Annotated in this window: 51 protein-coding genes and 1 pseudogene (1 of these 52 cut by a window edge); 26 read left to right on the top strand and 26 right to left on the bottom strand. The window is 63.7% G+C overall.

The window, feature by feature from the left end:
- Positions 1 to 205: 205 nt before the first annotated feature.
- From KHY18_RS13040 to KHY18_RS13060, 5 genes are all read right to left on the bottom strand, one after another.
- On the bottom strand, positions 206 to 1,759 hold the full coding sequence (locus tag KHY18_RS13040) for an acetolactate synthase large subunit (protein WP_213300368.1): 1,554 nt from the start codon (positions 1,757 to 1,759) through the stop codon (positions 206 to 208).
- A gap of 71 nt (positions 1,760 to 1,830) precedes the next feature.
- Positions 1,831 to 2,946 (bottom strand): porin, encoded by a 1,116-nt coding sequence (locus tag KHY18_RS13045; protein ID WP_249729105.1) that lies wholly within the window; start codon positions 2,944 to 2,946, stop codon positions 1,831 to 1,833.
- Between the two features lie 87 nt (positions 2,947 to 3,033).
- On the bottom strand, positions 3,034 to 4,020 hold the full coding sequence (locus tag KHY18_RS13050; RefSeq protein ID WP_213300371.1) for a Bug family tripartite tricarboxylate transporter substrate binding protein: 987 nt from the start codon (positions 4,018 to 4,020) through the stop codon (positions 3,034 to 3,036).
- Between the two features lie 19 nt (positions 4,021 to 4,039).
- On the bottom strand, positions 4,040 to 4,882 hold the full coding sequence (locus KHY18_RS13055) for a TauD/TfdA dioxygenase family protein (RefSeq protein WP_213300374.1): 843 nt from the start codon (positions 4,880 to 4,882) through the stop codon (positions 4,040 to 4,042).
- Positions 4,883 to 4,895: 13 nt separating this feature from the next.
- Positions 4,896 to 5,876: a quinone oxidoreductase family protein gene (locus KHY18_RS13060; protein ID WP_213300378.1), complete on the bottom strand. Its 981-nt coding sequence runs from the start codon at positions 5,874 to 5,876 to the stop codon at positions 4,896 to 4,898.
- 322 nt (positions 5,877 to 6,198) lie between these two features.
- Here KHY18_RS13060 and KHY18_RS13065 point away from each other — a divergent pair, with 322 nt between their 5' ends.
- Positions 6,199 to 7,227, top strand: coding sequence for an AraC family transcriptional regulator (locus tag KHY18_RS13065; RefSeq protein ID WP_249729106.1), 1,029 nt, complete (start codon positions 6,199 to 6,201; stop codon positions 7,225 to 7,227).
- Positions 7,228 to 7,269: 42 nt separating this feature from the next.
- Here KHY18_RS13065 and KHY18_RS13070 read toward each other — a convergent pair whose 3' ends face one another.
- A complete protein-coding gene (locus tag KHY18_RS13070) occupies positions 7,270 to 8,301 on the bottom strand; it encodes an AraC family transcriptional regulator (protein WP_213300381.1) in 1,032 nt (343 codons plus the stop codon).
- 146 nt (positions 8,302 to 8,447) lie between these two features.
- On the opposite strand from KHY18_RS13070, the gene KHY18_RS13075 reads away from it, so the two are divergent.
- From KHY18_RS13075 to KHY18_RS13090, 4 genes are all read left to right on the top strand, one after another.
- Positions 8,448 to 9,506, top strand: a complete 1,059-nt coding sequence (locus tag KHY18_RS13075) for a beta-keto acid cleavage family enzyme (RefSeq protein ID WP_213300384.1) — start codon at positions 8,448 to 8,450, stop codon at positions 9,504 to 9,506.
- 87 nt (positions 9,507 to 9,593) lie between these two features.
- Positions 9,594 to 10,583 (top strand): Bug family tripartite tricarboxylate transporter substrate binding protein, encoded by a 990-nt coding sequence (locus KHY18_RS13080; protein WP_213300386.1) that lies wholly within the window; start codon positions 9,594 to 9,596, stop codon positions 10,581 to 10,583.
- Positions 10,584 to 10,592: 9 nt separating this feature from the next.
- On the top strand, positions 10,593 to 11,051 hold the full coding sequence (locus tag KHY18_RS13085; protein WP_213300388.1) for a hypothetical protein: 459 nt from the start codon (positions 10,593 to 10,595) through the stop codon (positions 11,049 to 11,051).
- On the top strand, positions 11,048 to 11,413 hold the full coding sequence (locus KHY18_RS13090; RefSeq protein WP_213300391.1) for a hypothetical protein: 366 nt from the start codon (positions 11,048 to 11,050) through the stop codon (positions 11,411 to 11,413). Before KHY18_RS13085 ends, KHY18_RS13090 begins: the two co-directional genes overlap by 4 nt.
- A gap of 5 nt (positions 11,414 to 11,418) precedes the next feature.
- On the opposite strand, the gene KHY18_RS13095 is transcribed toward KHY18_RS13090, so the two are convergent.
- Positions 11,419 to 12,144 (bottom strand): GntR family transcriptional regulator, encoded by a 726-nt coding sequence (locus KHY18_RS13095; protein ID WP_213300392.1) that lies wholly within the window; start codon positions 12,142 to 12,144, stop codon positions 11,419 to 11,421.
- A 111-nt stretch (positions 12,145 to 12,255) separates the two neighbouring features.
- On the opposite strand from KHY18_RS13095, the gene KHY18_RS13100 reads away from it, so the two are divergent.
- A complete protein-coding gene (locus tag KHY18_RS13100) occupies positions 12,256 to 13,245 on the top strand; it encodes a Bug family tripartite tricarboxylate transporter substrate binding protein (protein WP_213300394.1) in 990 nt (329 codons plus the stop codon).
- A 16-nt stretch (positions 13,246 to 13,261) separates the two neighbouring features.
- A complete protein-coding gene (locus KHY18_RS13105; RefSeq protein ID WP_213300397.1) occupies positions 13,262 to 14,428 on the top strand; it encodes an enolase C-terminal domain-like protein in 1,167 nt (388 codons plus the stop codon).
- Positions 14,429 to 14,452: 24 nt separating this feature from the next.
- On the opposite strand, the gene KHY18_RS13110 is transcribed toward KHY18_RS13105, so the two are convergent.
- Positions 14,453 to 15,379, bottom strand: coding sequence for a LysR substrate-binding domain-containing protein (locus KHY18_RS13110; protein ID WP_213300400.1), 927 nt, complete (start codon positions 15,377 to 15,379; stop codon positions 14,453 to 14,455).
- A 93-nt stretch (positions 15,380 to 15,472) separates the two neighbouring features.
- Between KHY18_RS13110 and KHY18_RS13115 the strand changes: the two genes are divergently transcribed.
- Both KHY18_RS13115 and KHY18_RS13120 read left to right on the top strand, forming a co-directional pair.
- A complete protein-coding gene (locus KHY18_RS13115) occupies positions 15,473 to 16,549 on the top strand; it encodes a tartrate dehydrogenase (protein ID WP_213300404.1) in 1,077 nt (358 codons plus the stop codon).
- A 108-nt stretch (positions 16,550 to 16,657) separates the two neighbouring features.
- On the top strand, positions 16,658 to 17,431 hold the full coding sequence (locus KHY18_RS13120) for an enoyl-CoA hydratase/isomerase family protein (protein ID WP_213300408.1): 774 nt from the start codon (positions 16,658 to 16,660) through the stop codon (positions 17,429 to 17,431).
- Positions 17,432 to 17,447: 16 nt separating this feature from the next.
- Here the strand turns inward: KHY18_RS13120 and KHY18_RS13125 are convergent, their stop codons facing one another.
- Entirely contained in the window at positions 17,448 to 18,170 is a 723-nt protein-coding gene (locus tag KHY18_RS13125) for a Crp/Fnr family transcriptional regulator (protein ID WP_213300411.1), read from the bottom strand.
- Between the two features lie 21 nt (positions 18,171 to 18,191).
- Positions 18,192 to 19,124 carry a LysR family transcriptional regulator gene (locus tag KHY18_RS13130; RefSeq protein ID WP_213300414.1) on the bottom strand — a complete coding sequence of 311 codons (933 nt, stop codon included), beginning with the start codon at positions 19,122 to 19,124 and terminating at the stop codon, positions 18,192 to 18,194.
- A gap of 97 nt (positions 19,125 to 19,221) precedes the next feature.
- On the opposite strand from KHY18_RS13130, the gene KHY18_RS13135 reads away from it, so the two are divergent.
- From KHY18_RS13135 to KHY18_RS13155, 5 genes are all read left to right on the top strand, one after another.
- On the top strand, positions 19,222 to 19,902 hold the full coding sequence (locus tag KHY18_RS13135) for an RraA family protein (protein ID WP_213300416.1): 681 nt from the start codon (positions 19,222 to 19,224) through the stop codon (positions 19,900 to 19,902).
- A 64-nt stretch (positions 19,903 to 19,966) separates the two neighbouring features.
- Complete coding sequence (locus tag KHY18_RS13140) at positions 19,967 to 20,971, top strand: Bug family tripartite tricarboxylate transporter substrate binding protein (protein WP_213300418.1); 1,005 nt, start codon at positions 19,967 to 19,969, stop codon at positions 20,969 to 20,971.
- 35 nt (positions 20,972 to 21,006) lie between these two features.
- Positions 21,007 to 22,023 (top strand): aldo/keto reductase, encoded by a 1,017-nt coding sequence (locus tag KHY18_RS13145; RefSeq protein WP_213300420.1) that lies wholly within the window; start codon positions 21,007 to 21,009, stop codon positions 22,021 to 22,023.
- Positions 22,024 to 22,062: 39 nt separating this feature from the next.
- Positions 22,063 to 22,986 (top strand): dihydrodipicolinate synthase family protein, encoded by a 924-nt coding sequence (locus tag KHY18_RS13150; RefSeq protein ID WP_213300422.1) that lies wholly within the window; start codon positions 22,063 to 22,065, stop codon positions 22,984 to 22,986.
- Entirely contained in the window at positions 22,983 to 24,383 is a 1,401-nt protein-coding gene (locus tag KHY18_RS13155) for an amidase (protein ID WP_213300424.1), read from the top strand. The genes KHY18_RS13150 and KHY18_RS13155 overlap by 4 nt, the downstream gene beginning before the upstream one ends.
- Positions 24,384 to 24,408: 25 nt before the next feature.
- Here the strand turns inward: KHY18_RS13155 and ppk2 are convergent, their stop codons facing one another.
- Together ppk2 and KHY18_RS13165 are read right to left on the bottom strand one after the other, a co-directional pair.
- A complete protein-coding gene (gene ppk2 / locus KHY18_RS13160; protein WP_213300426.1) occupies positions 24,409 to 25,251 on the bottom strand; it encodes a polyphosphate kinase 2 in 843 nt (280 codons plus the stop codon).
- Between the two features lie 69 nt (positions 25,252 to 25,320).
- Positions 25,321 to 26,004, bottom strand: a complete 684-nt coding sequence (locus KHY18_RS13165; protein ID WP_213300428.1) for a GntR family transcriptional regulator — start codon at positions 26,002 to 26,004, stop codon at positions 25,321 to 25,323.
- 444 nt (positions 26,005 to 26,448) lie between these two features.
- Between KHY18_RS13165 and KHY18_RS13170 the strand changes: the two genes are divergently transcribed.
- The 3 genes from KHY18_RS13170 to KHY18_RS13180 all read left to right on the top strand — a co-directional run bounded on the left by KHY18_RS13170 (position 26,449) and on the right by KHY18_RS13180 (position 29,340).
- A complete protein-coding gene (locus tag KHY18_RS13170) occupies positions 26,449 to 27,414 on the top strand; it encodes a TRAP transporter substrate-binding protein (RefSeq protein ID WP_213300431.1) in 966 nt (321 codons plus the stop codon).
- Positions 27,415 to 27,416: 2 nt separating this feature from the next.
- Positions 27,417 to 27,950: a TRAP transporter small permease gene (locus KHY18_RS13175; RefSeq protein WP_213300434.1), complete on the top strand. Its 534-nt coding sequence runs from the start codon at positions 27,417 to 27,419 to the stop codon at positions 27,948 to 27,950.
- A 79-nt stretch (positions 27,951 to 28,029) separates the two neighbouring features.
- Positions 28,030 to 29,340, top strand: a complete 1,311-nt coding sequence (locus KHY18_RS13180) for a TRAP transporter large permease (protein WP_213300437.1) — start codon at positions 28,030 to 28,032, stop codon at positions 29,338 to 29,340.
- A gap of 39 nt (positions 29,341 to 29,379) precedes the next feature.
- Here KHY18_RS13180 and KHY18_RS13185 read toward each other — a convergent pair whose 3' ends face one another.
- From KHY18_RS13185 to KHY18_RS13225, 9 genes and pseudogenes are all read right to left on the bottom strand, one after another.
- A complete protein-coding gene (locus KHY18_RS13185; protein ID WP_213300440.1) occupies positions 29,380 to 29,739 on the bottom strand; it encodes a DOPA 4,5-dioxygenase family protein in 360 nt (119 codons plus the stop codon).
- A 130-nt stretch (positions 29,740 to 29,869) separates the two neighbouring features.
- Entirely contained in the window at positions 29,870 to 30,223 is a 354-nt protein-coding gene (locus tag KHY18_RS13190) for an H-NS histone family protein (RefSeq protein ID WP_213300443.1), read from the bottom strand.
- A gap of 290 nt (positions 30,224 to 30,513) precedes the next feature.
- Positions 30,514 to 31,374, bottom strand: coding sequence for a Rossmann-like and DUF2520 domain-containing protein (locus KHY18_RS13195; RefSeq protein WP_213300446.1), 861 nt, complete (start codon positions 31,372 to 31,374; stop codon positions 30,514 to 30,516).
- 10 nt (positions 31,375 to 31,384) lie between these two features.
- A complete protein-coding gene (locus tag KHY18_RS13200; RefSeq protein WP_213300449.1) occupies positions 31,385 to 31,684 on the bottom strand; it encodes an H-NS histone family protein in 300 nt (99 codons plus the stop codon).
- 91 nt (positions 31,685 to 31,775) lie between these two features.
- Complete coding sequence (locus KHY18_RS13205; RefSeq protein ID WP_213300452.1) at positions 31,776 to 32,186, bottom strand: hypothetical protein; 411 nt, start codon at positions 32,184 to 32,186, stop codon at positions 31,776 to 31,778.
- 103 nt (positions 32,187 to 32,289) lie between these two features.
- The gene (locus KHY18_RS13210) at positions 32,290 to 34,233 is read right to left on the bottom strand and encodes a S9 family peptidase (protein WP_213300455.1); all 1,944 of its coding nucleotides are present in this window, start codon (positions 34,231 to 34,233) and stop codon (positions 32,290 to 32,292) included.
- Positions 34,234 to 34,415: 182 nt separating this feature from the next.
- Positions 34,416 to 35,636 carry an extracellular catalytic domain type 1 short-chain-length polyhydroxyalkanoate depolymerase gene (locus tag KHY18_RS13215; protein WP_213300458.1) on the bottom strand — a complete coding sequence of 407 codons (1,221 nt, stop codon included), beginning with the start codon at positions 35,634 to 35,636 and terminating at the stop codon, positions 34,416 to 34,418.
- 210 nt (positions 35,637 to 35,846) lie between these two features.
- Positions 35,847 to 36,272, bottom strand: coding sequence for a ribbon-helix-helix domain-containing protein (locus tag KHY18_RS13220; protein ID WP_213300461.1), 426 nt, complete (start codon positions 36,270 to 36,272; stop codon positions 35,847 to 35,849).
- A 677-nt stretch (positions 36,273 to 36,949) separates the two neighbouring features.
- Positions 36,950 to 38,184: pseudogene (locus KHY18_RS13225) on the bottom strand (IS3 family transposase).
- A gap of 305 nt (positions 38,185 to 38,489) precedes the next feature.
- Here KHY18_RS13225 and KHY18_RS13230 point away from each other — a divergent pair.
- The 3 genes from KHY18_RS13230 to hyoA all read left to right on the top strand — a co-directional run bounded on the left by KHY18_RS13230 (position 38,490) and on the right by hyoA (position 45,028).
- Positions 38,490 to 39,167, top strand: a complete 678-nt coding sequence (locus tag KHY18_RS13230) for a Cap15 family cyclic dinucleotide receptor domain-containing protein (protein WP_213300464.1) — start codon at positions 38,490 to 38,492, stop codon at positions 39,165 to 39,167.
- On the top strand, positions 39,157 to 40,263 hold the full coding sequence (locus KHY18_RS13235) for a nucleotidyltransferase-like protein (protein WP_213300467.1): 1,107 nt from the start codon (positions 39,157 to 39,159) through the stop codon (positions 40,261 to 40,263). The genes KHY18_RS13230 and KHY18_RS13235 overlap by 11 nt, the downstream gene beginning before the upstream one ends.
- Before the next feature lie 373 nt (positions 40,264 to 40,636).
- Entirely contained in the window at positions 40,637 to 45,028 is a 4,392-nt protein-coding gene (gene hyoA, locus KHY18_RS13240) for an NACHT domain-containing antiphage protein HyoA (protein ID WP_213300470.1), read from the top strand.
- A 358-nt stretch (positions 45,029 to 45,386) separates the two neighbouring features.
- Here the strand turns inward: hyoA and KHY18_RS13245 are convergent, their stop codons facing one another.
- A complete protein-coding gene (locus KHY18_RS13245; protein WP_213300472.1) occupies positions 45,387 to 45,740 on the bottom strand; it encodes a transposase in 354 nt (117 codons plus the stop codon).
- 179 nt (positions 45,741 to 45,919) lie between these two features.
- Here KHY18_RS13245 and KHY18_RS13250 point away from each other — a divergent pair, with 179 nt between their 5' ends.
- Complete coding sequence (locus tag KHY18_RS13250; protein ID WP_213300474.1) at positions 45,920 to 48,319, top strand: ATP-dependent nuclease; 2,400 nt, start codon at positions 45,920 to 45,922, stop codon at positions 48,317 to 48,319.
- Positions 48,316 to 50,217, top strand: a complete 1,902-nt coding sequence (locus tag KHY18_RS13255) for a UvrD-helicase domain-containing protein (RefSeq protein WP_213300476.1) — start codon at positions 48,316 to 48,318, stop codon at positions 50,215 to 50,217. Before KHY18_RS13250 ends, KHY18_RS13255 begins: the two co-directional genes overlap by 4 nt.
- 179 nt (positions 50,218 to 50,396) lie before the next feature.
- Here KHY18_RS13255 and KHY18_RS13260 read toward each other — a convergent pair whose 3' ends face one another.
- Positions 50,397 to 51,641 (bottom strand): MFS transporter, encoded by a 1,245-nt coding sequence (locus KHY18_RS13260; RefSeq protein ID WP_213300478.1) that lies wholly within the window; start codon positions 51,639 to 51,641, stop codon positions 50,397 to 50,399.
- Positions 51,642 to 51,742: 101 nt separating this feature from the next.
- Here KHY18_RS13260 and KHY18_RS13265 point away from each other — a divergent pair, with 101 nt between their 5' ends.
- Entirely contained in the window at positions 51,743 to 52,723 is a 981-nt protein-coding gene (locus KHY18_RS13265; RefSeq protein WP_213300480.1) for an AraC family transcriptional regulator, read from the top strand.
- A 45-nt stretch (positions 52,724 to 52,768) separates the two neighbouring features.
- On the opposite strand, the gene bdcA is transcribed toward KHY18_RS13265, so the two are convergent.
- Positions 52,769 to 53,482, bottom strand: a complete 714-nt coding sequence (gene bdcA / locus KHY18_RS13270; RefSeq protein ID WP_249729107.1) for an SDR family oxidoreductase — start codon at positions 53,480 to 53,482, stop codon at positions 52,769 to 52,771.
- A gap of 71 nt (positions 53,483 to 53,553) precedes the next feature.
- Between bdcA and KHY18_RS13275 the strand changes: the two genes are divergently transcribed.
- Entirely contained in the window at positions 53,554 to 54,141 is a 588-nt protein-coding gene (locus KHY18_RS13275; RefSeq protein WP_249729108.1) for a TetR/AcrR family transcriptional regulator, read from the top strand.
- A gap of 102 nt (positions 54,142 to 54,243) precedes the next feature.
- Here the strand turns inward: KHY18_RS13275 and KHY18_RS13280 are convergent, their stop codons facing one another.
- Together KHY18_RS13280 and KHY18_RS13285 are read right to left on the bottom strand one after the other, a co-directional pair.
- Positions 54,244 to 54,720 carry a hypothetical protein gene (locus tag KHY18_RS13280; RefSeq protein ID WP_213300486.1) on the bottom strand — a complete coding sequence of 159 codons (477 nt, stop codon included), beginning with the start codon at positions 54,718 to 54,720 and terminating at the stop codon, positions 54,244 to 54,246.
- Between the two features lie 118 nt (positions 54,721 to 54,838).
- Entirely contained in the window at positions 54,839 to 55,465 is a 627-nt protein-coding gene (locus KHY18_RS13285) for a class I SAM-dependent methyltransferase (protein ID WP_213300489.1), read from the bottom strand.
- 290 nt (positions 55,466 to 55,755) lie between these two features.
- On the opposite strand from KHY18_RS13285, the gene KHY18_RS13290 reads away from it, so the two are divergent.
- On the top strand, positions 55,756 to 56,088 hold the full coding sequence (locus KHY18_RS13290; protein ID WP_213300492.1) for a hypothetical protein: 333 nt from the start codon (positions 55,756 to 55,758) through the stop codon (positions 56,086 to 56,088).
- Between the two features lie 58 nt (positions 56,089 to 56,146).
- On the top strand, positions 56,147 to 56,212 hold the start of the coding sequence (locus KHY18_RS13295; RefSeq protein ID WP_213300495.1) for a hypothetical protein. It continues 504 nt past the right edge of the window; 66 of the gene's 570 nt are visible here — the first part of the coding sequence; its start codon is at positions 56,147 to 56,149; the stop codon falls past the right edge of the window.

The raw sequence follows: 56,212 nt of genomic DNA on the forward strand, positions 1-56,212 counted from the left end.
AGACAGCAGGGGCGCGTTTCTTTGCCTCCTTTCTTGTCGCGCGACAAGAAAGGAGGTCGGCTGCCGGGCCGAGACCCGGCTTCGAAAAGCCAAGTCACAGCAGCCGCTGGCACAGCCCCCAGCGAACAACGGCACAACCAAAGCGCCGTTTCCTGAACGCCGTTGAGCCCGCTCTTTCTGACCTGAGCGCCATGCAGCGCGGGCGCTACAGAATCGCTTCAATCAGCGTCGGCCCGGGCGTCGCATACGAGCGCAGCAGCGCCAGGCCCAGCGCCTGCAGATCGTCCACGCGCACGGCCGGCACGCCCATGCCCTTGGCCAGGCTGGACCAGTCGAGGTCGGGGCGCTGCAGCGACAACATGTCCTGGGCGCGCCTGCCCGGCGTGCCCGCGCCCACGGCGGCCAGCTCGCCGCGCAGAATGCCGTAGGCGCGGTTGACGAAGATCACCACCGTGACGTCGAGGTTCTCGCGCGCCATGGTCCACAGCGACTGCAGCGTATACATGCCGCTGCCGTCGCCTTCGAGCGCGAGCACGCGCCGCCCCGGCGCGGCCAGCGCCGCGCCCACGGCCGCGGGCAGCGCAAAGCCGATGGCACCGCCGCAGCTCGTGAGCCAGTCGTGCGGCGCGGCCTGGGCCGTGAGCGCGTCGAAGCCCCGGCCCGTGGTCATGGCCTCTTCGACGACGATGGCCTGGGCCGGCAAGGTGGCGGCGAGCGTGCGGCCTATGCCTTCGGGCGTGAGCGCGCCGCTGAGCAAGGGCTGCTCGCCTTGAACGGCCAGGGCCGGCAGCACCTTCTGCGCGCCCAGTGCTGCGCTGAGCGCCTGCAGCGCTTGCTGTGGCGCGTCTTCGGGCGTGGCCAGCGTGAGGAATTCACAGCCCGGCGCCGACAGCCGGCCCGGCTGGTCCGGGTAGGCAAAGAACGCCACGGGCGGCTTGGCGCCGACCAGAATGATGCGCTGGAAGCCGGCCAGCGCCGCCAGACCGGGCGCCACCGCGTACGGCAGGCGCGGCACGGCCACGCGCCCCGCGCCCCGCTCCAGGCGCGCGGTATAGAACTCGGCGCGCAGCGCGCAGCCCGTGGCCGCGGCGATGCGGCCCGCGATCTCGGTACAGGACGCGCGCAGCGCGCGGTCGCCCAGCAGCAGCAAGGTCGACCGGGGCTGGTCGCGCAATGCCTGGACTATGCGATCGAAATCGGGCACTTCCGTGTCGGCCGAGGGCGTCGCCACGGCCGCGGCCGGCGCAGGCGCGTCGGGCACTTCGGACCAGGCCACATTGGCCGGCAGTACCAGCGTCGCGATGCGCCCCGGGCGCGCATTCGCCTGGCGCACGGCCTCGGCGCCGTCGGCCGCGATGTCGGCCACGCCGGCGCTGGTGCGCACCCACTGCGACATGGGCGCCGCGACGCCATGGATGTCGGACGTCAGCGGCGCGTCGAGCTGCAGATGCGCCACCGCATGGTCGCCCACGATGTTGACGATGCCCGAGCGCGCCTTCTTCGCGTTGTGCAGATTGGCCAGGCCGTTGGCCAGGCCAGGGCCCAGATGCAGCAAGGTGGCGGCCGGCCGGTCGGCCATGCGGTAGTAGCCATCGGCCGCACCCGTGACCACGGTCTCGTGCAGACCCAGCACGCAGCGCATGCCGTCAGTCCTGTCGAGCGCGGCGACAAAGTGCATCTCCGAAGTGCCGGGGTTGGTGAAACACATATCGACCTGGTGGTCGAGCAGCGTGTGGACTAGCTTTTCTGCGCCGTTCATGGGAAATCCCGCTATGGAAAGTAAAACGCGGCCGCATGCGGCCGCGGGAAGATCGAGACGCCGAGCCAGGCTCAGAACACGTGGCGAATGCCCAGATCGAAGCCCGAGGCATTGCCGCCCAGCACCGGCACCGGCCCCTGCTCGGCGCCCGAGCTGACGGGCAGGCGCAGCGCGCCCTTGTTGGTCACATGCGCATAGGTGCCGTACAACGTGGTGCGCTTGGACAGCGGGTGCACATAGCCCAAGGCCAGCTTGCGCGCCGCGCTGTCGGCCGCGTCGTTGCGCTGCAGCTCCATGTAGCTCACGGGGATGTAGCCCGTGCCGACCGAGATCCACGCGCCCAGCTGCCAGAAGCGCCCACGGCTGGTGCCCGACAGCGCGGCGACGGGAAGGTCGGTGCGGTTCTGGCCGACCAGGGCCATCAGCCTGTGGCCCTGCCACTGGTAGGCGCCGCCGATATTGGTCTGCACGAAGTCGCCCACAGCCGCGTTCCTGGTCGTGGCCGATGCCACGGCGATGTCGAAGTTCGCGCCGCCATAGCCCAGGCGCCAGGCGTAGAGATTGCCGTCGCGCTTTGTCGCATCGCTGCCGGCGTTCTCGCCCGCGGCCAGCATGCCCTGGAAGAACAGGCCCTTGCACTGGAAGGTCGTGCAGCCCGGCGAGAAGTAGCCCAAGGAGTTCGACGCGCGAAAGCCCGTGGCCGTCGTGCCGTTGAGCACATGGCCGCTCATGCCCACGCCCACGCGAAACGGGTCGAAGGCGAACAGGTTCCAGAACGCGGGCGTGTAGTCGCGCCCCAGGCGCAGTTGGCCCCAGTCCCGGCCTTCGAGATAGACATAGGACTTGCGGTTGAACGTGATGCCGCCATTGGGATTCACCGCGCCCGAGGCCTGGTTGTTGGTGTTGCTCGCCTGGCCCGTGCCGGTGTCGGTATTGAGCCCCGACTCCAGTTCGAAGCCGGCCCACAGGCCACCGGCCAGCGCCTCGCGCCCCTTGAAGCCCAGGCGGCTGGCCTGGTTGCCGCTCGATGTGACCATCTGGCGCGAACCCGCGCCCTCGCCCCTGTACGACGACAGCGCCATGTCGACCACACCATAGACGCTGACGCCGGTTTGCCCCGCGCCGGTTTGCGCGAGCGCCAGCTGCGGCGCCAGGGCCAGCACGCTCCAGAGTATTTTCTTGTTCATCACCGTGGTCTCCGTTGGAATAATGATTGGCACGCGAACGCTGCGCCTGGGTTCACCCGAGGCGCGAAAAACAAAGGAAGGCCGGCTTTATTGCGGCTGGTAGTTGATCGACTTGAGCAGCGCGGCCTGCTGCTGGTGGGCCTGCTTGAGGTCAGCCATCAATTCATCCGACGTGGCGCTGCCCGGAGCGTCCATGCCCATCTCCCGCACACGCGCCTGCACGGCGGCTTGCTGGAAATGCTTGAGCGTCAGCTCGCGGATCTTCTGCTGCACTTCGGGCGGCGCATCGGGCCGCGACCAGACCGCGAACCAGCCGGCCTGCGCCAACTGCGGGTAGCCCAGCTCCTTGAACGTCGGCACCTGCGGCAACTCGGCGATGCGCGTCGGGTAGTTCACGGCAATCGCCTTGATCTTGCCGGCCTTGATCAGCGGCAGCGAGCTGGGCAGGCCGTCGAACATCAGCGGCACATGGCCGCCCATCAAGTCGGTGAGCCCCGGCGGCGAGCCTTTGTAGCCCACATGCTTCATCTCCACCTGGGCCAGCTGTCCCAGCAGCATGCCCGAGGTATGGCCCTTCATGCCGGTGGCGTAGGACGCGAAGTTGAGCCCCTCCTTTTGCGCCTTGGCGTAGGCCAGCAATTCCTGCAGGTTGGCCGCGGGCACCTCCTTGTTGGCGACCAGCACCAGTCCCGTGCGGCTGATCTGGGCCAGGGGTTTCAAGTCCTTGAACGGCTGGTAGTTGACCTTGTAGGCCAGCGGCGTCTCGCTCACGATGCCGCCCTGTATCACCAGAAAGGTATGGCCGTCCTTGCCGTTGGCCAGCAGATCATTGACCGCCAGCACGCCCGCGGCGCCCGGCTTCGATTCCACGATCACCGGCTTGCCCAGCTCGTGCTGCAGGCCCTCGGCCAGCAGCCGGGCCAGGGAGTCGGCGCTGCCGCCGGGCGGCGCACCGACCAGGAGGCGAATCGGCTTGGCCGGCCAGGCCGGCTGCGCCTGGGCCGTCAGCGCCGCGCCGAACAGGCCGACCGCCAACATCCCACCCCACCACCCTGCACTGCGTTGTTGTTTCATGCTTGTCTCCCCTGCGGTGTCAGTACGGCTTGTCGCCGATGATGGCCGCGCGCTCCATTTTGCGCGGCGCGGGCCAGTAATCCTGCACCGCGTAATGCTGGGTGCAGCGGTTGTCCCACATCGCCACGCTGTTGGGCTTCCAGCGAAAACGCACCTGGTACTCGGGGATGGCCGCCTGGCTGGTCAGGTAGTTGAGCAGCAGGCTCGCGCCCGGCGTCTTGTCCTGGCCGTAGCGCACGTTGTCGGGCGTGTGGAAGTTCGCGAAATGGGTGGTGAAGCTGCTCACGAACAGCACCTTCTCGCCGGTTTCGGGGTGGGTGCGCACCACGGGGTGCTCCACGGGCGGATGCTGGCGCCCCAGCGCCAGGCGCTGCTCCTCGGGCATCACGGCGCCGAAGCCATGCTCTATGCTGTTCTTGGCCTTGAGCCCGGCGATCTTCTTCTGGATGTCGCCCGGCAGGTTGCGGTAGGCCTCGGCCATGTTGACCCAGATGGTGTCGCCGCCCACGGGCGGGCATTCGATGCAGCGCAGCACGCAGCCCATGGTCGGCGTCTCGCGCCACTGCCCGTCGGTGTGGTAGCTGTTCTCGTAGTTCTCGCGCTTGTCGCTGCGGTAGATCTGCACCAGGCCGGGGTGGTCGGGATCGCTGCCCGCCACGGGATGGTCTTCGAGCTCGCCGAAATGGCGCGCGAACGCCACATGCTCGGCGCGCGTGATCTCCTGGTCGCGAAAGAACAGCACCTTGTGGCGCAGCAGCAAGGCCTTGATTTCATCGGCCAGGCCGGTATCGCGCGACGCATCGCCCAGGCCCACGCCCGATACTTCGGCACCGATGGTGCAGGTCAGTTGTTCGACTTTCATGGTCTGCTCCTTCTCAGATGGTGAAGACCGAAGCGCCCACGGTCTTGCGGGATTCGAGATCGCGGTGCGCCTGCGCGGCGTCGGCCAGCGCATAGCGCTTGTGGATGTCGATGCGTATGCGCCCGGCCGCCACATGGGCGAACAGCTCGGTCAGCAGGGCCTGCTTTTCCGCGGGGTCGGCGATGTAGTCGGCCAGCGCCGGGCGCGTGACGAACAGCGAGCCCTTGCGCCCCAGGATGGCCGGATCGAACGGTTCTATCTTTCCCGACGCCGTGCCCACGCAGACCAGCAGGCCGCGGCGCTGCAGGCAGTCGAGCGAGGCCATGAAGGTGTCCTTGCCCACGCTGTCGAACACCACGGCCACGCCCGCGCCGCCAGTGATTTCGCGCACCCGCGCCACCACGTCCTCGTGGCTGTAATTGATCACATGGTCGCAGCCGTGGGCGCGCGCCACCTCGGCCTTGGCTTCGGTCGACACCGTGCCAATCACCGTCAGTCCCAGCAGCTTGGCCCATTGCGTGAGGATCAGCCCGACGCCGCCGGCCGCGGCGTGCAGCATGATGGTCTCGTGGCCCTGGAACGGATAGATGCGGCGCATCAGGTAGGCCGAGGTCAGGCCGCGCATGGTGATGCAGGCCGCGGTCTCGAAATCGATTCCGTCGGGCAGCCGGATCAAGGGCGCGGCGGGAATCAGCCGCTCGCTGCTGTACGCGCCCAGCGTGTTGGTGAAGCCGGTATAGGTCACGCGGTCGCCCACGGCCACGTTGTCCACGCCCGCGCCCACCGCGGTCACCACGCCGGCCGCCTCCACCCCCATGCCGCTGGGCAGGGGCACGGGATAGATGCCGGTGCGGAAATAGGTGTCCGCGTAGTTCAGGCCCACGGCCTTTTGCTGCAGCCGCACCTGGCCCGGGCCGGGCTCGCCGACGCTCACCGTGTGCAACTCCAGGACCTCGGGGCCGCCGGTGCGGGCGAAAGTGATGATTTGTGCCATTTCTGTCTCCTTGAAGTTCGCCGCGGCAGGCATTCCAGGCCTTCACCCATTGCCCGCCGTCTGGAGAAAATTCTCGGATCTGAGCCCGGTCCGCGACTTGACCGATTGCGACAGGCAGTTGTCCTCTCGTGCGACCACGGGAAACTCCCCCCGGGGTCTTCCCGTAGCCCCGACAGCAGGGCCTCAAGGCCGGCGTTTCCACCATTGACCGGCCCCATCGATATTGATATACCTCAGCAAAACTCAAAGCAATGGCCTGGCAACCGCGTTGCCGGGTCAGTCCGTGCTTCCCAATGGCCTCAGTCCCCCACGCCCAAAGCACATGTCCGCCCTGTCCATGACGCCGCGCATCCGCAGCATCAGCCTGAACAAATATGCGCAAGTCGCGCAGGAATTCGGGCTGGACCCGCTGCGCATGCTCAGGCAGGCCGGGCTGGACCACAGCTGCCTGAACTCCCCCGACCTGCAGGTGCCCGAGACCGCGTTCGCCCAGATGCTGGAGACCTCTTCCGCGCATGCGGGCAATGCCGCGCTGGGCCTGCTCATGGGCGCGTACTGGAAGCTGTCCGACTTCGGCCCCATCAGCCTGCTGCTGCAGCACCAGGCCAGCCTGGCCGCGCTGCTGCAGACGCTCAAGGACTACCCGCACCTGATCAGCAGCACGATCACCACCGAGATCGTGACCCAGCAGCGGCTGTCCATCATCCAGCTGCACCTGCGCACCGAGCGCGACACGCCGGGCCGCCATCCCATGGAGCTGGGCATAGCGGCCCTGCTGAGCCTGTGCCGCCACCAGCTGGGCCGCGACTGGAACCCGGTCAGCGTGCACTTCACGCACAGCGCACCCGCGAGTTCGGCCCAGCACCGGCGCGTGCTGGGCTGCGAAACGGTGTTTGCCTCGCACTTCGACGGCATCGTGCTGAGCAACCAGGACCTGCAGCGGATCGACCCCGAATACGACCACCACATGGAAGGCCACGCGCGCCAGCTGATCGACGCGCATGCGCCGCGCCCCTCGTCACGCGAAGTCGAGCAGCGGGTGCAGAACACGCTGCAGTCGCTGCTGCCGCACGGGCGCCACGGCATCGCCCAGGTCGCAAGCGCGCTGGGCTGCACTTCGCGCTCGCTGCAACGCCAGCTCGAAGGCCGCAACACCAGCTTCCAGGAAACGCTGGACGCGGTGCGCAGCCAGGCCGCGGTGCGGGCGCTGAAGAACCCGCATCTGTCGGTCAGCGAAGCTGCGGCGCTGTCGGGCTTCGCCGAAAACAGCTCGTTCACGCGCTGGTTCAGCAAGCACTTCCAGCAAAGCCCCAGTCAGTGGCGCCTGCAGCATCTGTCCGGGCCGGGCTGAAACCCGGCCCCATCGCCGCCACCGCGTTTTAGCGGCTAAAAATCAGGCCAGCCCTTCAGGCGCCTGCTGCGCCGCCTGCTTTTTCCACTGCGAAGCGCTGCAGCCGAACAGGCTCTGGAACCAATGGCTGAAGCTGCTGGGGCGCGCGAAGCCCAGCAGCTCGGCGACTTCCGCCAGCGGCCGGTCGCTCTCGCGCAAATGGCGCCGGGCAAGATCGGCGCGCACCTGGTCGAGCAGGCCGCTGAATGTAAGCCCCTCGGCAAGCAGCCGGCGGTGCAGCGTGCGTCTGTCGATGTGCAGGAAGCGCGCCAGCTCGACCGCCGTGCAGCTGCCGCCAGGCAGCAGCGCGAGCATGATCTGACGACAGGTTTCCTGCGCGCTGTCGCCGCGCTCCACCAGCGCGGCTTCGAGGTGTTTGCGCGCAAAGCCCGCAGCCACCGGGTCGCCGGGCGCGCGCGGCTGCGCCAGGTCGCTGGCGCGGCAGACCAGGCCGTTGAACTCCTGATTGAACTTCACGCTGCGCCGAAAAAAGGCACGGTGCGCGGCTGCGTTGGCGGGCGGGCGGTGGGTGAAGAACACGTCGAGCGGCTGCCAGTGCGGCCCGGTCAATTCGCTGAGCATGCGGAACATGCCGCCGACCGCGAGTTCCACCGATTGGCGCATCTGCAGCCCGGGCGTGGGCAGCAGCTCTTCGCGTATGACCACCACGTTGTGCGCATCTTCGACATGAAGAATGAGCGACGCGTTCACCAGCTTCAGATAGCGGCACAGCGTGGCTAGCGCTTCCCTGGGCGTGGCCGCCTCGCGCAGCACCAGGCTGATCGGGCCCAGCGCCGAGAGCCGGCGCCGGGCCGCCAGGCGCAGCGCCAGGTCTTCGGTGTGCGTGGCGCGCGCCGTGATCTCCAGCAACTCGCGCGCCGCATCGCGCGGAATCAGCAGTTCGGGGTCGTCGAGAAACCGCGCCTGCAGGCCCACGCTGCGCAGGAACACATGCGGGTCGCGGCCCAGCGACTGCACCAGCTCGACATAGCCGTTGAGGCTGGCGCTGCGCACGAAATGCGAAATCTGTTTCATGTTCCTCGATGTGCGTGCGCCGCGGCGCTCGCGGCCTTTGTCCCGGATAAGCAATTCTACGTCCCATAAAAGCAAGTCCAAACGCAGGGCGCGCCAGACACTGGGTCACCGATTCACCAGGTTCCATTTCACTTCGGAGACCCCGCATGAACTTCCTCGACGGCCACCTCTACCCCGAAAACCAGCAGCCGCTGATCATCACCGCCGCGCCCTACGCGCCGGGCTGGATTCCCTCGGACTTCCCCGAAGACATTCCGGTCACCATGGAAGAGCAGATCCAGAAGGCCGTCGACTGCTACGAAGCCGGTGCCACCGTGCTGCACCTGCATGTGCGCGAAGCCGACGGCAAGGGCAGCAAGCGGCTGTCGATGTTCAACGAACTGATCGCCGGCGTGCGCGCGCGCGTGCCCGAAATGGTGATACAGGTCGGAGGCTCGATCAGCTTCGCGCCCGAAGACGACGGCTCGGCCGCCAAATGGCTGTCGGACGACACGCGCCACATGCTGGCCGAACTGAGCCCCAAGCCCGACCAGGTGACGGTGACCGTCAACACCACGCAGATGAACGTCACCGAGCACGCGGGCGAAGACGATTTCCGCGGCGTGTCGCGCGGCTTCCCGCATCTGTACAACACCTACAAGGACATGATCGTGCCCTCGAACCCGAGCTGGGCCGAGGAGCATGTGCGCCGCCTGTCTGCCGCGGGCATACAGAGCGCGTTCCAGTGCTACAACATCAACAGCTTCGAGACCATAGAGCGCATGATCCGCCGCGGCGTCTACAAGGGCCCGCTGGTGATGAACTGGGTGGCGATCAGCGGCGGCATGGACCAGGCCAACATCTACAACCTGGCCAACTTCCTGCGCGCCGCGCCCGACAACGCGGTGATCACCGTCGAAAGCTCGGTGCTCAACGTGCTGCCCATCAACATGATAGGCATGGCCCTGGGCCTGCATGTGCGCTGCGGCATCGAGGACGTGCTGTGGAACCAGCAGCGCACGGGCAAGATGAGTTCGGTCGAACAGATCAAGCAGCTGGTGCGCATCGCCGGCGAGTTCGGCCGCCCCATCGCCACCGCCCAGCAGGCACGCGACATCCTGCAGCTCGACGTGTTCTACGAGACCGCCGACGAGACCCTGGCCAGGAACGGCTTCGCGCCCAACCGCAAGGGCGGCAACCAGGGCTTTTTGCGCAAGCCGGATTGACGGTCTGCGGGCCTGCGGCGGCAGGAAATGGATGGGGAGACAAGCGTGCGCCAAGGTGCACGCCCACCTGGATCAAGGAATGCAAAAATGACGACTTTGAACCGCAGAGAAATCGTGCTGGGCGCCGCCGCAGCGCTGGCGGGCGGCCTGGCAGCCGCGGCCGAAAGCAGCAAAGACTGGCCGTCGCGTCCCGTGAAAGTGATCGTTCCCGGCGGCGCCGGCGGCATTCTCGACACCATGGCGCGCCAGCTCTATGCGCGCCTGCAGGAGACGTTGGGCCAGCCTTTCGTCATCGACAACCGCCCCGGCGCGAATGGCGTGATCGGCTCGTCGGTGGTGAAGAACGCCGCGCCCGACGGCTACACCATCTTGCACAGCACGGCCTCGTCCATGGTGATGGCCGAGGCGCTCAATCCCGCGCTGTCGATCAAGACCTTGCGTGATCTGGAGCCCGTGGCGCTGTCGTCCGTGGGCGGCGTGCTGCTGACCGTGCACTCTTCCGTGCCCGCGAAGACACTGCCTGAACTGGTGGCCCTGCTGCGCAAGGAGCCGCAGAAATACCAGTCGTATGGCTCCTGGGGCGTGGGCTCGAACGGCCACCTGACCATGGAGTGGATCAAGCAGCGCGAAGGCTTGTCGATAGAACATGTGCCCTACAAATCAACGCCCGCGCTGCTCACCGACATCGTTGCCGGCGTGATTCCCATAGGCTGGGTCGACGTGGTGTCGCCGCTGGGCTTCATCGCCCAGGGCAAGCTGCGCGGCATCGCCCTGACCGGCACCGTGCGCAGCCCCAAGCTGCCCGATGTGCAGGTGCTGTCGGAGCAAGGCTACCCGTTCACCGCCGCGGGCTGGCAAGGCGTTTTCGCGCCCAGGAACACGCCCCGCCCCATTCTCGAGCGCCTGCATGCCGCGATCAACGCGGAGGTGATCAAGCCCGCGTTCAAGGAAGCGCTGCGCCAGGCCAACATTCCGCCCGCGCCCGCGGTCAGTCGCGAAGTGTTTGTGCAGACGCTGACCGATGATCTCGCCGTCTGGCGCAAGGTGGTGGCCGACGGCAATATCCGCCCGGAGTGAAGCCGCCCCATGAAGATTGCTTCCCACGCCGACAAGATCCGCCGCCTGCTGCAGCTGCGCGAGCGCCTGGACCCGCTGCAGGATTTCGAGCTCTGGTATTGGAGCAGCCTGACCGCGGGCACCAATATCTGGAACGCGGCGCTGCACGCCTGCGGCCTGACCAGCGAGGACCGGGCCTTTTCCACCATTCCCGGCGTGCATGTGGTGCCGCAGGCCGACGGCGGCTGGCGGCGCGAACTGCGCGGCCCGGGCGATGTGAGCCATGTGGGCTGGCCCCAGATTCCCGGCGACATGCCCGCGCCCATTGAGCGCCTCGAAGCGGCCTTGCATGCGCTCGAGGAACACCGCGACCCTTGCCTGCGCGCGGAGCGCGTCCCCACGCCGGCGATCGTCGCCGAGTGCGAGCGCGCGCTGTCCCAGGCCATCGCCGTCTACCAGGCCCTGGTGCCGCAGGAGAAACAGCCATGACGCCCGAAAACCACCGCGACAAAGCTGAGCGCATAGAGCAGTCGCTGGCCAAGCTCAGCGACGCCGATTGGGAAATCCGCATCGAGGCCGCGATGCTGGCCGCAACGCACTGGGTCAACTTCATCCTGCACAGGACAGGCCTGAGCACGCCGGCCGAAGACATGGTCCATGCCTCCATGACCCTGGTCAGCGTGCTGCGCAAATACCGGCTCGCCGAGCCGGAACTGATGGACCAGCTCGAGGAAATCGAGGAGCTGCGGCCGCTGTTCGTGCGCGGCGACATGGACGGCGGCGTGCAGGCCGCGCAGCGCGCGCTGGAACTGCTGGCCGCCATGGGCGCGCGCGCACGGCAGCTGGGCTGAAGGGCTCAGGCGCTGCGCGCGAGCGTCGTGACGATCGAATAGCGATTTTCGGGATAGAGCGTGCTGGTCACGATCACCAGCGCGCGCGCCGCGTCGCGGTAATGTTTGAGCACGCGCAGCGCGGGCGTGCCGCGCGCCGCGCCCAGCGTCTGCGCCATGTCTTCGGTCACCGAGCAGCAAGACACCGTCTGCTCCACGCTTTCTATGCGCCGGCCGAACTCGGTCTCGATGATGTCGGCCAGCAGCTTGTCCGGCTGCTGCTCGGCCAGCGTGCCCACCTGGCGGTAATGCGGGTCGATGTAGGCGTCGGTCCAGCCCAGCGGCTTGGCCTTGCCGGGCACATTGCGCACCATGGACAGCCGATACCAGCGCGAGCCCGGCTGGCATTGCAGCGCCTTGGCCGTCGCCGTGTCGAGCACGACATCGGCCGAAGCCAGCAGCGTGCGCTGCGCCGTGCTGGCGAGCATGACCAGGTTGTCGAACGACAGCGATTGCGTGAACGTTGCCACGCCGCCGGGCAGCGCTTCGACCAGCGTTCCGCGGTTGCGCCGGCGCGAAATCAGGCCGCGCGCCTGCAGCTGCTGCAAGGCCATGCGCACGGTGTTGCGGCTGGTCTGGTAGGCCGCCATCAGTTCCATCTCGGTGGGCAGCAGCGCGCCCACGGGCAGGTCGCCGGCGCGGATCTGCTGTATCAATTCCTCGGCCATTTGCTGGTACTTTGCTACGGCCATCAGCGCACCTTTCCTGGGTTTGTACGGCATATGTACATCGGATATGTCCCTACATATCAAACATAGGGACAAATATACCATCCGGCATCTGCTTTCCAACCGAGGACCACCATGCGACGTAGAAGCCTGAACCTGTCCCTTGCCTGCTCGGCGCTTGCCGCGGCGCTGGCGCCCGTACCCGCCTGGAGCCAGGCCGCGCCGGCCAAGTACCCGGCCAAGCCGGTGACCATCATCGTGCCCTTCACCGCGGGCCAAAGCGGCGACGTGCTGGCGCGCGTGCTCGGCGATCCGCTGGGCAAGCTCTGGGGGCAGTCGCTGGTGGTCGACAACAAGGGCGGCGCGGGCGGCACCTTGGGCAGCAAGGCCGCGGCGGCCGCGCCCGCGGACGGCTACACGCTGCTGCTGGGCTCCAGCGGCCCGCTGGCCGCGGCCCCGCACCTGTACAAGAACGCGGGCTACGACCCGCGCGAACTCACGCCCATCATGAATGTCGCGGGCGTGGCCCAGGCACTGGTCGTGGCCGCCGATTCGCCGTACAAGACGCTGCAGGATCTGCTGGCCGCGACCAAGGCCGCGCCCGGCGCGCTGAGCTACGGCTCGGGCGGCGTGGGCTCGTTCCAGCACCTGACCTTCGAACTGCTCAAGCAGCGCACGGGCATGCAGATCAAGCACATTCCCTACCGCGGCAGCGCGCCCGCCTATACCGATCTGATCGGCGGCCAGTTGCAGGCCATGGTCGACTCGCTGCCGGGCGTGCTGCCCCATGTCAAGGGCGGCAAGATGCGCGTGCTCGCGGTCTCCACCCCCAAGCGCGTGCCGCAGCTGCCCGATGTGCCGACCATCGCCGAAAGCGGCGTTGCCGGGTTCGACGCGCTGGGCTGGCTGGGCATCGTCGGGCCCAAGGGCATAGACCCCGGTTTGCGCGATCGCATCAACGCCGACCTGAAGAAAGTGCTGACCGAAGAGTCGGTCAGGACCCGTCTGACCAACCTGGGAATGATCACCATCGCCAGCTCGGCGCCCGAGTTCGAGCAGTTCATCGCCAGCGAACTGGCGAAATGGGGCGGCGTGATCAAGACCGCCGGCATCCAACCCGAATAAGAACAGGAAGCACAGCATGCGCATCGTCGACATACGCGAAATCGCCGTCCCGCTGGAAGGCGCAGTCGCCAACGCAGTGGTCAATTTTTCCGAGCACACGGTCTCGCTGGTGGCGGTCGTCACCGACGTGGTGCGCAACGGCCAGCCGGTGATCGGCATAGGCTTCAACTCGATAGGCCGGTTCGCGCAAAGCGGCATCATTCAAACGCGCATGATTCCGCGCCTGCGCGCCGCCGCGCCGGCCTCGCTGCTCGCCGAAGGCGGGCGGCAATTCGACGCCGCCAAGGTGCTGGCCACAATTTTGCGCAACGAGAAACCCGGCGGCCATGGGGACCGCGCGGGCGCGGCCGCGGCGATAGAACTCGCGATCTGGGACCTGAACGCCAAGCTCGCCGACGAACCCGCCTACGCGACCATCGCGCGCGCTTTCGGCCGCACACCGCAGGTCGCGCCCGTCGAGGTCTACACGGGCGGCGGCTACTACTACGCGGCCGGCACCGGTCAATCGCTGCACGACGAATTCCAGGCCTACCGGGACATGGGCTTCGAAAGCTTCAAGATGAAGATCGGCGGCGCGCCGCTGGCCGAAGACATGCGGCGCGTCGAAGAAGCGCTCAAGGTGGCGGGCGGCCCGGCCCAGCTGATGGTCGACGCCAACGGCCGCTTCGACCTGGCCACGGCGCAGGCCTATGCCAGGGAACTCAAGCCGCTGGGACTGCGCTGGTTCGAGGAGATCGGCGATCCGCTCGACTTCCAGCTCAACCGCGAGGCGATAGAAGCGTATGGCGGGCCGGTCGCGACCGGCGAGAACCTGTTCTCGGCCATCGACACGCTGAACCTGGTGCGCTTCGGCGGAATGCGCCCCGGCCAGGACATCTTCCAGATGGACGCGGGCCTGAGCTACGGCCTGACCGAATACGCGCGCATGATAGACATTCTCGAGGCCCATGGCTTCGACCGGCGCCAGGCCGTGCCCCATGGCGGTCACCTGATCAATCTGCACATCGTCGTCGGCCTGGGCCTGGGCGCCTGCGAAGCCTACCCCGGCGTTTTCCAGCCGTTTGGCGGCTATTCGAGCGCCTGCGAGATCCGCAACGCCAAGGTGCGGCCCAGCGAAGCGCCGGGCTTCGGGCTGGAACAGAAGCAGGAGCTCGCGCCGCTGATACGCCAGCTCACGCGTTGAGAGGGCCGCGCGCCCGGTCTGCCCTTAGGCCGCGGGCGCGGCGTTCAGGAACGGCGCCTGCTGCAGCGCGCGCGCTATCCATTCCGTCGCCACCTTGACCTTGGCCGAAGTCTCCAGCCGCGCGGGGAACACCGCCCAGATATTGGCTTCCTGGCGGTACTTGGGCAGCACCTGCACCAGCTTGCCGGCGCGCAGCAGTTCCTGCACATCCCAGATGGAGCGCAGCACTATGCCCATGTCGTTGACCGCCCACTGCACCGCGATCTCGCCGTGGTTGGTCGACATCGGGCCGCGCACACGCACCGCGACTTCGCGCGTGCCGGAGCGCAGTTTCCACACGCCGAACGGGTGGTCGCGCTCGCGAATCACCAGGCAGCTGTGCTGGGCCAGATCGGCCAGCGTGCGCGGCCTGCCCTTGTCGCGCAGATAGCCGGGCGAGGCGCAAAGTATGCGGTGGTTGGCGGCAATGCGTTTGGCGATGTGGTGGGGCGCGATCTCGTCGCCCACGCGAATGTCCAGATCGAAACCTTCGGCGCCCACATCGACCAGCCGGTCGAACACTTCGAAGCGGATTTCGAGCGCGGGATAGGCCTGGGCCAGGCCAGCCAGTATCGGCCCCACGGCATTGCGGCCGAAGCCGAAGCTGCTCGATATGCGCAGCACGCCGCGCGGCGCCAGGCGCTTTTCGCGAATGTCTTCCAGCAGGTTGTCGACGTCGTCCAGAATGCGCTGGGCCCACACATAGGTGCGCTCGCCATCCTCGCTCAGGCTGACCTTGCGCGTGGAGCGGTGGAACAGCTGGGCGCCGAGCAGCGTTTCGAGGATCTTCACGCGCTTGGTGATGAACGACGCCGAAACGCCCAGGTCCTTCGCCGCCTGCGAGAAATTGGCGCTGCGCACCACCTGGACAAAGACTTCGAGGTCTTCGGGGCTGGGGAGATGATTATTCATGAAGTGTGCATTCTGATTTGACAGATCGATGGATTGTTTCCAATCGAGTCGCTGCCTATCATCAGCCATCCCAACCCGTCCGCAGAGATTTCCATGAAAAAGAACACTTATCGCATCGCCGCCATTCCCGGCGACGGCATAGGCAAGGAAGTGCTTCCCGAAGGCGTGCGCGTGCTGAGCGCCGCGGCCCAGACCTTCGGTTTCGACATCGAGTTCGTGCAGTTCGACTGGGCGTCGTGCGACTACTACGTGGCCCACGGCGCGATGATGCCCGACGACTGGAAGCAGACGCTCAGCGGCTTCGACGCCATCTTCTTCGGCGCTGTCGGCTGGCCCGAACTGGTGCCCGACCATGTGTCGCTGTGGGGCTCGCTGCTCAAGTTCCGGCGCGAATTCGACCAGTACATCAACTACCGTCCGGTGCGGCTGTTCGAAGGCGTTCCCAGCCCGCTGGCCGGGCGCAAGCCGGGCGACATCGACTACATCGTGATCCGCGAGAACACCGAAGGCGAGTACACCTCGGTCGGCGGCATCATGTTCGAAGGCACGCAGCGTGAAGTCGTCATGCAGGAAGCGGTCTTCTCGCGCCATGGCGCCGACCGCCTGCTGCGCTATGCATTCGATCTGGCCCAAAGCCGCCAACGCAAGCATGTGACCGTGGCCACCAAATCGAACGGCATCGCCGTGAGCATGCCCTGGTGGGACAAGCGCGCCGATGCGATCGCCAGCGAATACCCCGAAGTGGCGCTCGACAAGCAGCACATCGACATCCTGACCGCGCGCTTCGTGCTGCAGCCCGGGCGCTTCGACGTGGTGGCCGCGACCAACCTGTTCGGCGACATCCTGTCCGATCTCGGCCCCGCGACCACGGGCACGATAGGCCTGGCGCCATCGGCCAATCTGAACCCCGAACGCCTGTTCCCCTCGCTGTTCGAGCCCGTGCATGGCTCGGCGCCCGACATCTACGGCAAGAACATCGCCAACCCGATAGCGATGATCTGGTCGGGCGCGCTGATGCTCGACTTCCTCGGCGAGAAAGCCGCGCACGACCACATCATGGCGGCGATCGAAGACACGCTGCGCAGCGGCCCGCGCACACCCGACATGGGCGGCACGGCCAGCACGCCCGATGTCGGCGTGGCGATTGCCGAGCGCGTGCAGGCAGCCTGATCCGCGCCAGCCAGGCCCTGGGCATAGGAACGGCGCATGTCATCGCGATGACAAGACGGGCCCTGCGCGATCCCTAGACTGGGTCGAACAACTCAAGGAGACCGATCCATGGCCTGGCAAATCGAACCCATCAACGGCTGCGCGCTGGTGCGCATGAATACCAGCAAGGTGAATGTCCAGAACGCGCAGTTCTTCGGCGATCTGCATGCGGCGTTCGACCGGCTCGAACGCGATTTCAAGGAGCTGCCCGTGGTGCTCACGGGCCAGGGCAACGCCTTTTCCGCGGGCATAGACTTTCAGGCGAGCTTCGACATCTTCGGCAGCGGCGAGCCCGACCGCATCAAGGAGTGGTATCGCGCCTACCGCGAGACCAACCTGCGCATCTTTGCCTACCCACGGCCCACAGTCGCTGCGGTGAACGGCCATGCGATTGCGGGCGGTTTGATCACCGCCCTGGTCTGCGACTTCCGCGTCGCGGCGCGAACGCCGGCCAGGTTCGGCCTCAACGAAGTGCCCATAGGCATTCCCATGCCCGCGGCCTATGTCGAGATCATCAAGTACGCGCTGGGCGAACGGGTCGCGGCGCTGACCACGCTGCGCGGCCAGCTGTACGACCTCGAGCAGGCGCAAGCCCTGGGCTTCTTCCACGAAGTCGTGCAGCCCGACCAGCTCATCGCCACGGCGATCGACTACGCGCGCTGCATCACGCCCGATTGCAACGTGGCCTATGCGATGTCGAAGAAAGCCCTGCAGGACGGCGTGATGCGGCAAATTCACGAACGCACGGTGGCGCTGGACGCGCAATTGCCCGCGGGCATGAGCGATCCGGGCAATCGCCGCGCCCAGGATCAGCGGCGGCAGGAAATCATGCACAAGCGCTAGGCCTACACCCCGATGTTCAGGCGCCGTCCGTGCCTTGCGTCTCGGCCAGCACGTAGCGGCGCAGCGCGGGCACATGGGCGATCAGCAGGCCTTTCTTGGGCTCGGTCGCCACCATGCCCAGCTGCTTGAATTCCCCCAAGGCCAGATTCACCCGTTGCCGCGACAGCCCGCAGATCAGCGCCAGTTCGTGCTGGGAAATCGCCAGTTCCTGCGGGCCCGTCGCATGCGCGTCGGCCACCATCAGCAAGCCTCTGGCGACACGCAGCTCGGGCTTGAGCAGGCGCGCGGCAGCGAGCATGGTGACGAACGCGCCCATGCGCGCATTCATGATCTCGGTGAGGAAGTGATTGAACGCAATCGAGGCATTGCGCAGCGCTTCGAAAGTCTGCGCGGGAATCAGGCAGATATGCGCGGCCGTGAGCGCGCGCAGGTCATAGCGCCGCAACTCCTTTTTCAGCAGCGAGCCGTCGCCGCCCCACTCGTTTTCACGCATGCAGTAGAGCGTGGTTTCGCTGCCGTCGGCGCCCGCCACGTACATCTGCAGACAGCCTTTCATGACCCCGTACCAGTGCGTGCTGGGCAGGCCTTCGCGGGCAATGTATTCGCCGGCTTCGGCCGTTCGGGTGGTGGCGGTCTGCAGCGTCAGCAGGCGCAGCTCGGGCGAAAGCGCATGGAACCAGGCCCATTGCGCCAGGAAGTCGGCAAGGCCGTGGTTGGGATTGGACGCACGATTGGTCATGGCAAGAACAAGACATACCGCTCAAATCGGCGGCAACAACTCCCCATCCGGCAGGCGCACGAAAAACCGTTTGTCGATCAGCACGTTCCTTGCGGTTTCGACCACGATGGACGTGCCCTGATCGTCTTCGCCCGCGACATACGAAGCGTAGTACGCGATGTTGGGAATGGGCGGCGACGCGGGCAGGCAGCGCAGCTCGCCGCTGGCCAGGTGCTCGCGCAGCACCGGCAGGGGCAGCACCGCGATCGCATGGCCTTCGCGCACCAGGCGCAGCATCAGCGACAGCGAGTTGCAGGAATTGATGCCTTCGAACTCGACGTTGGCGCTGCGCAGCCATTGGTGAACGATGGAGTTGAGCGTCGATGGCGGCGAGTTGGTCACCAATGGCAGCTGGGCGGCGACTTTTGGCGTGAAGGGCGCGTCAGGCAGCTGCATCTCGCTGGCCGCGAACCAGGCGAAATCGACCCAGCCCAGCAGCTGGTCGACCACATGCGCGGCGGAGCTGGCGTAGGTGTGCAGCGCCACATCGATCTCGCGCTTGCGCAGCTTTTCGCGCAGCACGCTGCCCACGTCTATCGTGATCTCGACCACCAGCCGGGGATGGCGGCGCTTCAATTGCCGCAGGATTTCCGACAGCGCCACCATCGCCGTGGACTCGTCCGAGCCCAGGCGCAGCACGCCTTCGAGCGGCGGGCCCAGGCGGCCCATGCGTTCGAAATCCTGGGCCGCGCTGAGCACTCTTTCGGCCAGCGTCACCGCGTCGCGGCCTTCGTGCGTGAGCTGCACGCGCTGATTCTTGCGCGTGAAAAGCTGCACATTCAGCGCCGCTTCAAGCTCCTTGATGCGGCTGGAAATCGCCGGCTGGCTGAAGTTCAAATGCTCGGCCGCGGCATGGATGCTGCCCAGCTTGGCGGTCCAGAGAAATGCTTCGATTTGGCGAAGAGTGGTGCGCATCATCCAGAAATCTTATCAACTATTGCTCAAATAACGCGTTTTTCTTCCGAAAAGCCCGCTGATAGATTGGTGGCTCATTCAATTTTCTGAGCCAGCCATGTACGTACTCAATGCCCTGCCCAAGTCCATCGACCCCGATTTGCTGTCGTTGCTCGTACAGGCCGAGCCTGCGGTCATCGGCCACTTCCGCTACACCGGATTCGTCAGCCCGGCGATCAAGGCCCACTTCCAGGACCGCCGCGTCGCCGGCACCGCCGTCACGGTGTGCGCCCCGGGCATGGACGGCGCGATGGTGCACTACGCCGTCGGCCAGGCGCGGCCCGGCGACTTTCTGGTGATCGACCGCTGCGGCGACGAATCGATCGCCGCGCTGGGCGGCGCCGTCGCCTATGCGGCGCGCGCCGCGGGCGTGGTCGGCATCATCGTCGACGGCCTGGTGACCGACCTGGGCGAGCTGCGCCAGTACGGCGTGCCGGTCTGGTCGCGCGGCACTTCGGCCGTCACCGTCAAGACGCTGGGCCTGGGCGGCGAGTTCTGCGGGCACGTAAGTTGCGGTGGTGTGGGCGTGGTGCCCGGCGATGCCATCCTGGCCGATGAAAACGGCATTCTGGTGCTGCCCGCTGCCGACATCGAGTACAGCGCCAAGCGCGCGCTGCAGATGATGCAGGACGAAAAGAAGACGCTGGCGCGCATAGACGCCGGCGAGAAATACCCCGACATCATGGGTTCGACCCAGGTGATAGAGAAAGCCATTCAGGCGGCAAAGAGCGGCGCATAACGCCCACCGGCCATCACACGTTCCCCACAGACCGATTTTCCCCATCCCCCTCAGGAGCTCCACCATGTCGTCCATTCACTCCACCTCCGTCAAGAACGTCTGCCGCCGCAGCCTGCTGGCGCTGTCCCTGCTCGCCGTGGCCGGCTTCGCAAGCGCCCAGCAGCCCGCCTATCCCAAGGGTCCGGTGACCCTGGTCGTGCCGTTCCCGCCGGGCGGCAGCGTCGACATGGTGGCGCGCACCATTGGCAAGCAGCTGGGCGAAGCCCTGGGCCAGACGTTCCTGGTGGAAAACCGCCCCGGCGCTTCGGGCAATATCGGTGCGACGTCGGTGGCCCAGGCCAAGCCCGACGGCCAGACGCTGTTCGTGAGCAGCTCGGGCGTGCTGACCGCCAACCAGTTTCTCTACAAGCGTCCGGGCTTCGACTCGCAAAAGGATTTGACGCCCGTGATCCGCCTGGTCAATCAGCCCAACATCCTGCTGGTGCACCCGTCGCTGCCGGTCAACAGCGTGCAGGACCTGATCAAGCTCGCCAAGGCCCAGCCCGGCAAGATCATCATCGGCAACGCCGGCATCGGCACCGGCCAGGACATCGCCGCGCGCCAGTTCGCCTCGGCCTTCGATCTGAACATGCTGCATGTGCCCTACCGCGGCGGCGCGCCCGCAATGAATGACCTGCTGGGCGGCCAGATCCAGGTGATGTTCGAGACTTCGCCCACCGCCCTGCCCTATGCCAAGGAGCGCAACGGCAAGCTGCGCGCCGTCGCCATCACCAGCGCCACGCGCTCGCCGCTGGTGCCCGATCTGCCGACCGTGGCCGAGTCCGGCGTGCCCGGCTTCGACTCCATCACCTGGATCGGCCTCACGGCGCCGGCCGGCACGCCGCCCGCGATCATCACGCGCCTGAACGCCGAACTCAACAAGGCCCTCAAGGGCGAGATGGGCAAGAAGTTCGCCGAGTTCAGCCTCGACCCCATCGGCGGCACGCCGCAGGAAATGGCCGAAATGCTGCGCAAGGACTCCGCCAACTACGGCGCGATTCTCAAGGCCGCAGGCGTAGAGCCCCAGTAATCCCACAGTCCGGCGAGCAGTCAAGAAAGGCGCGCATGCAATACGTTCGTCTCGGCAACTCAGGCCTGGAAGTGTCGCGGATCTGCCTGGGTACGCTGAATTTCGGCTCGCCCGCGTGGCGCTCCTGGATTCTCGATGAAGAAGGTGCGCGCCCGCTGTTTCGCCAGGCCGTGGAGCTGGGCATCAACTTCTTTGACACCGCCGACACCTACTCGGGCGGCGAGTGCGAAGTGGTCACGGGAAAGCTGCTCGCGCAGTTCTTCCCGGGCAGCCGGCGCGAGGAGGCCGTGATCGCCACCAAGGTGTTCAACCCCGTGGACATCGCTTTCGAAGGCGATCGTGCGGCCGATTTTCGCCGCCGCCCCAACAAGGACGGGCTGGGCCGCAAGCGCATTCTGCATGCGGTCGATGCCTCGCTGCAGCGCCTGGGCGTGGACTACATCGACCTCTACCAGATCCACCGCTTCGACCCGCATACGCCGCTGGAGGAATCGCTCGAAGCCCTGCATGACGTGGTCAAGGCGGGCAAGGTGCGCTATCTGGGCGCGAGCAGCATGTGGGCCTGGCAGTTCGCCAAGATCCAGCAGCTCGCACGCGAGCACGGCTGGAGCCGCTGCATCAGCATGCAGAACCACTACAACCTGGTCTACCGCGAAGAAGAGCGCGAGATGATTCCGCTGTGCCAGGACCAGGGCGTGGCGCTGCTGCCCTGGAGTCCGCTGGCGCGCGGCTTTCTCGCCGCGCAGGGCGACGGCGCGGCCGCGTCGGCGCGCGCCGCCGCCGACCGGACCACGCAGCGCTTCTACGGCCGGCCCGAAGACCTCGCCACGCGCGCGCGCCTGCATGCGCTGGCCGCGGAAAAAGGCGTGAGCGCCGCGACGCTGGCCTATGCCTGGCTGCTGCACAAAGGCGTGACTTCGCCCATCGTCGGTGCCAGCAAGCCGCAGCAGATCGAGGAAGCCGTGCGCGCCGCATCGGTGACGCTCACGCCCCAGGAAATCGCCCAACTCGACAGCGGCTACGCCCCGCGCCCCGTGCTGGGGCACAGCTGACGCGCTGTTTTCATTTCGTTCATCAGGAGACAAAAAAACATGGCCAAGCCACACCATCTTCAAGGCATCTACTCCCCGGTGCTGACCCCGTTCAAGGCCGATCTGTCGCCCGACAGCGCCGAGTTCGTGCGCCATTGCCAATGGCTGCTGGGCCAGGACGTGGGCCTGGCGGTGTTCGGCACGAATTCCGAAGCCAACTCGCTGTCGGTGGGCGAACGCAAGCAACTGCTCGATGCGCTGCTCGAATCGGGTGCGCCGCCCGCGCGCCTGTTGCCCGGCACGGGCTGCTGCGCGCTGACCGACACCGTGGAACTCACGCGCCACGCGACGGCCGCGGGCGTGGGCGGCGTGCTGATGCTGCCGCCGTTCTATTACAAGGGCGTCTCGGACGACGGGCTGTTTCGCAGCTATGCCGAAGTGATCGAACGCGTGGGCGACAGCCGGCTGCGCGTCTATCTGTACCACATCCCTCCCGTGGCCCAGGTGTCCATCAGCCTGGCGCTGATCGAACGCCTGCTCAAGGCCTATCCCGGCACGATCGCCGGCATCAAGGACAGCTCGGGCGACTGGAACAACACCGAAGCCGTGCAGCGCGAATTCGGCGCCGAGGGCTTCGACGTATTCGCGGGCAGCGAAGTGTTTCTGCTGCGCACGCTGCGCGCGGGCGGCGCGGGCTGCATCACCGCCACGGGCAATGTGAACCCCGCGCCCATGGTCGAGCTGTACAACAGCTGGCAGCAAGAGGGCGCCGATGCCCAGCAGGCCGCGCTCGACGCCACGCGCGCCATCTTCCAGCAGCACAACATGATTCCGGCGATGAAGACCGCGGTCGCGCGCTTCAGCGGCGTCGATTCATGGCGCACGCTGCGCCCGCCACTGACATCGCTGTCCGCCGAACAGGAAAGCGCGCTCGCCGATGCGCTGGAAAATCACGGCTTTCAAATGGAAGGAATCAACGCATGAGCCAGGATCAACTTGCCGCCCTGCCCGTACACCAGCTGTCGCAGCTCATCGCGCAGCGCGAGATTTCGCCGGTGGAACTGGTGGATTCGTGCCTGCAGAACATCGCCCGGCGCGAACCCAAACTGCAGGCCTTTGTCGCCGTCCATGCCGATGAAGCCAGGCTTGCCGCGCAGGGTGCCGAAGCCGCGATACGCGCCGGCCAATCGGTGGGCCCACTGCACGGCATTCCGATCGCGCTCAAGGACCTGATCGAGGTCGAAGGCCGGGTCTTCACCGGCGGCAGCGAAGTCTGGAAAGACCGCCAGGCCACGCGCACCGCCACGCTCGCGCGCCGCTTGATGGCGCAAGGCGTGATCGTTCTGGGCAAGACCCATACCGTGGAATTCGCCATGGGCGGCTGGGGCACGAACACCCGCCGCGGCACGCCGTGGAACCCCTGGGACCTGCAGCAGCAGCGCACGCCCGGCGGCTCGAGCAACGGCTCGGCCGTGGCCGTCGCGGGCCGGCTCGTGCCCTGGGCCGTGGGCACCGATACCGGCGGCTCGATACGCATGCCCGCATCGTGGTGCGGCATCACGGGCTTGAAGACCACCATTGGCCGCATCAGCGGCTACGGCATACAGCCGCTGAGCCCCACGCTGGACACGCCCGGACCGATGGCGCGCTGCGTCGAAGACGTGGCCTTGCTCTACGCCGCGATGCAGGGCCAGGACCCGCTCGATGCGCTGACGACCGGGCTGTCCTATGTGGACCCCATGCCCGCGCTGCGCCGCGGCATTCGCGGCCTGAAGCTGGCGCGCATGCCCGAAAGCGAGCGCGCCTATTCCTCGGCCGAAGTGCTGCAGGCCTATGACGAATCGCTGCGCGTGCTGGCGTCGCTGGGCGCCGAGATCGTGACGCTGGAGCTGCCGTTTCGCTTCGAGGATGTGGCGGCGTTCAACATGCGCATCATGGCCGCCGAAAGCTATGCGCTCTACCATGCGCTGATCGACGACCCGGCCGCGCCGCTGGACCCCGATGTGCGCCCGCGCATCGCGGCCGGCAAAGACATCAGCGCGCGCGCCTATCTCGAAGCCATGCAGCAGCGCAATGTGATGAAGCAGCAGTTCGCGCTGGCCATGGACGGCATCGATGCACTTCTGACGCCCAGCACCATGACCACGGCCTTGCCGCTGACTGCGGTGGACCAGACCAAGGCGCCCGCGCACTACACGCGCTTTGGCAACTACCTCGATCTGTGCGGCCTGTCGCTGCCCAATGGCCTCGACTCCCAGGGCCTGCCCACCTCGCTGCAGATCGTGTGCCGCGGCCAGCAGGAAGACCTGGCGCTGCGCATAGGCTGGGCCTACGAGCAGGCCACCGACTGGCAGGCACGCCTGCCTTCGGGCCTGGCGTAAGCCGCGCCCCCCAGCGCGCCGGCGCTCAACGCGCCAGCCGCTGGTCGGCGATGCAATCCGGCGAGAACTCGAACACAATGCCGCGGTCGGGCTTGAGCAGCGCGCGGTCCTTGTCGGCGTATTCGAGCCGCGACAGGATGTCGCGTATCAGATTCAGCCGCGCCAGGCGCTTGTTGTCGGCGCGCACCACATGCCAGGGCGCGGCGGCCGTGTGCGTCTTCAGCAGCATCTCGTCGCGCGCCGTTGAATACGCTTTCCAGTGCTTGAGCGCCACGGCGTCGATCGCGCCTATCTTCCACTGCTTGAGCGGATCGCGGCGGCGGTCTTCGAGCCGCTCCTTCTGCTCGCTCTTGCTGATGTCGAGGTAGTACTTCAGCAGCTTGATGCCGGAGTTCACCAGCATCTCCTCGAACGGCCCCACCGAATGCATGAACTCCGCATGCTGGGCCTTGGTGCAAAAGCCCATGACCTTCTCGACACCCGCACGGTTGTACCAGCTGCGGTTGAACAGCACGAATTCCTGGGCCGTGGGCAGGTGGGCGACATAGCGCTGGAAATACCAGGCGCTGCGGTCGCGGTCCGAGGGCGCGCCCAGTGCCACGACGCGCGTTTCGCGCGGGCTCAGGTGCTCGATGATGCGCTTGATGCTGCCGTCTTTTCCGGCCGCGTCACGCCCTTCGATCACCACCAGGATCTTGTCGCCGCACTCGATGAAACGGCGTTGCAGCTTGACCAGTTCGATCTGCAGCAGCTCCAGCTGGGCTTCATAGTCGTCGGCCGAAATCGCATCGTCTTCGGGCGCCGGCACGGCATCTTTCAGGTCGCCGACCTTGGATTTGTCGGATTTCTTGTGGTCCTTTTTGCCCATGGAGTTCCCTGCACGTTGATTGCAAAATCACGACTCCACTATGACATGCGCAGCGCGTGCGCGGCGGCGCTAGTTGTCGCGCAGGCCTTCGTTCGACAGGCTGCGCGCATAGACCGCGAGCACGATGCGTTCGGAATGCGTCAGATATTCCTGCAAGGTATCGGCCGCCTTCGCGTAGTTGCCGGCTTCGGCGATTTCAAGGATTTGCCGGTTCATGTCGACATAGGGCGCATGCAGGAATTCGGCGTCCTTCATGAAGCCGAAAGCCAGCCGCAGCTCGGCCAGCACCGGCGCAAACATCTGGTTCAGGCGCTCGCTGTCGGCGAGTTCCACGATGGCCATGTGGAAGTCCATGTTGGCCGTGCCGACGACGGCCCAGTCGGACTGCGCGCGCCCGCGCACGCTGGCCTCGACCGCGGCGCGCATATGGCGTTTGGCCGGATGCAAGGGGTAGGCGTTGCGCAGCGCCTGGCATTCGATCAGGCGGCGCACGCGGTAGATGTCGATGATCGCGGCAATCGACGGCACCGACACGAACACGCCGCGGTTGGGCGTGTGCTTGACCAGGCCGTCCTTGGTCAGGATGCGAAAGGCTTCGCGCAGCGTGTTGCGCGAAACCGCGAGTTCGTCCGCCAGCGCCTGCTCCGACAAACGCATGCCGGGCGAGAGCTCGCCGTGCACGATCTTCAGGCGAAGCTGCTCGGCAATGCGATCGCTGAGGCTTTCGGAGGTCAATGGACGCGCAATGGACATGATGGGAAAAGAGTTTGAACCGCCTGAGTATCGGGTTTTTTCACGTTCCGGGATTTGTTCGCTCACCACAAGGCCTGCATTGATCAAATGCCAAGCGCTTGTTTGCACTTCGCAGCACAAACATTGTTGAACGAAATTACATATTCATGTTGGGAAATTGAGCCGCTAAACGGCTGCCTTGCGCCCCTGAATCCCATTGCAGCGCCATTCAATGCAGGCGGCGCGGGCTTGCAGCCCGCCACACGGCGAGGCGCTCAGACTTGCGCCAAGTTGGCGCAGGCGTATCGCGCATGCACAGCAAAGGCCGATATCCGCCCGATATTGGTGCCTTCGGCATCGGTATTTTTACCAGTGGTCACATGATTGTTCAACAAACTATAGTGGCATGTAATTTGCAATGCTACTTTTGTTCTCTTCTTTTATTCTCATGAACAGGGAGTTGGTATGTTGAAAAAGTGTCTGGTTACCGCAGTTTTCGCTGGCGTCGCAATCGGAGCGAGCGCCCAAACGAAGTGGGATCTGCCGTCGGCATATCCGGTCTCCAATTTCCACACCGAGAACCTGATCCAGTTTATCGCCGACGTCGACAAGAACAGCGCGGGCAAGTTGAAAATCCAGGCCCACCCCAATGCCTCGCTGTTCAAGGCGCCCGAAATCAAGCGCGCGGTGCAAAGCGGCCAGGTGCAAGCCGGCGAAGTCATCCTCAACAACTTCGAGAACGAGAATCCGCTGTTCGGTCTGGACGGCGTGCCTTTCCTGGCCACGAGCTACGGCGATGCATTCAAGCTGTACCAGGCGCAAAAGCCCGCGCTGGAAAAGCTGCTGGCCGCGAGCAACATCAAGCTGCTCTACACCGTGCCATGGCAGCCCCAGGGCATGTACGCCAACAAGCAGGTCAACGGCGCGGCCGACATGGTGGGCCTGAAGTGGCGCGCCTACAGCCCGGCCACGCTGCGCCTGGCCGAGCTGGCCAAGGCCCAGCCGGTGCAGATCCAGGCGGCCGAGCTGTCGCAGGCGCTGGCGACCGGCGTGGTCGACTCGTACATGTCGTCGAGCTCCACCGGCTATGACTCCAAGACCTACGAGCACATCAAGAACTTCTACAACGTCCAGGCCTGGCTGCCCAAGAACATGGTGATGGTCAACCTGCGCGCCTTCAACGGCCTCGACAAGCCCACACAGGAAGCCCTGCTCAAGGCCGCGGCCGCGGCGGAAGAGCGCGGCTGGAAGCTGAGCCAGGAGAAGAACGCCTGGTATCTGGACCAGCTCAAGGCGCGCGGCATGAACATCATCGAGCCCAGCGCGACGCTCAACGCCGACTTCCGCAAGATGGGCGACACCATGCTGGCCGACTGGCTCAAGAAGGCCGGCGCCGATGGCAAGGCCATCGTTGACGCCTACCGGAAATAAGCATGCGCCGCTTTCTTGATCGTCTGTTTGCGTCAGCCTGCGGGCTGGCGGCATTCTGCGTGTTCATGATCTTCGTGCTGATGATAGGCGCCTCCGTGGGCCGCATGCTGGGCTGGCGCGTGGGCGGCTTCAACGACGTCGTCGCCTGGCTCAGCGCGGGCGCGGCTTTCCTGTCCATGGCCTATGCCTTCAAGGAAGGCGATTTCGTGCGCGTCACCTTGCTGCTCGAAAAGCTCTCGCCGCCGCTGCGCCGCGGCTTCGAGCTGCTGTCGCTGTCCATCGCTTCGGTCTGCACCGGGTATCTGGCCTGGTGGGCGGCGGCGTCCGCCTGGGACAGCTATGTCTTCAACGACATGGCCGGCGGCCTGGTGGTGATTCCGCTGTGGATTCCGCAGCTGACGTTCGTCGTCGGCGCGGCGCTGCTGTGGCTGGCCGTGGTCGACGAACTGCAGCGCGTGGCGCGCGGTTTCAAGCCGCGCTACGTCACGGTGGTCGAGGAACGGCATGCGGCGGGTGACTTTTCCAGCGATGTATGAGGGCTCAGATGAACGCAAATAACTTCGCCGACACCGTCGGCCACGCAGGCCTGCCTGCGCTCGAAAGGACGGCCCTCAAATGCTGATTTCCATTGGCGCACTGCTGCTGGTCGCGATGCTGGTGCTGCTGGCCAGCGGCGTGTGGATAGGCATCACGCTGGGTCTCACGGGCTGGATAGGCCAGGCCTTCTTCACCAACACGCCGCCGGGCATGAACCTGTTCTCGGCGTTCTGGGAGTCCAACGTCTCCTGGGAACTCGCGGCGCTGCCGCTGTTCGTGTGGATGGGCGAGATCCTGTTTCGCACCAAGCTGTCGGAGCAGATGTTCTCGGGCCTGGCGCCGTGGCTCAACCGCGTTCCGGGCCGGCTGATGCACACCACCGTACTGGGCTGCGGCGTGTTCGGCTCGGTCTCGGGCTCCTCGGCCGCGACCTGCGCGACCATCAGCAAGGTGGCGCTGCCCGAACTCAAGCGCCGCGGCTACAACGAGCAGTTGGCGCTGGGTTCGCTGGCGACGGCGGGAACGCTGGGCATCCTGATTCCGCCGTCGATCACCATGGTGGTCTACGCGGTCGCGGCCGATGCCTCGATCATCCGCATCTTCCTGGCGGGCTTTCTGCCCAGCTTTTTGCTGATGGCGCTGTTTTGCGGCTACATCGCCTGGTGGAGCATTCGCAACAAGCACCTGATGCCGCCGCCCGAGCCCAAGACCACGTTCGCGCAGAAGATGCGCGCGAGTGCCTCGCTGATCCCCTGCGCGCTGCTGATCGTGTTCATCGTGTGGGTGCTGATCGCGGGCTGGGCCACGGCCACCGAGTGCGCGGCCTATGGCGTGCTCGGCTCGCTGGCCATCGCCGCCGCAGGCCGCAGCCTGACCTGGGCCAACTTCAAGGCCGGGCTGATGGGTGCGACGCGCCTTTCCTGCATGATCATGTTCATCCTGGCCGGGGCCGCGTTCCTGACCAAGACCATGGCCTTCACGGGCATTCCGCGCGCGCTGGCGGAGTGGGTCGATGCGATGCAGCTGAGCCCCTATGCGCTGATCGGCGCACTGGTCGTGATCTATCTGGTGCTGGGAACGGCGCTCGACGGCATCTCGATGATCGTGCTGACCAGCGCCGTGGTGCTGCCCATGATCCAGATGGCGGGTTTCGATCTGATCTGGTTCGGCATCTTCGTGGTGCTGCTGGTGGAGATCGCCGAGGTCACGCCGCCGGTGGGCTTCAACCTGTTCGTGCTGCAAAGTATGACCGGGAAGGACAGCAACACCATTGCGCGCGCCGCCATCCCGTTCTTCTTCTGCCTCATCGTCTGCGTGGTGCTGATCACGGTCTTTCCCGAGATCGTGACCTGGCTGCCGGACTACGTGATGGGGCCCGAGAAGAAGTAAGCGACTGCAGGCCACGCGCAGCGCAGCGCGTGGCCGGCCTCAATTTCCGGCGCCGAATACCGCCAGGTTGAGCACATGCGACTGCCCTATCCACAGCGCGCGGTCGCGGTGGTCGCGCAGGCTGTCGCCGGTGTTGGGATGAATGAACACATCGAGGCTGGCGTGATGGAGCGCCAACCAGCCCACCACCTGGGTGAAATCCTGGGGGCTGACGATCAGCTGGTAACTCCACATCGGATGCGGCCCCACGGGCTTCTCATGGAATCGCCCCATCACCATGCGCCCGGCGAGATCGCGCTCTATGGTTTCGCGCAATGCCCAGGCCGATGCGCGGCTCGCGGCATCGAAATACACATGGGCATGCCAGTCTTGGATCTGGGCTTGGCTGGGAGAGTTCATGGTTCTTGGGGGTTGAAACAGCGGCGCACGAACGCGCGCGCTGTCTCACATCATGGACCGGAGGCGGTGGCTGCGATTTTTAGCCGCTAAAAATTGCGGCATGCAGCCCCGCCGCCACGCATTGCAGCGCTCAGCGCGAACGCCCGCGTGCGGCCTCGGCGGCCAGCTCGGCCAGGTACGGACCGTCCTGGCGCGGCGCGGCAGACGGCTGCTCGATCAGGAACTGTTCGCGGTCCTTGCCGGCGATCCACGCGGGCGGCTTGCCGCGTCCGGACCAGGTCGCACCCGACTTGGGTTCGAGGTACTTGCCGGGGACATGCGCTTTCGGCGCCTTCCAGGGAAACACTTGCTGAGCGGTGAATCCGAACTCGGCGATCAAGGTATGAACCTGGCTCAGCGCCTGTGCAGCGGCGGCTTTCTTCTCCTGAACAATTGCTTCATCCAATGCTGCTCGTTCGGCAAGCAGTTCCTTCAAACTCTTCATATGGGCCCAGTTATCTGACAAAAAAAGGAAAGCGTAATTGGCTAGGGATATGGAAACACCACGGGCTTGTCTGCTTCGGGCCTCCGCCTGCGCTGCGGCGACCGCATCGCCAGGCGCTGGCGATGGCTTTGCAATGGCGCGCGTGGTGCCCGGGCGCCGGTTTTGGCGCAACCCGGGAAATGGCATTCCAGCCGTAATTGTGAGGCCTGTGGCATGCGCCTTTGCCGCGAGGGCAAATTTCTCACGCCTGCACGGCAGAATTCAAACGCAATTCTGCGGCGCACCCAGGCTCAGCGGCCCGCAAGAATCGTCGCCTCGAGCCGCGCCAGCGTCTCGGCATCGAGGCGCCCCTGCTCCTTGGCCAGGCGCAGCAGCCGCAGCGACACTTCGCGGTAAAGATGGATATTGTCGGCGTTCAGCGCCATGAGTTCGCGCATATGCAGCGCGACCACGTCGGCATCGCCGCGCGAGATCGGCCCGGCAATCGCCCCCGCCAGGCCCTTGGCCTGCGCGGTCTCCAGCGTGCCGCGCGCCAGGGGCAGCAGCGCGGCCAGGGCCTGCGCGTCGCTGACGCCGAAGCTGTTCCACAGATCGCAGGCCTCGCGCAGCAGCGACAGCAAAAAGCTGGCGCCATAGTTGGTCGCGCAGTGATAGCGCCCGCGCGCGCCGGCGGGCAGCTCTATCACGCGGTAGCCCACCGCTTGCGCCAGCTGCTGCAGCGAGGCTTGCAACGCGCCTTCGGCTTCGATCGCCACACTGCTGCCGGCCATGCAGCGCAGCGCGACGACCGGATCGGCGAAGAGCTGCAGCGGATGGAACCCGCCGATCACCGCGCCCTGGGCCGCGGCCGCACCCAGCGCGGACACTTCCGTGGCACCGCTGCAATGCACCACCGACTGCCCCGGCCGCCAGGCGATCTGGCCGGCGACATCGGCAATGGCGGCATCGCTCACGGCGATGAACACCAGATCTGCCATGTCTGCCGCCTGCTGCGCACTCACGCCTATCTGGCAACCGTCTATCGTCCGCAGAATCGACTCTGCCGGCACCAGGCTGCGCGCCGCAATGGCCGCCACCTCGAAGCCCGCCTGATGAAACGCCGGCGCCAAGGCCTGCACCAGGCGACCCGCGCCGATGAATGCGATCTTCAAGATGGCGCTCCTATGAATTGGGCGGCACCGCATAGGCGCTGCGGTCCTTGCCCACCAGCCACTTGGGCTCTCTGCCCCGGCCCGACCAGCCCGCACCCGTGAGCGGATTGCGGAACTTGACCTCGGCTTTCTGCTTCTCGCGCTTGACGGGCTCGGGCGTCCAGGGAAACACCTGCTGCGCGGTAAAGCCATGCTCGGCCACCAGCGCCATCACCTTGGCCAAGGCCGCATTGGCTTGCTCGTCGCGCGCCTGGCCGATTTGCTTGTTCAGCTTCTGCTGCTGGAGGAGTAGTTCTTTGTAGGTCGGCATGGCGAGAGCAGCGCATCGCTTTGCTGCCAGTTGGAAGTGCCTGCAGCTTAGCGCAGACCCGACCGGCTGCGGGCGATCCAGGGCCAGCGGCTCACGACAGCTTTTTCCAACTGCGGCCATCTGTCGTGCGATAGGTGCCGCCCGTGGCGCAACAGCCGCCGGCGCCAAACGCCATGCGGCCCAGCGTCACGGTCAAGGCGCCAGACTTGAACGACATGGACTCGCGTTGGCACACGGTCCAGAACGGGTAGAAATCCGGCGCAAGAACACTCTCCCAGTGGATCTGGCCCGCGCCCCGGCTTTCGACGCGATAGACCTCGCAGTCGTGCACCAGCAGGAACATCGACTCACCGCCCAGCTCCCCCTGAAAAACGAGCTCCGCGGGCGCGGCGCGCGTGGCGACGGCCTCCTTGCTCATCATCGGATCGAGCGGCTGGTCGCAGCCCGCAAGGCTGGCCAACACCAGCAGCAGACCCAGGGCACGCGTTAGTTTTGCGGTCATGGCGTGCAGTATGTCAGCTTTGGCGCCGTGCACAGGCTGCAGCCCGCCATGCACCGCGAGGCCAGGCAGCGCAGCTGCGCTTGCGAGCTGCCTGTGCCCCGGCCTATTGCGTCCAGCGAGTCACCCAATCCACGATGCGTTGAATCGCATCCATGCGCTGGCTGGGCCTGCCCTGGGCCGTGAATTGATGGCCGCACTGCGGGTAGATCACCATCTCGCAATCGCGATTGCCGCCGCGGCGCAGCGCCACAAACGCGGCTTCGGCCTGGGCGCGGGGGCAGCGCTCATCTTCGGCGCCCTGCAGCAGCAGCGTGGGAATGCGCGCCCCCCGCAGATACTCCAGCGGCGACAGGCGGCGCATCAGCGCCACATCCTGGTCGCTGCGCATGGCATAGGCGTCCGAATAGTAGCCGCTGTCTGAGCTTCCCCAATGGGCTTCGATCTGCGAAATGGGCGCGGCCGCCACGGCAGCGCGAAACACTTCGGTATGGCCTACGGCCCAGCAGGCGAGATAGCCGCCATAGGATTTTCCGGCCAGCGCCACGCGTTCGTCGGCCAGGCCCTCGCCCTGCAGCGTCTGCACGGCGCAAAGATGCTGCGGCAAATCCAGCTCGCCCCAGCGTCCGCGCAGGCGATCGCTGAATTCCCGGCCGTAGCTGGCCGAACCCACCGCATTGAGCGCCAGAACCGACCAGCCCTGGGACCACAGCATGGACCAATAGGCTATCGGCCCGTATGCAAAAGGTACAAAACCCGCGGGGCCGCCATGCACTTCCAGCAGCAGCGGTGTCGCCCCCTTCGCACCCGCAGGACGAATCAGCCAGCCGTCGATGACTTCCGTGCCGCCGCTGCCGTCGGGCACCTCGAACTGGCGCCGCTCAAAACTTGCGCGCGGGCGGTCCTGCCACCAGGCATTCAGGCTGCTGAGGCATTTCTCGTCGGAAGCATCGGCGCGGCAGCGGTGCACCTCCATCGGCTGCACCGGGCTGTGCGCCGCATACACCAGGAAATCGCGGGCGCACGCCAGTTGCGACAGCTGACGCTCACCGCCCATGCGCAGCGTGACCTGGCCCTCGGGCACGCTGATTTCCACGATTTCCTGGACCCCGCGCCGTGCCACGATGCCCAGCACGCGCGCGCTGTCCTGGCCGACAAACTGCAGGTTGTCGCCCTCGGTGGAGATTTCGATCGCATCGTCGCCCAGAGGCCGCACCTCACCCGACGCGGTCTCGATCAGCCAGGGCCGAACCTGCGCATCACCTTCGGCCAGCGTTCCGCAAAACACAATCCAGCGGCCATCGGGCGAAAACCGCGGGAACAGTACCTGCGCATGCGCATGCGTCAGTTGCCTGGCGCCCTGGCCGTCACCGTCCATGACCCAGACATCGCTGCGGTGCGCCTCATCCGCTTCGCGCGTGCGGCTGTAGACAATGCGCCGGCCATCCACCGAGGCATGGGCGCTGCGCACATTGAACGGCCCGTCGGTGAGTTGGCGGGCTTCACCGCTGGCCACATCGACCCGGAACAGATGGATTTCCCGGTCCAGCGTATAGCCCAAGCCGTCGGCCTTGTATCCCAGCCGCCAGATGACCTGCGGACCGTTCTCGGGGGGCAAGGCTGCGCCGGGCTGGGCGCGCGCGCCCCGCAGGTTGGGATCCACGCGCAGCGCAGCCGTGACCAAGACCGACTTGCCGTCGGCAGTCCATTCGAATCCTGCGGCCTGGCCGTCAATGCGCGACACCTGGCGCGCCTCGCCGCCAGCGCGGGCAATCACGAACACCTGGTTGTCGCCGGCACGATCGGAGATGAATGCCAGCTGCTGGCCATCGGGCGACCAGCGCGGACAGATATCGCTGGACACGCCGCGGGTCATCTGCCAGGCGGGGCTGCCGTCGGCAGGAAAGATCCAGAGGCTGCTGGTCGCGCTGTCCTGCTCGCGCTGCAGCGACGATACGCTGCACGCGGCCAGCCCCTCCTCATAGGAGCATTGGATGTCGCTGACGGTTTGATGCAGCAGAAGGTCTGTGGCTTCAAAAGCTTGGGGCATGGCGGGATGACTTCCTCTGTGCATGAAGGGGTGAACCGATGGGCCCTGAAATGGGCCCGGCGCGACAATGCGCGCCGGGAGGTCAAAGCTAAGGCAAGCGCACTCCCGCCTCCGGTCGGACAACATGCCGCCTTGCTGCAAGCGCGCCCAGGATCCACGGCCTGGGGCGCCAGGCCGCGCACTCAACGCCGCCGAGGGTGCTCCATGAAGAAGCGCAGCATCTCTTGCGAGGCGTTCACGCCGCGCGGGTCGGTATGGCTGCCGCGCGCATCGCCTCCGGCCCAGGCATGGCCGGCGCCGTGCAATATCCATTGCTCGACCACCGTATCGGAGCCCGAAGGCTGCGCATTTTCGGCGACATGAATCGTGCGCGTGTAGCGCTGACCCGCCGCCGATTGCCCGCTTTGCACCCGGCCCGAACCCTCGCCAAAAGGCAGGCCGCGCGCCGCGAGCGTGGCATCCGTCAATTGCTGGGCATTGCTCACATGCACGGTCCGGTCCGCATCGCCATGAAACACAATCAGCGCGGGCGGCGAGTCCCCGGCGCCCATCTGCGCCGCACGCGCCGGTGCCGGCACCTTGGCACCACTCTTCATGGCCGACAACGCGCCCATGACATCGCGCGCGGCGCCCGGCTGCAGGCCCGAATGCACGCCCACCGCCGCAAAAAGATCGGGATATTCACGCGCCAGCAGCGCCGCCATCGCGCCCCCGGCCGACAGGCCCGCGACATAGATGCGCTGCGCGTCGACCGGGTGGTGGCGCATCACGTCGCGCACCATGGCCACCAGCGTCGCGGGCTCGCCGCCGCCACGCGCCTGGTCCTGCGGGCGAAACCAGTTCCAGCAGCCCTTGGGATTGGCATCGTGCGATTGCGCGGGATAAAGCACCAGCGCGTTGACCGCCTGGGCCGCGGCATTCATTGCGGTGCCGGTAGCGAAGTCCTGCGGGTTCTGCGTGCAACCATGCAGCATCAGCACCAGCGGCAGGGGCCCCGCCCCGGGGCTTGCGGCGCCGGGCGGCACATAGAGCCAGTAATGGTTTTGCGCAGCGCCGGCAGGCGCCGAAAACGCGATGCGTTGAAAGCTGCCCGGGGCCTGCGCGTCAGACGCGGCAGGCGCACCCACCGCATCGGGCCGCGCGCGCGCCGCGCCGCGGTCGACAACTTCCACATCCTGCACGTCGGCCTGGTGGCCGGGCATGGCGTGCCATGCGCGCGTGGGGCGCGGGGTGGAAGCATTCGCTGCCGCAGGGCCCGCAGCCTCGGCCGAAGGCGTCTGCCGCTTCAAGGTCTTTGCGCCCAAGGCGCTCTGAATGGCTTGCGTGGCTTCCATCAGCGCGCCGCGCTGAATCAGCGGCGCCGTGGTCGCGATCATCTGCTTGAGGTCGATATTCCAGTCCATGGGAAATCCTTGGTCGGGCAAGGTGCCCGAATGAGTAAAGCAATTGCACAGGCCCATGCACCCTGAAAGCGAGTGCGCGGGATTGGCCCGGTAACCTTTTGCCGCGGTGGACTGGGCCGCTTGGCACGCATGACATTGAAATCCGCATGCCGTCTCCTGCTGGCAATGCTGTGGGCAAGACAGCAGCGCCTTATCGCTACGAAATAGTTCTCAATGGATGCGCCCCGCAAGCGCGGCCTTGACCGCGGCACTGGCCTGAAACGCGCCCAGCACGGTGACCGAGGCAATCGTCGCCTGCGCCAACTCCGCAGGCACATCGCCATCGATGGACGCCAGCCCCAACACGCGGATATCCAGTTGCTCGCCTGCGGCCTGCGCGGCCTCGAGCTCGGCGCGGCCAAAGCGCTGCAGCCCCAGAACAAGCATCTTGCGCGCCACCATCTGGCGCACGGTATCCGCCTGCGCCGTCAGCTGATTGCGTATCGCCGTACGAATGAAGTCGGTGCGGTTGGAGTACACGCCCTCGGCCACCAGCAAATCGATGTGGCCCAGATCCACAAAGCCCAGATTGATGGTGATCTTCTCGGAGTCCCCCCCCTTGGCGCGCAGCGCAGCCCCAGGCATCAAGTCGTTCATGGCAGTTTTCCTTGCATTAACCATCCACATGGATGGTATCTGGAGTTATTTTGCATGAATTCAAGGCTTGACCGCATTTTCCCGCTACGGGTTGTGGGGTTCGGCGGCATGCCGCCGGCGCATTTCTTTGTGCATTTCGGTCCATGGGTGACGGAAGCACCCGTGAGTGACGACGGATCGAGGATTGGCGCCGCTTGTCTCTTGGCGTGGGCTATTTTTGGAGTGACTCTTTCAAAACCCACGAATTAAATGTAACGCACCACAATGAGAGATATGATGCGTCAATAAATTGAAATTAGATAAAGCGAAGTATAAAAAGGCGGGGGAAAGCGGTGGATGGGTCCACAAGCGGAGCGTTTGCCAGCAGCGTTTAAAGGAGGAAAACCGGTGTCACGGCCCACCCTTAGCGGTGGTCCGGCACGGCTTGCTTTCTCGATAAATCAGGACTTATCTAGACAGAAGTGCGAGCACCCAACCTCATGCAAACCCCATTGCTGTGCCCTTCCAAGCGCTGGGCGGCGCGTAAAATGCTCCGTATTGGGGGTTCTTTAGGCTGCTACAGAGCATCGAAAGTGCTGCTTATCGCGAGCTATTTTGCATATCTATTGAGCGTCCGAGGTAGAGCTGCCGCTACGCCCGCTGCAACTGGGCTGCTACCCGTATCTCCGGACACCAAATCACCCTTTGTTTAGGAAATTTCTCAACTGCCTGAACTCGAGAGGCGAGCGGTATTTCAAGGCACTGTCCGGATGGTGTTCGTTGTAATGCTCGAAGGCGAGCCCCAGGTTGGCAATCGCCGTGCGCGCATCGGATTTGGGCATGAAGGCGATGTAATCGCGCTTTCACAAAAGATTCGGCCATCCGTTGCTCTGCGGTGAGCATACAGGCGTGGTAGAAGGCTCCAGGCCGATGTCCAGTGCAAAGGCTCGCGTACGCCGGGCGACGTAAGGTGCTCCGTTATCGGTCAACCACTCAATGGAACGCTTGTGCAGTGATTGACCGAACCGATGCTCCACGGCTGCCAGCGTTACGTTGCGCACTATGTCACCTGTCTGCGCTGCGGTGGTCGCAGCCCAACTCATCGCTTCGCGGTCATAGCAGTCCAGCGCGAACGTGGCGCGCACCGGCTCGCCGTTATCGCACCGGAACTCAAAGCCATCGGAGCACCATCGCAGGTTGCTCGCATCCACAACTACGCGGCCTTCATGGCAACGCTCCGGGCGCAGTGGCACTGGCTTAGGTGCCAAGAGTAGACCGTGCGTACGCATGACGCGGTACACCCGCTTTAGGTTAATCGCCGGGGCCTGGCGTGCCTCGCGCTGACGACGCAGTACGCCCCAGGCGCGTCGGTAGCCATAGCTCGGCAGATGAGCAACCGCCTCGCGCAGCTCGCCGACCAAGGCTTCATCGTGCGTGCGGCGCGTCGACCAGCCATCACGCCAGTGTGCAGGCCATGCACGCCGTGCCGTTGCTCCCGAGCGCGCTACGCCAAGGACTTCGCAGACCGGCTTCAACGGTCGTCCTCCGGCAACAAGGGCAAGCGTGCAATCCAATTTTTTGCTCGGCCGTACTCCACCGCTTCCTTCAAGATCTCGTTTTCCAGGGTCTTCTTGCCCAGCACTCGCTGCAAGGCCTTGATCTCCTGGAGCGCTTTCGCAAGCTCCGATGTGGGAACCACTGCCTCGCCTGCGGACACGGCAGACAGAGCGCCGGCCTGGTGCAGCTTGCGCTACAGGAACAGCTGATTCGGGTTCACTTCGTGGCGCCGGGCAACCATGGAAACAGAGTTACCCGGCTCATAGCTTTCGCGGACCATCTGCAGCTTGTCTTGCAGAGACCAGCGCCGACGCCGCTCTGGCCCGACCACCTCCGATGCACTCTCAGACTTCATGTTGGTCATAAATACAGTCATATGTCTACCTCTTATCTTAGGTGGGTGACTGTGTCCTGAGATTCAGGGGGCCGTTCCAGCCCCTTTTCAGCCGAACAATGCAGGCAGTGTTAGTGACCCCAGAGTAGTCTCTGCGAGCGCCCGCGGCACAGACTGCCCTAGTCTCAAACGTTGCCCCCGGTAGAGCAGTTTGAAATCGCACTGAAGCAATGCTGCTGCATGCCCTTCCGCACATTCATGCACTATAAACATAGTGATTTCATCAAGGATGCCTTGCACCCCCGTCAAAATCACGTGCGCTAAGTGTTTTTCCGGGGTAGTCGCGGATGAAGCATCATCTGTTAGAGTTGCGTTGGAGGAAAAGTGTGGCTTCAAATCATGAATATGCTGTTATAGGCCATAGCCGAGCTACGGTTGGCCGGTTTCTTGGAATAGTGGCGGGATTAGCCAGTTCGGCACTAGCCGTCTTAATCGCCACAGTAATCAGCTATGGAGAGCGCTGGGGGCTTTTGCAAGAACGTGCATACTGGACGCTCCCGCTCACGGCGGCAATTTTCTACACGCTGGGTCATCTGGCCTTTGATAAGTGGGCCTGGCGTACGTGGTTGGTTCATCTATTTTTGGATATTCCGGATTTGCGGGGTAAATGGGACTGTGCAGGTGAAACCATTGATGCCAGCACAGGCGAGGTGAAGTACAGATGGACTGCGGAGGTAACAATTTCGCAAGGCTGGGAGAAGATCAGGATCTATTCCAAGACGGAGCAATCGCGTTCACACAGCGTTGCTGCTTCCATCGTGCAGGAAGAAGACGTCGGCTACATCCTGATGTACAGCTACCGGAACGAGCCGCGCCACGGTGAACCTGAGCTGAAGGCACATTTTGGCTATGCGGAGTGGCGTATCGGGACGGATGGATCGTCCGCAGAGGCAACATATTTCAATGGTGGAGGCCGCTACACAGGCGGCCGCATGAAACTTACGAGAAAGACCCATGGCCACTGATTATTCAAATCGGATTGGTAGAGTAAACGCACGACGTAACAGCTCTGGTGTTACGAGGCGCAATGAGAGTGTCGATTTCGCTGCAAACAGCGCGATCCTTGATTCAGTAACTGAAGGCTATCGAAGCAAAACTAAGTCCAAGAATTTTCAGTATGCATTGGTGTCGATGCAGGAGGTAGATGCACAATACACTGCTATCAGCTACCGTGAGGCAGAAAGGGTCGCGAAGCAGATTGACTCAGGGCTTCAGAGGCGCGGGAAGTCAGTATTGATCGAGCTTCAAGGCTCGCTTCCACTAAATGTACATCTTAGGCGTGTCAGTGACGTTGATATGCTTGTTTGGCCACAGACATACTTTGTTTACGATAGTACCGGAGTTTCCGCCTACCGTTACTCGTCCAGCTCGAGCAATACAGTTACCGAAATCGTTACGTTGCGCTCAGAGTGCTGCTCGGTAATTCAAGCTGCTTTTCCTTCGGCGAAAATTGACGACTCGGGGGCAAAATGCATCACTGTGACGGAGGGTTCTCTTCTCCGCGATATTGATGTTGTTCCATCGGTTTTGTACAAGACAGCTGACTATCAACGAACGAACAATGCCGAGGACCGTGGAATCCAGGTGTACGATAAGAGGGCGTATGAGATCATCACGAACTATCCCTTCAAAGTGCGAGCCTTGATCAATGAGAAAGAGGCTCGTACGGGTGGAGGATGCAAGAAGGCTATTCGATTGCTCAAAAACATGAAGGAGGACTCCGATGCGCCGATCGCGCTGTCCAGCTTCAACATCATGTCGCTCGTCTATGCAATGCCAGATTCCGACCTAATCACTTCGCCCTACTACGAAGGGAAAATTCTGGCCGCCGTCCAAAACTGGTTTTACATGCTCTCGCACAACGAGGCTCGACTGAGAACTCTACACACCGTCGACGGCAGCCGAACGATCATTCAGTCTGCCGACGACGTCACGGCAGTAGCGCAGATGTCAGAGGAATTGAACATACTAGTTCTACGCATAGCCCAGGAATTGCAGCCTGACGTAGCTACCAGCTTCCCGGCATGGCGGGCTAAAGTTGAGAGCGAACTCTTGATTTAGCTGCGAATTGATTCGCAGCCCTTGAGTTTTTCCATCATTCACAAATAATTCTATGAAACATGTGGCCAATGGGCGACCTGAAAATCACACTAAAACTAGCCTGAACCTGTAAAAACTTCGCAGCCTTCGGCGACCCAGCATTAGAAGAACACGTCGACCTCGTGCTCAATGCGAGCGCCATCACTGCGCGCCTGAACGCCATATGCAATGGGAAGGCACTGCGCCAACTTCGCCATTGTTTATGCCGACACAAGCGTTTCGCGTTGCAGCTGGCTGGTGAGGCTGAGTTTTGCGCGTCCGACAGCCGCTGAGTTTAACCACCGCGTTCTTGCCATCGACCAACATACGCAGCGGGGCTGCATAAACTGATCCCATGCAAAGAAAATTTGGCCCCATAGTCGGCGCTGTGACATCACGAGACATCTTTGACGATCGCGATCAGATGCACTTGGGCAAAGGCATCGGCTGGGCTCAACTGCTTGAGTCTCAACGCATCCTGCTGATCTCCGAAGCCGGCAGCGGCAAGACCCACGAGTGCAAGGCACAAGCCAAACTGCTTTTCGAGGGCGGTGAGGCAGCGTTCTTCCTGCGTCTGGAGGAGGTTGCAGCCAGCGGCGTCCGCCTGTGTCTCTATGGCGACCACCAGAAGCGCTTCGACGATTGGCGAGCCTCCTCATCGCAAGCCGGCTACTTCTTTCTAGATTCCATCGACGAGCTGCAGCTGGCTCACGCGGACTTCCGCGACGCACTCGAACGTTTGCGGCATGATCTGGAAGGTGGTTGGGGACGAGCCACCATAGTGGTGACCTCGCGTCCCGTGGACATCGACCGCAAAGCGTTTGCGGAGCTGCTCCCTGTACCAAAGGCGGTGACCGACGGCGGCAATGAAGAAGAGTTCGTTCGCATCGCCATTGACGGCCCAGCCGCGGACGCCAAGAATCGGCCACCTCCGTTCAGGGAGGTCAGTCTGTTGGCACTGTCGGACGAAGACATCGTTGAGTTCTCCGGCGGCCAGGGCGTGGGCAAACCAGAAGAGCTGCTGGCGGCCATCCATGCCCGCCATGCAGGCGATTTTGCGCGCCGCCCGCAGGATCTAATAGAGTTATGCGACGACTGGCGGGATCACCATCAGATCCGAGCACATTTCGAACAGATTAAGAGTCACATCCACGCCCGCTTGGTAGCACGTGCGGACCGACAGGAGAAGGCAGACCTGACGCTGAACAAAGCCCGCGTGGGCGCGCAGCGGTTAGCGCTCGCAGCCATATTGAGCCGTCGCCTGACCATCCGGCACAGCGCAGGGGCGGACGTCGAAGGATCCGGCGACGTACCGCTGATTCCTAGCGAGTTGCTGTCGGACTGGACCGCAACCGAGATCGTGACCTTGCTGGAGCGGCCAATATTTGCAGAGGGCGGCTACGGACGCGTCCGTTTTCACCATAGGTCGGTGGTCGAGTTCTTGGCAGCCAGCCAGATCAACGACATGATCGAATGTGGCGCGCTAGCGGTGTCTGCGGCAAAGCGGATGCTCTTCAGCCTCTCCGACACCCAGGCCATACTGCCGAAGCCTTCAATGAGGCCTGTGGCGGGATGGCTTGCCCTGCTTCGCCAGGACGTATTCGATGCCGTGTTGGCAGTCGAGCCCGACACCCTGCTGACCTACGGCGACCCAGAGTCGCTGAGCGACCTTCAGTGCCGTCGCGCGCTGCAGGCGTTCGTCGAGCGCCATGGTGTCGGTGAGTGGCGCGGAATAGGCGTTCCTGATCTACAGCTTGACCGACTCGCGCGCAAGCCGCTTCAGGATGTCATTCTAACTGCGTGGTCGTCAGGTATCGAGAACCCGGAAGTGCGCACGATTCTCATCAAACTTGTCGCATTGGGACGGTACGCAAAGTGTGCCAATCTTGTGGTCACCATCGCAGGGGACGCGAAAGCCGGTGATCGCGAGCGCTTTGACGCTCTCGATGCCCTTATTGAACTTGGCGACTACCGTGTCGACGCCCTCCTCGATGCAGCCGTTTCACTTGCACCAGGCTGGAATGCCCGCATTGCACGCTGGATCGCCACTCATTTCTATCCTGAGCATGTCAACGAGGACCAGTTGATTGCTGTGTTGTCGCATGTGCAGACCAGCCAGCGTCGTGAGGACTTCTTCGCCAGCAACATGGCCCGGGTGATCGAGAAGGCCGATCTAAGCCTGGGCCGACTGGAGTCTTTGTTACCCGGTGTGCTGGCACTCACGCGCAGCTTGGTAGTTGTTGTTGCTGCGGACGATGCCTTGGGCGATCGCAAAGGGCGCATGCAGGCTTCCTATATCTTGAGAGCGCTGTGCGTGCGGCTGCTGGAGCACGGCAGCAAAGTACTTGATCTCATAGAAGCAGCCGTGCTGGCATACCGGGCAGCCGGCGATTCGTCACTAGATGATGAACGCAAGCTCCATCTCGCCAAGCTGCTCAACGCTTTGCCATTGGAGCGGCGACGTCTTGTGTTTGAAGCAGACTACGCCTGCATTGCTCGGTTGGTGCCGCGTCGCGAGCCTCAATCCATGGTCTGGCGGCTGCTGTTCCAGGGGCCTATCGAGTACAACCAGGACAAGGATCATCCGTGGATCGTGAAAGCGCTGGGTGAGATCAGCGCGGACGGCAAGCGCCGCACCGTATTGCTGCACATGAGTATATCCCTGATGCCAGCTGACGGCCCCAATAGCGTCATAGATTCCGTGCAGGCTGCGGTCGCCGATTCGCCCGCACTCACGAATAAACTTGCTGAGTACCTTAAGGCAAGGGGTCAGAAACCTGAAACCCTTCAAATGCTTGAGCAGCAGCGCAAGCGCAACGAGCGGCAACAACAGAAGCAAGCCCAGAACAAGAAGGATTGGACCGCCTTCTGGACTGAGCTCGCTACGCGACCCGCCTTGGCCTTGGCGCCGGGGCGAGTGGACACCACCATCCGGAACCTCTGGCAAGTGATGCGCAAAAAGTCTCACAACAACAATCAGGGCCGGTGGGACCGCGCATTCCTTGAGCAGTGTTTTTCTTCCGACGTTACAGACGCGCTGCGCCGCAGTTTGATGACCTATTGGCGTGGGATGAAGCCCACGCTGCGCGAGGAGCGCCAAGCGGCAGGGAAAAACACTTACCTAGTGGTGTGGTCGATCGGCCTGATGGGCCTGTATGCCGAAGCAGAAGATCCAAGATGGACTAAGACTCTCAGTGAGCGAGATGCCGAGTTGGCCGTCAGGTACGCGCTTCTGGAGCTCAACGGGCTGCCTGACTGGCTTGCAACACTGGCCGAAGGCTACGGCCCAGTCGTCGAACGTGTGCTCAGTGGCGAACTGAATGATGAGCTCAAGGAGCCCGGCGGTGATGCAGGATGGCACTCCATGCTGCTGCAAAGCTTGCGGTATGGGCGTCAGGAAATCGCTCGCGTTCTGCAACCTCGCCTGATCGAATGGCTTGCCGGACCTGGCATGACCCTAATGCGCAAATCGCAGAATCCAAGCGCAGAAGCTAAGCTTGACCAGGTCATCCGCGTACTCTTGACTCATGGGGACTCAGCGACCCGACGGTGGATCCAGGAGCTCGCCATTCGGCAGGTGAGTGCGGCGGGTCATACCCCTTTTCTTTTCTTCTGGCTGCCGGTGCTGTTCCACCTCGATCCTGCCCGTGGCACCGCCATGTTGCTGCACCATCTCGACACGTTGCCGGTGGAGGCCAATGGCATTGCCGTGAAGGTGATCGGAAGCCTCTTCAACGAGCGCGGCGTCGGAGGTAAGGCCAACTGGAGCAAGGCGCTCCCGCCAGACACGTTGCTTAGGCTCACCCGCGCGGTTTATCGGCACGTGAGGCCAGAGAATGACGAGCAGCATGAAGACGTCTATTCGCCGGGCTCACGCGACAACGCGGAAGATGGTCGACGTTATGTATTCGATGAACTGATCCAGGCCACGGGCGTAGATGCCTTCCAAGCCAAGTTGGAACTTGCCTCTGATCCGATGTTTGCCCATGCAAGATATCGCATCGCGGCCCTTGCACAGGAGCGCCTAGCTGAGGAAGCCGACGCCAGCGTGGCGACGATGGCAGAGCTTGCGATGCTCTACCGTGGCCTTGAACTTCCTCCGGCGACCAGCACCGACATGGCGCATGTACTGATGAATAGATTGGATGATCTTCAGGGTCTGATGCTTCAAGACACAGCTCCCAGGGCGGCATGGGCGATGGTCACCGACGAAAACTCATTGCGGCCGGCCATCGCGCACGAGTTAAATTTGATGGCCAGAGGCGCCTACACGGTCGACCAGGAATCCGTCACCGTTGACGGCAAGGAAACTGACATCAAGTTCCGGGCGCTATCGGGCTACCAGGCCACGATCGAGTTGAAGATCGGCGAGAAACCGCGTTCGGGCAGGGAGCTGCGTAACACCATTGAGGACCAGCTGATCAACAAGTACATGGCGGCTAGCAATGCCCGGACCGGATGTCTGGTGGTGACGATCGCCGATGCAAATAAGCGCTGGAAGCACCCCGACACAGGCGTGCTGATCGATAGGCATCAGCTCCAGCAAATGCTGAATGAGGCAGCTCAACTTGCACAACAGCGCCTTGGCGGTGACGCGCGCGTCATGGCTCGAGTGTTGGATCTCACGCCCAGGCTTGAGAAAGAGGCGGGCAGCGCTAAGGTGTCGGAACCAACAGCGTCGGGCACACCGGGCGTGAAGAGGAAAGCACCCAGCAAAGCAGCCGGCAAGGCGGAAAGACGAAATTGAACCTCGGTCTCGAGGCTCTACGACTACGATTAGCAATAGGTCATACTCGAAGGCGTTGACATTTCAATGATGCCGACAATGGTGGTCACACCATCGGACACGCCGTCTCGTAAGGGCAGCCACTGGAACCTTTATTCCTAGTCTTCATCCTGGGCAAGGTTACCGGCCAATACGTGTTTCCGTACCTCATCTGACAACGCCACGCGGTATCCGTCCGGCCATCCCATCTACCCTGAATGAGGACTTCCAAGCACCATCGTATCCACGTAAATGTGAACTGACCCCAAATAGTTGGACTCATCCGAGACACCAACTTGCAAAAATATTCAGAGCAGCAAAAGCTGGAAGCCGTCGAGACTTACCTTTCTGCCGATATACGGTAACAGCGCGACGATCCCATGTTGACCGCTGCCGGTCGCGCAATGTATTGGTCAGGCTCTCTCAGCCTGCCAGCGATGCGGCAGCAATTCTTGGACCCGGCTGGCTGGCCCGGTGCGTGGGCAGTATCGCAGGCGATGCGGTGCTGGCCCAGGCTATGCTCCTTGAGCCAGCGATGCAGCACATTGGCATTCATGCCGTGTGCACGCACCGTGGAGGCAAGCGATGCGCCGGGCTGCAGACACGCGGCGATCAGTTCGGCCTTGAACTGTGGTGCATAGGTGCGACGCGTGCGCGGCACCGAATAGCGAGGGGATTGAGAATCTTCGAGCATCGTGTGCACGGTTGTTTCGTGGACGCGATATTGCTCAAAGAGCTATTCAGCATAAAGATGGGATTATCGGACGCATACGTGAGGCGAAGTTCCAACGGGTTTCCAATGAACATTATTTTCGGGGCGGCTACCCAACCGAAAGATAGTCCCGTACTATCTTCGAAAAAGGGAGGGAAAGCATGTTCATCGAGACCATCCGTATCCACAATTTCCGACGCCTCAAGGACGTTCGCATAGATTTGGCATCGGACATTTCCATATTTGTCGGTGCCAACAACAGCGGCAAGACATCAGCGGCACATGCGCTCCAGTTGTTCACTTCGGCTGCGCGGGAGCGTTTTTCGCTTCACGATTTTAGTTCCGAGTGTTGGGACACCATCAATGCGTTTGGTGAGGGCGTTGAAGGTACCGAACTGCCGACCATTTCCATTGACATTTGGTTCAGCGTCAAACCGGTCGATTTGCACCGAGTTGTAGATTTGCTGCCAAACTTGGAATGGCAAGGCAGTCGAGTCGGGATTCGGGTCGAACTCGCTGCAATAGACGCCCAGACTCTTAAGGCCAGCTTTCGAGAAGCGCGTGCGTGCGCGCAACTCTTTTGTGCCCAACCCGCAGGCCAATCTCCAGCGGCTGCTGATGCTGGACCGGGCCAGCCTCAAGGTGGTGCGGGTTACGACCCGCAGCCGCGCACGCTGTGCGACTACTTGGCCGATGCGATCGGCGACCGTCTCCGGCGGGATTTCGAGCTGCGCTACTACGTTCTCGATAGTGCACAGTTCGACGCCAACTTGCACTCTGTCGAAGGTTACATACCATTGCGCTTGATGCCGGACAAAGGCCGCAGCGGCAGGGACGTGCTGGCCGGTCTCGTCAAGGTGGACTTTTTGCATGCCCAGCGCCACCTGTCCGATTCCAGTGGTGGCGCGAGATCTGAGGATCTATCACGTTGCCTTAGTCGCTTCTACGATCGGAACCTGGAAAAGAGGGGCGAGGACTATGATGCCCAGCGGGTATTGGCGCAGTCGGAGGCCTTACTGAACGAGCACTTGGAGCGTGTTTTTGGTCCCACGCTTGAACGGCTTGCGCAGCTTGGCTATCCCGGCGTTAATAACCCACGGCTTTTGATCAAGACCGCTCTCAACCCGGCAACGATCCTTAGCAGCCATGAAGGCGCTCGGGTCCACTACGTGGTCGGCGCGGTGAACGCGGCTGGTACACCAGCCACGTTGCCCGATCGGTACAACGGCCTTGGATTCAAAAATCTTATCTACATGGTCGTCGAGTTGTTGGACGTTCACGCCAGGTGGTTGGACATTGAGGAGAATCGTCCCCCCCTGCATCTGATATTCATTGAGGAGCCAGAAGCACACCTACATGCGCAATTGCAGCAAGTGTTCATCCGCAAGGTGCTAGACATTCTCACGGTCCCCAATGAGGATGCACCGTATTGCAGTAGCCAACTTGTTGTGTCGACGCACTCTCCGCATGTGTTATTTGAGCGGGGCTTTCGGCCGATCCGCTATTTCCGCCGCGTTGCCGACGCCGCTGTGCAGCAATCTCAGGTTCTGAGCATGGCAACCTTCTATGAGGCGGCCAACGATCCGGCCGATCCGCAAGATCGCACGAGAGATTTTCTTGAACGCTATCTGAGGATCACGCACTGCGACCTGTTCTTCGCCGATGCCGCAATCTTGGTGGAGGGTAATGTCGAACGGCTGCTGATGCCGCAGATGATCGCCAAGGCAGCGCCACGGCTGCAATCTCACTTCGTCAGTATCCTAGAGATTGGCGGCGCTTTCGGTCACCGGTTCAAGGGTCTCATCGACTTCCTGGGGCTGACAGCCTTGATCGTGACAGACATCGACAGTGTCTCGCCGCCGGCAGCCGGAGCTCAGCAAGCTGAAAACGAAAAACCGGTCGACGAAGACGACGCCAACGCGGATCCCGACGGCGACGAAGAGGCTGCGGTGGTTCGTCGCGGACGAAAGGCATGCATGGTTCACGAAGCGGGTGCGCTGACGTCGAATCAAACGCTGGTCAAGTGGCTTCCAGCATGCAACACCATCGCCGAATTGCTTGCTGCGACCGTCGATCAGCGAATCCAACCACGTGCTGCCACTGGCGACGCGCTTGTGCGCGTCTCCTATCAAACGCCCGTCGCGGTGCACTGGCGTGGGATGACGGAAGCCAAGACAGGCCGGACCTTGGAAGAGGCCTTCGCGTTGCAAAACTTGGCGTGGTGTCAGGATATCGAACGCAAGGAACTCGGTTTGCGCATCAAGGGCAGCAACAAGCTGGATATCGACGAAATCTCGCAGAGCCTGTACCACAAGGTCAAGAACGCGAGCTTCCACAAGACTGACTTCGCGCTTGCACTGCTGGCTGAAGATCCCACGACCTGGGTAGTACCAAGCTACATCTCGGAAGGACTTCAATGGCTTGAGAGTCAGGTCGATCCGCGGCCGCAGCCATTGTTGGCGCCGCTGCCTCCGCTGCCTCCGCTGCCTCCGCTGCCTCCGCTGGCTCCGCTGCCGCTGCCGCTACTGCCGCTCGGTGATAACGAGGCTACTGCAGCATGACGCGGCGCATCGGACAACCTGATACACAGGCAGACTTGGACCTGCGCGCCTGCTTGGATGAGCGTCCCCAGCGAAGTTTCGTAATGGTCGCGGGAGCCGGCTCCGGCAAGACGACTTCGCTTGTCAAGGCGCTCGCGCACCTTGGGCAGTCGCGGAGAACAGAACTCAAGGTCCGTGGCCAGCGGATCGCCTGCATCACCTACACCGAGGTGGCGGTCAAGGAAATCTGGGGAGACGTGGGAAACGATCTGCTCTTCCACGTTTCAACGATTCACAGCTTCTTGTGGACGGTGGTGCGGCCATTCCAGGTAAATCTGAAAGCTTGGGTTATCGAGCGCATTCACGAAAAGATCGCCAAAGCCCAGGAGCATCACGACAAGGGAAGGACGCGGCCAGCGACGCGCGAACGTCTTGTCGCAGAAATCGCCCGATACAGGCGTCAACTTGAGACTGTAGAGCATCGAGCCCACTTCACGTACGGTGCGGGCAGTGACTTCGCACGGGGCGTCCTTGGACACACTGAGGTCATTGCAGCGGCCGTCAAGCTGATCGAGCAGAGTCAGCTGCTCCGCGACATCATCGCGAGCCGGTATCCGGTCCTGTTCGTCGACGAGAGCCAGGACACTGGGCCGGATATTGTGGCTGCCTTTCGCCGCATAGCCGAGACCACGCCGGTCGAGTTCTGCTTGGGATTCTTCGGTGACCCAATGCAGAAGATCTACACGGACGGCGCTGGTGCGATTGATGCCCCCGCCGAATGGCGACCGATAACCAAACCGGAGAATTTCAGGTGTCCGCAGCGCGTGCTGCGCGTCGTGAATGCTATTCGTCAACCAGGCGATGGCTTGGTGCAGACGCGTGGCCGGATGGCCTTGATCGACGGTATTCTGGCCCCGGTCGAGGGCTCTGCTAGGATCTTTCTGCTCTCGGCCGACGAGCACCGTTCGGCGAAGCTAGCAAAGGTCCGGGAATGGCTTCGACAGGTTAACCAAGATGAGCATTGGGTAAGCGAGGACCGAACGGCAGACGTCCGGGCATTGGTGGTCGTGCACCGTATGGCAGCGACTCGACTCGGCTTCCCCAACCTGTATGCCGCTTTGAACGATAACTCTCCGTCCAGCATCAAGGAAGGCCTTAAGGACGGTAGTTCATGGCCGTTGCGGCCATTCTTGACCTACCTGTTGCCGTTGGCAACAGCAATGCACCAGAACCGCCAGTTCGACGTGATGACACTATTGCGTGGCGAATGTCCGCTGCTGAGTTCGGCTGGATTAGCAGGCGCCAATCCCCACGAAGTTTTAGAGGGACTGCAGGCGTCCACCACGGAACTGGCGCGACTCATGCAGTCGAAAGATGTGACGCTTCGAGATGTGCTCCTGTTTGCGTCGAAAGCCGAGATGCTGCAGCTCGACGAGACATGGGCCAAGTATCTCGGCGCAGATTCAGGTGAGCTTGTTGGCGACGACGACCCAGAAGTGTCACCCGTAATGGCATTTCTGAACTGCCTTGTCAGCGAGTTGGCCGGCTACCGCCACTACCTTGAAGACCTATCGCCGTTTGCCACCCAACAGGGTGTAAAGGGAGCTGAGTTCGAGCGAGTGCTCGTCCTTATTGACGATGAGGAGGGGCAAAAGCAGCGGCAGTTCTCATATGAAAAGTATTTCGGCATGGCTGCGCTGTCGGATACGGATAGAGAGAACATCGCGGGTGGCTTGGACAGCGTGGTTGATCGCACGAGGCGCCTCTTCTACGTGTGCTGCTCACGCGCTACGCGCGACCTCGCCGTAGTCATGTTTGTTGCCGATATTGCCGCAGCTCGCGCAAGGATTGAGGAAGCTGGCGTCTTTCTGCCTGATGACATCGTCGACGAAGCCACTCTTTACGCCACCCTCGTTTGAAATTGGTCTAGAGACGCAGTTGAGTGCTGGTCATGTGATTGCCAAGTTGAAGCAGCATAGTCTTATGCAAGCGTGGTGGGCGACGTCCCCCCACTTTCAGTAGCACTTAGCTTTGGACTGCATGTTCGACCGATTGAGGTGGTTCAGCGGTCGAAATCACCGGCCGCTTCGCCCCTGATTCAGATATGGGACGCTAGCCCACCCACATCCCCAGCCGGAGGCGGTGGAATGCGCACCCGCACCGCAATCAGCAATGCCGCGACCAGCATCAGAACACTGCCGGCGATGAACACGCCAGTGATGCCGCTGGCCCCGAACATCGCGCCACCCGCAGCCGCCCCGACTGCAATGGAGGATTGCACGGAGGCCACCACCATGCCGCCTGCGCTCTCGGCCTGATCGGGCACGGAGCGTGCGACCCAGCTTGACCAGGCCACCGGCACACCACCGAAGGCCAGGCCCCAGAACGCGACCAGCAGCGCCTGCCCTGCCAGAGAGGCTGGCAGCAGCACCAAAGACAATGCTGCAATGCCGACCAACGCGGGCATCAGCGCCAAGGTCATGCGCAGGCTGCGCTGCATCAGCCAACCCGCGAGCAGCGTGCCGACGAAGTTCGCCACGCCGAAACCCAGCAGCATCAGCGCGAGTCCGTCGGTATCCACGCCCGTGCTGCTTTCCAGGAAGGGGCGGATATAGGTGAACAGGGCGAAATGGCCGGTATGGGCCAGAATGCAGGCCAGCATGCCCATGGCGATGCCCGGGCGCAGCAGTACGTCGAGCATCGTCCTGAGCCGGACCACGCTGCGTGGCGCCATGCGCGGCAGCGTGAACCACTGGAAGATCAGCGTGATCAGCCCCACGGCGGCGGCCGCCACGAAGGCGCTGCGCCAGCCGTACAAACCACCCAGATAGCTGCCCAGCGGTACCGCCACCACCGTGCCCACCGCAATGCCGCTGAAGATGATCGACAAGGCGCGCGGCAGCAGCGCGGCCGGCACTAAACGCATGGCCACGGCGGTGGCCATGCTCCAGAAGCCGCCCAACGCGATGCCCAGCAATACGCGCATCACCAGCAGCACCGCCATGCTGGACGACAGCGCGACGAGCAGGTTGGAAGCGATCATCAGCGCGGAAAAGCCCAGCAGTACCACGCGCCGGTCCAGCCCGCGCGTCAGGCCGGGAACCAGCAAGCCGGCGAACAACGCCACCACGGCCGTGACGGTCACTGCCTGGCCCGCCAAGGCCTCCGACACGCCCAAGTCACCGGCCATGGGCGTCAGCAGACTGGCCGGCAGGTACTCCGCCGTCAACAAGCCGAAGACGCCCATCGCCAATGAGAACACCGCCATCCAGGCGGCCGAGGTCGGCGCCGCCAGGTCCGCCCTGCCCAGGTCGGCAGTGGCGTCACAAATGCAATCATTCATCACAAGATACCCTTAGAAAAACCATCGTGAGCCAAAGTCTAGGGCTTGTGTTCAGGATGATCTATGATGAAAAGTCTTGAATTTTTGATCAAAACACCTGGATGAATCTGCCGGAAAAATTTGCGCTCTCGTCCGATCTCATCAGCGAACTGCTGACGGGCATGCGTCTGCGCGGCGTCGAGTACCGACGCATCCAGGTCGGGCCCTCCTTCGGCTTTCACTTCGAGGCCAGGCCCGGTCGTGGCTACTTCCACTATCTGGCGGTGGGTTCCGCCGTGCTGCGCAGCGCCGACGGCACGCTGCATGAACTATCGGCGGGCAGCGCCGTGTTCATTCCCCAAGGAGCCGCGCATCAATTGCTCTCCAGCCCGGATGCGCCCACCCAGGACATCGACAGCTTCGAGGCAGCCCCGCTGGGCGACACGGTCAGCGCCGTGGATGCCTGTCCGAGCACCAGCGTGGTACCCAGCGCCATCCTGTTCTACGGATGCATGGAGTTCGATCTGGGCGGCATGCAGGGCCTGGGCCGGCTGATGCCGGGCCTGATGCTGGTCGATGCCGCCAGCCAGCGCTATCCCGGGCTGCTGCCCATACTGGCGGCGATGAAAGGCGAAATCTGCTCCGGGCGGGTCGGATTCGCCGGCATCCTGGCGCGCCTTGCCGAGGTGGTGGCGGCCATGATCGTGCGCGGCTGGGTTGAATGCGGCTGCGACAATGCCTCCGGCCTGGTGGCCGCGTTGCGCGATCCGCGGCTGGCGCGCGCCATTTTGGCCCTGCATCGGCAGCCCGGCCGCGATTGGACGGTGGCGGAACTGGCGGCCGAGTGCCATGTCTCGCGATCGGTCTTCGCGCAACGTTTCGAGCTAACCATCGGCTCGCCCCCCTTGCGCTACGCGACGGAGTTGCGCATGCGCCTGGCGCGCCAGTGGCTGGCCCAGGAAAGCATGTCCATCGACACCGCAGCAGAACGGCTGGGCTACTCGTCTCAGGCGGCCTTCAGCCGTGCTTTCAAACGCATCAACGGCCAGCCCCCAGGAGCGATCCGACAAGAGCGCCGGCGTGCGACGCGTGAGGCCCTTTGAGTGATCAGTCGATGACTGTTTCGTGCCGCCTTGGACTCCGATCCGTCAGGCCCCGAACCCTCCATCGATGGTGTGCATTGCACCAGTGACAAAACCCGCCTCTGGGCCTGCAAGCCAGGCGACCATTCCTGCGACTTCCTCGGCACGTCCATGTCGCTTGATCGCCATGAAGCTGTGCATCAGGTCCTTCATGGGGCCGTCTTCCGGGTTCATCTCGGTATCGATGGGGCCCGGCTGCACGATGTTGATGGTGATTCCACGTGGCCCGAAGTCGCGCGCCAGGCCCCGTGCCATGCCCTGCAACGCCGACTTGCTGAGCGCGTACGCGGCCAGTCCGGGAACCGGCATGCGGTCCCCGTTCACGGAGCCGATCACGATGATTCGCCCGCCCTGCGGCATCTTGCGCGCGGCTTCCACCGATGCGTGGTACGGCGACTGGACGTTGATGCGGAACAAGCGGTCTATGGCATCCGGGTCTTGATCCAATGCGTCGCCGAAGATCGCGACGCCGGCATTGACGATGAGCACATCCAGCGGTCCGCTGTCGCGCACCCGGGCGATCACCGCGTCGCGGTCGGAGCTGTCGGTCTGAAACGCCGTGCTGCCGGTTTCGCTGGCGAGATCACGTGCGGCGTCAGCCGACCCGGAATAGGTGAAGCTCACCTTGGCGCCATCGGCTGCGAAGCGACGCACAATGGCGGCGCCGATTCCCCGGCTCCCGCCCAGCACCAGAACCGACTTTTCCTTGAACGAAGACATGGTCACTCCTATGAATAATGTAGCTGCTATTACATAATTCATTCCATCGCTTTGTCAAGGATTTTGTAATCATGACTACAGAAATACCCAAAACCCGTGGCAGGCCACGCCGCTTCGACCCGGACCAAGCGCTGGCCGCCGCACAGCCGCTGTTCCATGCGCAAGGCTATGACGCAGTGAGCGTGGCCGACCTGACCAAGGCCCTGGGGATCAACCCTCCGAGCTTCTACGCCGCTTTCGGCAGCAAGGCCGAGCTCTACAGCCGCATCCTCGACCGGTATGCGGTGACAGGCGGCGTGCAGTTGCAGCACATCCTGCGGGCCGATCGGCCGGTGGGTGAATGTCTGTCGGAAGTGCTTGTCGTCGCCGCTCGCACCTATGCCAACCCCGAAGCTTCCGGCTGTATGGTGCTCGAAGGCACTCGCAGCAACGAAGCCCAGGCACGCGAGGCGGCCTGTGTGATTCACGTTGCCGCACAGGACGCCATCCGCCGCTTCATTGCCCAGCGCCACCCCGAAGACGCGGACCGGCTGACCGATTTCGTCTGCACCACCATGGCGGGCCTTTCCGCCAGCGCCCGCCATGGTCAATCGAAGGAGCGTCTTGAAGCCACCGCCCGCATCGCCGGGGCAGCGCTCATGCAAGCATGTGGGAGCTGATGGAGCCCGGACAGACCGTGTCCGGAGATTCAGGGTATCTCACGTTCCTGAGATGTATTGCGACAGCGGATTGCCGCCGAGAGGCAATCTCTGACGTAAGGGCTATCGACGGCCTTTCGCGCCCAACGCGAGAGCCACGACAGTGATACCGCCAGCAATGATGATCGCGTCTTCGATCAGGCCGCTGCGCGTCTGGCCGATGTGCTTCATGGCGCTTTTTCTTGCGTCCAGGGTCACATAGGCCAGCGGAACAGCGGTCGCAATGGCGGCCACCGCTCCGGCGCGCTCGCGGCCGTGGGGCGCCAGGGCCGCGCCTGCAATGCCGGCGCTGGCCACTCTGGCCAAAAGGCCCAGGAACACGGTTCTGTCAGGAGCCGTCTTCATCTTGTCGCCAGCCAGTTCACCCGCTCCCATGAACAGGGCGCCGAACTTGAACAACGGGCGATCGAGCAGTGCGAGCTTGCCCGGCGTCGAATGGCCCAGAAGCCGGGCTGCCGACAAGGTAGCCATCGGTGTCATGGAGCGTGCGCTGGCCACCGCGCCGATGAGGGCAGAGTAAAGAAGACCGACGTTTTTCATGATTGTTCCCTTTGCGAACCAAAGCGCCATCCTTGAATACGTGGCTCGGCTTGTCCATGCGATAACGCGCGACCGGGCGTAGGACAAAATCAGCTGCGCCGTGTCATGAAGCCAGCGCTCAGCGCTTGCGCCACACGCTCGCCAGCCAAGGCTGCTGTTCTATCGGCAGACCTGTGGGGCGATAGAAATGCTCCAGCTCCTCGAAGCCCGCGGACGTCATCAAGGCACGCCAGCTGGGCCAGTCGTGGAACACGCCATAGCGCTCGCCATTCCAGCCCTCCTGCCCTGCCCCGCGCGGGTTGGAGCTGAACAGCACTCCGCCCGGGCGCAGGCAGGCATGCAGTTGGCGCAGCACCTGGGGCAGCACCTGGCTGGGCACATGGAACAGCACGGCATTGGCAAACACTCCGTCGAAGCGCTGCGCGTGCAGATCGAGCTGCAGAAAGCTCTGCTCCAGCACCTCGCAGCCGCTGTGCGCGCGCGCCAGCGCCGCCGAACTGGGCGCGCCCTCCAGGCCCACGGCACGGTGGCCCATCTCCGTGAAAGTGCGCAGGTCGCGCCCCGGGCCGCAGCCGAAATCCAGCAGGTCAAAAGGTGCGGGCACGGCGATGTGCTTGAGCAGCGCGGCGATGTTCTGGCTCACATCGTGGTCGCGCGTGCCTTCCCAGAAGCTTTGGGCGTTTTGTTCATAGTGCGCCAGAGTGCGCGCGGCGATTTGTTGCAGGTCTTCGGAGCTCTGTGTCATGCCCAATCATTGCATACGGCAGGCACAGCGAAAACGGGCTGACAACTCTCCGTGTCGCATCCTTGATGGGCAGGAGCCGTGGCTGCCATCCACACATCGACTTCTGGACGGCGCAACCACCTACATCCACACGGGCGCTTGTTTCTTGGTTGGGCGGTCAAGCCAAGTCCACACTGAACGTCCAGTCGAAAGGCAGCCGGCACTACCTGGCGGCACTCGACGATAGGGGCATCCGGCGAACACGCCGATGGCTTTTCCTCCGTTTCTCAATCAGCCACAAGAGACAAACCATGCTCAAGAATTCGATCAAGACACTGTCACTGGGCGGCGCCGCACTGGCATTGGTTGCCACGGCTGCATTTGCGCAGACGCCGAACAGCACCGTCAACACCACCCAGACGCCGGCGACCATCGGCGTCACGCCACAAACCGCGAACGAAGCCAACCAGAAGGCCGTTCAACGCTCCGACACCGCCACGCTGGTGCGCACCGACGACACGGCGGCCCAGCAGGCGCGCGACGCCGCCAATCGGGCGCAAACCAACGCCACTCCCAACACCATGAGCAGCACCGCACCGGCCACACCTGCGCCGCGCCGCGCGGCCCGCGCAGACCGCAACTGAGTTGCGTGCCTGAGCGTTTGCACATATCTCTCCCATCACTGACCGTATAGGAAATCCCATGAACACCACCACCAACCTGCACACCGGCACCACCACCCACACCGCATCCGGCCCCCTGGTCACC

Source organism: Acidovorax sp. CCYZU-2555 (assembly GCF_018413525.1).
Classification (GTDB): domain Bacteria; phylum Pseudomonadota; class Gammaproteobacteria; order Burkholderiales; family Burkholderiaceae_C; genus Comamonas.

What these genes read in the sequence shown, in the direction of transcription:
- KHY18_RS13040 (WP_213300368.1), bottom strand. Translation starts at nt 1,759, where the DNA reads ATGAACGGCGCAGAAAAGCTAGTCCACACGCTGCTCGACCACCAGGTC.
- KHY18_RS13045 (WP_249729105.1), bottom strand. Translation starts at nt 2,946, where the DNA reads ATGAACAAGAAAATACTCTGGAGCGTGCTGGCCCTGGCGCCGCAGCTG.
- KHY18_RS13050 (WP_213300371.1), bottom strand. Translation starts at nt 4,020, where the DNA reads ATGAAACAACAACGCAGTGCAGGGTGGTGGGGTGGGATGTTGGCGGTC.
- KHY18_RS13055 (WP_213300374.1), bottom strand. Translation starts at nt 4,882, where the DNA reads ATGAAAGTCGAACAACTGACCTGCACCATCGGTGCCGAAGTATCGGGC.
- KHY18_RS13060 (WP_213300378.1), bottom strand. Translation starts at nt 5,876, where the DNA reads ATGGCACAAATCATCACTTTCGCCCGCACCGGCGGCCCCGAGGTCCTG.
- KHY18_RS13065 (WP_249729106.1), top strand. Translation starts at nt 6,199, where the DNA reads ATGTCCGCCCTGTCCATGACGCCGCGCATCCGCAGCATCAGCCTGAAC.
- KHY18_RS13070 (WP_213300381.1), bottom strand. Translation starts at nt 8,301, where the DNA reads ATGAAACAGATTTCGCATTTCGTGCGCAGCGCCAGCCTCAACGGCTAT.
- KHY18_RS13075 (WP_213300384.1), top strand. Translation starts at nt 8,448, where the DNA reads ATGAACTTCCTCGACGGCCACCTCTACCCCGAAAACCAGCAGCCGCTG.
- KHY18_RS13080 (WP_213300386.1), top strand. Translation starts at nt 9,594, where the DNA reads ATGACGACTTTGAACCGCAGAGAAATCGTGCTGGGCGCCGCCGCAGCG.
- KHY18_RS13085 (WP_213300388.1), top strand. Translation starts at nt 10,593, where the DNA reads ATGAAGATTGCTTCCCACGCCGACAAGATCCGCCGCCTGCTGCAGCTG.
- KHY18_RS13090 (WP_213300391.1), top strand. Translation starts at nt 11,048, where the DNA reads ATGACGCCCGAAAACCACCGCGACAAAGCTGAGCGCATAGAGCAGTCG.
- KHY18_RS13095 (WP_213300392.1), bottom strand. Translation starts at nt 12,144, where the DNA reads ATGGCCGTAGCAAAGTACCAGCAAATGGCCGAGGAATTGATACAGCAG.
- KHY18_RS13100 (WP_213300394.1), top strand. Translation starts at nt 12,256, where the DNA reads ATGCGACGTAGAAGCCTGAACCTGTCCCTTGCCTGCTCGGCGCTTGCC.
- KHY18_RS13105 (WP_213300397.1), top strand. Translation starts at nt 13,262, where the DNA reads ATGCGCATCGTCGACATACGCGAAATCGCCGTCCCGCTGGAAGGCGCA.
- KHY18_RS13110 (WP_213300400.1), bottom strand. Translation starts at nt 15,379, where the DNA reads ATGAATAATCATCTCCCCAGCCCCGAAGACCTCGAAGTCTTTGTCCAG.
- KHY18_RS13115 (WP_213300404.1), top strand. Translation starts at nt 15,473, where the DNA reads ATGAAAAAGAACACTTATCGCATCGCCGCCATTCCCGGCGACGGCATA.
- KHY18_RS13120 (WP_213300408.1), top strand. Translation starts at nt 16,658, where the DNA reads ATGGCCTGGCAAATCGAACCCATCAACGGCTGCGCGCTGGTGCGCATG.
- KHY18_RS13125 (WP_213300411.1), bottom strand. Translation starts at nt 18,170, where the DNA reads ATGACCAATCGTGCGTCCAATCCCAACCACGGCCTTGCCGACTTCCTG.
- KHY18_RS13130 (WP_213300414.1), bottom strand. Translation starts at nt 19,124, where the DNA reads ATGCGCACCACTCTTCGCCAAATCGAAGCATTTCTCTGGACCGCCAAG.
- KHY18_RS13135 (WP_213300416.1), top strand. Translation starts at nt 19,222, where the DNA reads ATGTACGTACTCAATGCCCTGCCCAAGTCCATCGACCCCGATTTGCTG.
- KHY18_RS13140 (WP_213300418.1), top strand. Translation starts at nt 19,967, where the DNA reads ATGTCGTCCATTCACTCCACCTCCGTCAAGAACGTCTGCCGCCGCAGC.
- KHY18_RS13145 (WP_213300420.1), top strand. Translation starts at nt 21,007, where the DNA reads ATGCAATACGTTCGTCTCGGCAACTCAGGCCTGGAAGTGTCGCGGATC.
- KHY18_RS13150 (WP_213300422.1), top strand. Translation starts at nt 22,063, where the DNA reads ATGGCCAAGCCACACCATCTTCAAGGCATCTACTCCCCGGTGCTGACC.
- KHY18_RS13155 (WP_213300424.1), top strand. Translation starts at nt 22,983, where the DNA reads ATGAGCCAGGATCAACTTGCCGCCCTGCCCGTACACCAGCTGTCGCAG.
- ppk2 (WP_213300426.1), bottom strand. Translation starts at nt 25,251, where the DNA reads ATGGGCAAAAAGGACCACAAGAAATCCGACAAATCCAAGGTCGGCGAC.
- KHY18_RS13165 (WP_213300428.1), bottom strand. Translation starts at nt 26,004, where the DNA reads ATGTCCATTGCGCGTCCATTGACCTCCGAAAGCCTCAGCGATCGCATT.
- KHY18_RS13170 (WP_213300431.1), top strand. Translation starts at nt 26,449, where the DNA reads ATGTTGAAAAAGTGTCTGGTTACCGCAGTTTTCGCTGGCGTCGCAATC.
- KHY18_RS13175 (WP_213300434.1), top strand. Translation starts at nt 27,417, where the DNA reads ATGCGCCGCTTTCTTGATCGTCTGTTTGCGTCAGCCTGCGGGCTGGCG.
- KHY18_RS13180 (WP_213300437.1), top strand. Translation starts at nt 28,030, where the DNA reads ATGCTGATTTCCATTGGCGCACTGCTGCTGGTCGCGATGCTGGTGCTG.
- KHY18_RS13185 (WP_213300440.1), bottom strand. Translation starts at nt 29,739, where the DNA reads ATGAACTCTCCCAGCCAAGCCCAGATCCAAGACTGGCATGCCCATGTG.
- KHY18_RS13190 (WP_213300443.1), bottom strand. Translation starts at nt 30,223, where the DNA reads ATGAAGAGTTTGAAGGAACTGCTTGCCGAACGAGCAGCATTGGATGAA.
- KHY18_RS13200 (WP_213300449.1), bottom strand. Translation starts at nt 31,684, where the DNA reads ATGCCGACCTACAAAGAACTACTCCTCCAGCAGCAGAAGCTGAACAAG.
- KHY18_RS13205 (WP_213300452.1), bottom strand. Translation starts at nt 32,186, where the DNA reads ATGACCGCAAAACTAACGCGTGCCCTGGGTCTGCTGCTGGTGTTGGCC.
- KHY18_RS13210 (WP_213300455.1), bottom strand. Translation starts at nt 34,233, where the DNA reads ATGCCCCAAGCTTTTGAAGCCACAGACCTTCTGCTGCATCAAACCGTC.
- KHY18_RS13215 (WP_213300458.1), bottom strand. Translation starts at nt 35,636, where the DNA reads ATGGACTGGAATATCGACCTCAAGCAGATGATCGCGACCACGGCGCCG.
- KHY18_RS13220 (WP_213300461.1), bottom strand. Translation starts at nt 36,272, where the DNA reads ATGAACGACTTGATGCCTGGGGCTGCGCTGCGCGCCAAGGGGGGGGAC.
- KHY18_RS13230 (WP_213300464.1), top strand. Translation starts at nt 38,490, where the DNA reads ATGAAGCATCATCTGTTAGAGTTGCGTTGGAGGAAAAGTGTGGCTTCA.
- KHY18_RS13235 (WP_213300467.1), top strand. Translation starts at nt 39,157, where the DNA reads ATGGCCACTGATTATTCAAATCGGATTGGTAGAGTAAACGCACGACGT.
- hyoA (WP_213300470.1), top strand. Translation starts at nt 40,637, where the DNA reads ATGCAAAGAAAATTTGGCCCCATAGTCGGCGCTGTGACATCACGAGAC.
- KHY18_RS13245 (WP_213300472.1), bottom strand. Translation starts at nt 45,740, where the DNA reads ATGCTCGAAGATTCTCAATCCCCTCGCTATTCGGTGCCGCGCACGCGT.
- KHY18_RS13250 (WP_213300474.1), top strand. Translation starts at nt 45,920, where the DNA reads ATGTTCATCGAGACCATCCGTATCCACAATTTCCGACGCCTCAAGGAC.
- KHY18_RS13255 (WP_213300476.1), top strand. Translation starts at nt 48,316, where the DNA reads ATGACGCGGCGCATCGGACAACCTGATACACAGGCAGACTTGGACCTG.
- KHY18_RS13260 (WP_213300478.1), bottom strand. Translation starts at nt 51,641, where the DNA reads ATGAATGATTGCATTTGTGACGCCACTGCCGACCTGGGCAGGGCGGAC.
- KHY18_RS13265 (WP_213300480.1), top strand. Translation starts at nt 51,743, where the DNA reads ATGAATCTGCCGGAAAAATTTGCGCTCTCGTCCGATCTCATCAGCGAA.
- bdcA (WP_249729107.1), bottom strand. Translation starts at nt 53,482, where the DNA reads ATGTCTTCGTTCAAGGAAAAGTCGGTTCTGGTGCTGGGCGGGAGCCGG.
- KHY18_RS13275 (WP_249729108.1), top strand. Translation starts at nt 53,554, where the DNA reads ATGACTACAGAAATACCCAAAACCCGTGGCAGGCCACGCCGCTTCGAC.
- KHY18_RS13280 (WP_213300486.1), bottom strand. Translation starts at nt 54,720, where the DNA reads ATGAAAAACGTCGGTCTTCTTTACTCTGCCCTCATCGGCGCGGTGGCC.
- KHY18_RS13285 (WP_213300489.1), bottom strand. Translation starts at nt 55,465, where the DNA reads ATGACACAGAGCTCCGAAGACCTGCAACAAATCGCCGCGCGCACTCTG.
- KHY18_RS13290 (WP_213300492.1), top strand. Translation starts at nt 55,756, where the DNA reads ATGCTCAAGAATTCGATCAAGACACTGTCACTGGGCGGCGCCGCACTG.